This is a genomic window from Companilactobacillus versmoldensis DSM 14857 = KCTC 3814 (genome assembly GCF_001434295.1).
In the GTDB taxonomy this organism is placed as follows: domain Bacteria; phylum Bacillota; class Bacilli; order Lactobacillales; family Lactobacillaceae; genus Companilactobacillus; species Companilactobacillus versmoldensis.
In genome coordinates, this window is record NZ_AZFA01000005.1 from 1 (window position 1) to 57,671 (window position 57,671).

General features: G+C 38.4%; 57 protein-coding genes and 2 pseudogenes (1 of these 59 running past the window's edge). 25 read left to right on the top strand and 34 right to left on the bottom strand.

The window, feature by feature from the left end:
* Positions 1 to 392: 392 nt before the first annotated feature.
* The 5 genes from yedF to FC27_RS03735 all read left to right on the top strand — a co-directional run bounded on the left by yedF (position 393) and on the right by FC27_RS03735 (position 2,773).
* Positions 393 to 728, top strand: coding sequence for a sulfurtransferase-like selenium metabolism protein YedF (yedF, locus tag FC27_RS03715; protein ID WP_010625458.1), 336 nt, complete (start codon positions 393 to 395; stop codon positions 726 to 728).
* 119 nt (positions 729 to 847) lie between these two features.
* Entirely contained in the window at positions 848 to 1,492 is a 645-nt protein-coding gene (locus FC27_RS12275) for a uroporphyrinogen decarboxylase/cobalamine-independent methonine synthase family protein (protein ID WP_029508252.1), read from the top strand.
* A gap of 36 nt (positions 1,493 to 1,528) precedes the next feature.
* Positions 1,529 to 2,011 carry a uroporphyrinogen decarboxylase/cobalamine-independent methonine synthase family protein gene (locus FC27_RS12280; RefSeq protein WP_235699670.1) on the top strand — a complete coding sequence of 161 codons (483 nt, stop codon included), beginning with the start codon at positions 1,529 to 1,531 and terminating at the stop codon, positions 2,009 to 2,011.
* 191 nt (positions 2,012 to 2,202) lie between these two features.
* A complete protein-coding gene (locus FC27_RS03730) occupies positions 2,203 to 2,523 on the top strand; it encodes a hypothetical protein (RefSeq protein ID WP_010625457.1) in 321 nt (106 codons plus the stop codon).
* Positions 2,524 to 2,542: 19 nt separating this feature from the next.
* Positions 2,543 to 2,773, top strand: a complete 231-nt coding sequence (locus tag FC27_RS03735; protein WP_010625456.1) for a hypothetical protein — start codon at positions 2,543 to 2,545, stop codon at positions 2,771 to 2,773.
* Between the two features lie 243 nt (positions 2,774 to 3,016).
* On the opposite strand, the gene scrK is transcribed toward FC27_RS03735, so the two are convergent.
* The 8 genes from scrK to FC27_RS03775 form a co-directional block, all read right to left on the bottom strand.
* Positions 3,017 to 3,889: a fructokinase ScrK gene (scrK, locus tag FC27_RS03740; protein ID WP_010625455.1), complete on the bottom strand. Its 873-nt coding sequence runs from the start codon at positions 3,887 to 3,889 to the stop codon at positions 3,017 to 3,019.
* Positions 3,890 to 4,015: 126 nt separating this feature from the next.
* A complete protein-coding gene (locus FC27_RS03745) occupies positions 4,016 to 5,617 on the bottom strand; it encodes a putative polysaccharide biosynthesis protein (protein WP_010625454.1) in 1,602 nt (533 codons plus the stop codon).
* Between the two features lie 39 nt (positions 5,618 to 5,656).
* Positions 5,657 to 6,028: a DUF1304 domain-containing protein gene (locus FC27_RS03750; RefSeq protein WP_010625453.1), complete on the bottom strand. Its 372-nt coding sequence runs from the start codon at positions 6,026 to 6,028 to the stop codon at positions 5,657 to 5,659.
* 127 nt (positions 6,029 to 6,155) lie between these two features.
* Positions 6,156 to 6,458: a nucleoside triphosphate pyrophosphohydrolase gene (locus tag FC27_RS03755; RefSeq protein ID WP_010625452.1), complete on the bottom strand. Its 303-nt coding sequence runs from the start codon at positions 6,456 to 6,458 to the stop codon at positions 6,156 to 6,158.
* Between the two features lie 305 nt (positions 6,459 to 6,763).
* Positions 6,764 to 8,356, bottom strand: a complete 1,593-nt coding sequence (locus FC27_RS03760) for an SLAP domain-containing protein (protein ID WP_010625451.1) — start codon at positions 8,354 to 8,356, stop codon at positions 6,764 to 6,766.
* 256 nt (positions 8,357 to 8,612) lie between these two features.
* Positions 8,613 to 9,911, bottom strand: a complete 1,299-nt coding sequence (locus tag FC27_RS03765; RefSeq protein WP_010625450.1) for an SLAP domain-containing protein — start codon at positions 9,909 to 9,911, stop codon at positions 8,613 to 8,615.
* Between the two features lie 488 nt (positions 9,912 to 10,399).
* Positions 10,400 to 10,711 carry a DMT family transporter gene (locus tag FC27_RS03770; protein ID WP_010625449.1) on the bottom strand — a complete coding sequence of 104 codons (312 nt, stop codon included), beginning with the start codon at positions 10,709 to 10,711 and terminating at the stop codon, positions 10,400 to 10,402.
* Positions 10,711 to 11,046 carry a DMT family transporter gene (locus tag FC27_RS03775; protein WP_010625448.1) on the bottom strand — a complete coding sequence of 112 codons (336 nt, stop codon included), beginning with the start codon at positions 11,044 to 11,046 and terminating at the stop codon, positions 10,711 to 10,713. The genes FC27_RS03770 and FC27_RS03775 overlap by 1 nt, the downstream gene beginning before the upstream one ends.
* 245 nt (positions 11,047 to 11,291) lie before the next feature.
* Here FC27_RS03775 and guaB point away from each other — a divergent pair, with 245 nt between their 5' ends.
* Complete coding sequence (guaB, locus tag FC27_RS03780; protein ID WP_010625447.1) at positions 11,292 to 12,770, top strand: IMP dehydrogenase; 1,479 nt, start codon at positions 11,292 to 11,294, stop codon at positions 12,768 to 12,770.
* A 151-nt stretch (positions 12,771 to 12,921) separates the two neighbouring features.
* A complete protein-coding gene (locus FC27_RS03785; RefSeq protein WP_010625446.1) occupies positions 12,922 to 13,707 on the top strand; it encodes a hypothetical protein in 786 nt (261 codons plus the stop codon).
* Positions 13,708 to 13,812: 105 nt separating this feature from the next.
* On the opposite strand, the gene FC27_RS03790 is transcribed toward FC27_RS03785, so the two are convergent.
* Positions 13,813 to 15,213, bottom strand: coding sequence for an amino acid permease (locus FC27_RS03790; RefSeq protein WP_010625445.1), 1,401 nt, complete (start codon positions 15,211 to 15,213; stop codon positions 13,813 to 13,815).
* 352 nt (positions 15,214 to 15,565) lie between these two features.
* Here FC27_RS03790 and FC27_RS03795 point away from each other — a divergent pair, with 352 nt between their 5' ends.
* The 3 genes and pseudogenes from FC27_RS03795 (at position 15,566) to FC27_RS03805 (ending at position 19,814) form a co-directional block, all read left to right on the top strand.
* A complete protein-coding gene (locus FC27_RS03795; RefSeq protein WP_010625444.1) occupies positions 15,566 to 17,263 on the top strand; it encodes a hypothetical protein in 1,698 nt (565 codons plus the stop codon).
* 78 nt (positions 17,264 to 17,341) lie between these two features.
* Positions 17,342 to 18,460: pseudogene (locus FC27_RS03800) on the top strand (MalY/PatB family protein); the annotation flags it as partial.
* 178 nt (positions 18,461 to 18,638) lie between these two features.
* Positions 18,639 to 19,814, top strand: coding sequence for an NADH-dependent flavin oxidoreductase (locus FC27_RS03805; protein WP_010625442.1), 1,176 nt, complete (start codon positions 18,639 to 18,641; stop codon positions 19,812 to 19,814).
* 116 nt (positions 19,815 to 19,930) lie between these two features.
* On the opposite strand, the gene FC27_RS03810 is transcribed toward FC27_RS03805, so the two are convergent.
* The 4 genes from FC27_RS03810 to FC27_RS03825 all read right to left on the bottom strand — a co-directional run bounded on the left by FC27_RS03810 (position 19,931) and on the right by FC27_RS03825 (position 23,423).
* Positions 19,931 to 20,869 carry an AEC family transporter gene (locus FC27_RS03810; RefSeq protein ID WP_010625441.1) on the bottom strand — a complete coding sequence of 313 codons (939 nt, stop codon included), beginning with the start codon at positions 20,867 to 20,869 and terminating at the stop codon, positions 19,931 to 19,933.
* A gap of 164 nt (positions 20,870 to 21,033) precedes the next feature.
* The gene (locus FC27_RS03815; protein ID WP_010625440.1) at positions 21,034 to 21,396 is read right to left on the bottom strand and encodes a hypothetical protein; all 363 of its coding nucleotides are present in this window, start codon (positions 21,394 to 21,396) and stop codon (positions 21,034 to 21,036) included.
* A 93-nt stretch (positions 21,397 to 21,489) separates the two neighbouring features.
* Positions 21,490 to 21,891, bottom strand: coding sequence for a hypothetical protein (locus FC27_RS03820; protein WP_010625439.1), 402 nt, complete (start codon positions 21,889 to 21,891; stop codon positions 21,490 to 21,492).
* 152 nt (positions 21,892 to 22,043) lie between these two features.
* Positions 22,044 to 23,423, bottom strand: coding sequence for an amino acid permease (locus FC27_RS03825; RefSeq protein WP_010625438.1), 1,380 nt, complete (start codon positions 23,421 to 23,423; stop codon positions 22,044 to 22,046).
* Between the two features lie 451 nt (positions 23,424 to 23,874).
* Between FC27_RS03825 and FC27_RS12210 the strand changes: the two are divergent.
* The 6 genes and pseudogenes from FC27_RS12210 to FC27_RS03860 all read left to right on the top strand — a co-directional run bounded on the left by FC27_RS12210 (position 23,875) and on the right by FC27_RS03860 (position 30,342).
* Positions 23,875 to 25,152: pseudogene (locus tag FC27_RS12210) on the top strand (esterase/lipase family protein).
* A gap of 130 nt (positions 25,153 to 25,282) precedes the next feature.
* A complete protein-coding gene (locus FC27_RS03840; protein ID WP_010625435.1) occupies positions 25,283 to 26,143 on the top strand; it encodes a DUF3737 family protein in 861 nt (286 codons plus the stop codon).
* Entirely contained in the window at positions 26,143 to 27,297 is a 1,155-nt protein-coding gene (locus FC27_RS03845) for a MalY/PatB family protein (protein WP_010625434.1), read from the top strand. Before FC27_RS03840 ends, FC27_RS03845 begins: the two co-directional genes overlap by 1 nt.
* A gap of 357 nt (positions 27,298 to 27,654) precedes the next feature.
* Positions 27,655 to 28,512: a homoserine O-acetyltransferase/O-succinyltransferase family protein gene (locus FC27_RS03850; protein WP_010625433.1), complete on the top strand. Its 858-nt coding sequence runs from the start codon at positions 27,655 to 27,657 to the stop codon at positions 28,510 to 28,512.
* Positions 28,487 to 29,764 (top strand): O-acetylhomoserine aminocarboxypropyltransferase/cysteine synthase family protein, encoded by a 1,278-nt coding sequence (locus FC27_RS03855; protein WP_010625432.1) that lies wholly within the window; start codon positions 28,487 to 28,489, stop codon positions 29,762 to 29,764. Before FC27_RS03850 ends, FC27_RS03855 begins: the two co-directional genes overlap by 26 nt.
* Positions 29,765 to 29,811: 47 nt before the next feature.
* A complete protein-coding gene (locus tag FC27_RS03860; protein ID WP_010625431.1) occupies positions 29,812 to 30,342 on the top strand; it encodes a methylated-DNA--[protein]-cysteine S-methyltransferase in 531 nt (176 codons plus the stop codon).
* A gap of 52 nt (positions 30,343 to 30,394) precedes the next feature.
* Here the strand turns inward: FC27_RS03860 and FC27_RS03865 are convergent, their stop codons facing one another.
* Together FC27_RS03865 and FC27_RS03870 are read right to left on the bottom strand one after the other, a co-directional pair.
* Positions 30,395 to 30,916 (bottom strand): PucR family transcriptional regulator, encoded by a 522-nt coding sequence (locus FC27_RS03865; RefSeq protein WP_050901075.1) that lies wholly within the window; start codon positions 30,914 to 30,916, stop codon positions 30,395 to 30,397.
* Between the two features lie 84 nt (positions 30,917 to 31,000).
* Positions 31,001 to 31,459: a sugar diacid recognition domain-containing protein gene (locus FC27_RS03870; RefSeq protein ID WP_050901074.1), complete on the bottom strand. Its 459-nt coding sequence runs from the start codon at positions 31,457 to 31,459 to the stop codon at positions 31,001 to 31,003.
* Positions 31,460 to 31,735: 276 nt separating this feature from the next.
* Here FC27_RS03870 and FC27_RS03875 point away from each other — a divergent pair, with 276 nt between their 5' ends.
* Both FC27_RS03875 and FC27_RS03880 read left to right on the top strand, forming a co-directional pair.
* Positions 31,736 to 33,019 carry a GntP family permease gene (locus FC27_RS03875; protein WP_010625430.1) on the top strand — a complete coding sequence of 428 codons (1,284 nt, stop codon included), beginning with the start codon at positions 31,736 to 31,738 and terminating at the stop codon, positions 33,017 to 33,019.
* Between the two features lie 12 nt (positions 33,020 to 33,031).
* Complete coding sequence (locus FC27_RS03880) at positions 33,032 to 34,177, top strand: glycerate kinase family protein (protein ID WP_010625429.1); 1,146 nt, start codon at positions 33,032 to 33,034, stop codon at positions 34,175 to 34,177.
* A 47-nt stretch (positions 34,178 to 34,224) separates the two neighbouring features.
* On the opposite strand, the gene FC27_RS03885 is transcribed toward FC27_RS03880, so the two are convergent.
* The 4 genes from FC27_RS03885 to FC27_RS03900 are packed head-to-tail and all read right to left on the bottom strand — an operon-like array spanning position 34,225 to position 39,104.
* On the bottom strand, positions 34,225 to 35,430 hold the full coding sequence (locus tag FC27_RS03885; protein ID WP_010625428.1) for a glycosyltransferase family 4 protein: 1,206 nt from the start codon (positions 35,428 to 35,430) through the stop codon (positions 34,225 to 34,227).
* Entirely contained in the window at positions 35,427 to 36,368 is a 942-nt protein-coding gene (locus FC27_RS03890; RefSeq protein ID WP_010625427.1) for an ABC transporter ATP-binding protein, read from the bottom strand. Before FC27_RS03890 ends, FC27_RS03885 begins: the two co-directional genes overlap by 4 nt.
* The gene (locus tag FC27_RS03895) at positions 36,340 to 37,989 is read right to left on the bottom strand and encodes an ABC transporter permease (protein ID WP_010625426.1); all 1,650 of its coding nucleotides are present in this window, start codon (positions 37,987 to 37,989) and stop codon (positions 36,340 to 36,342) included. The genes FC27_RS03890 and FC27_RS03895 overlap by 29 nt, the downstream gene beginning before the upstream one ends.
* 53 nt (positions 37,990 to 38,042) lie before the next feature.
* Positions 38,043 to 39,104 carry an ABC transporter substrate-binding protein gene (locus FC27_RS03900; protein WP_010625425.1) on the bottom strand — a complete coding sequence of 354 codons (1,062 nt, stop codon included), beginning with the start codon at positions 39,102 to 39,104 and terminating at the stop codon, positions 38,043 to 38,045.
* A gap of 391 nt (positions 39,105 to 39,495) precedes the next feature.
* Between FC27_RS03900 and FC27_RS12215 the strand changes: the two genes are divergently transcribed.
* A complete protein-coding gene (locus tag FC27_RS12215; RefSeq protein ID WP_420805448.1) occupies positions 39,496 to 39,660 on the top strand; it encodes an IS3 family transposase in 165 nt (54 codons plus the stop codon).
* A 129-nt stretch (positions 39,661 to 39,789) separates the two neighbouring features.
* Here the strand turns inward: FC27_RS12215 and FC27_RS12220 are convergent, their stop codons facing one another.
* Together FC27_RS12220 and FC27_RS03905 are read right to left on the bottom strand one after the other, a co-directional pair.
* The gene (locus FC27_RS12220; protein ID WP_076613344.1) at positions 39,790 to 39,975 is read right to left on the bottom strand and encodes a DUF3781 domain-containing protein; all 186 of its coding nucleotides are present in this window, start codon (positions 39,973 to 39,975) and stop codon (positions 39,790 to 39,792) included.
* Between the two features lie 62 nt (positions 39,976 to 40,037).
* Positions 40,038 to 40,424, bottom strand: a complete 387-nt coding sequence (locus tag FC27_RS03905) for a hypothetical protein (protein ID WP_010625424.1) — start codon at positions 40,422 to 40,424, stop codon at positions 40,038 to 40,040.
* Positions 40,425 to 40,853: 429 nt separating this feature from the next.
* Here FC27_RS03905 and FC27_RS11755 point away from each other — a divergent pair, with 429 nt between their 5' ends.
* Positions 40,854 to 41,012 (top strand): hypothetical protein, encoded by a 159-nt coding sequence (locus tag FC27_RS11755; RefSeq protein ID WP_156402503.1) that lies wholly within the window; start codon positions 40,854 to 40,856, stop codon positions 41,010 to 41,012.
* 124 nt (positions 41,013 to 41,136) lie between these two features.
* Here FC27_RS11755 and FC27_RS03910 read toward each other — a convergent pair whose 3' ends face one another.
* Positions 41,137 to 42,543: an amino acid permease gene (locus FC27_RS03910; protein WP_010625423.1), complete on the bottom strand. Its 1,407-nt coding sequence runs from the start codon at positions 42,541 to 42,543 to the stop codon at positions 41,137 to 41,139.
* A 216-nt stretch (positions 42,544 to 42,759) separates the two neighbouring features.
* Here FC27_RS03910 and FC27_RS03915 point away from each other — a divergent pair, with 216 nt between their 5' ends.
* Positions 42,760 to 43,422, top strand: coding sequence for a hypothetical protein (locus tag FC27_RS03915; RefSeq protein ID WP_010625422.1), 663 nt, complete (start codon positions 42,760 to 42,762; stop codon positions 43,420 to 43,422).
* Between the two features lie 49 nt (positions 43,423 to 43,471).
* On the opposite strand, the gene FC27_RS03920 is transcribed toward FC27_RS03915, so the two are convergent.
* Positions 43,472 to 44,272 carry an aldo/keto reductase gene (locus tag FC27_RS03920; RefSeq protein WP_040521400.1) on the bottom strand — a complete coding sequence of 267 codons (801 nt, stop codon included), beginning with the start codon at positions 44,270 to 44,272 and terminating at the stop codon, positions 43,472 to 43,474.
* A 228-nt stretch (positions 44,273 to 44,500) separates the two neighbouring features.
* On the opposite strand from FC27_RS03920, the gene FC27_RS03925 reads away from it, so the two are divergent.
* Complete coding sequence (locus FC27_RS03925; protein WP_010625420.1) at positions 44,501 to 45,448, top strand: hypothetical protein; 948 nt, start codon at positions 44,501 to 44,503, stop codon at positions 45,446 to 45,448.
* Between the two features lie 69 nt (positions 45,449 to 45,517).
* Here the strand turns inward: FC27_RS03925 and FC27_RS03930 are convergent, their stop codons facing one another.
* Genes FC27_RS03930 through FC27_RS03940 form a run of 3 tightly spaced genes read right to left on the bottom strand, consistent with a single transcriptional unit; the run spans position 45,518 to position 47,743 of the window.
* Positions 45,518 to 46,456 (bottom strand): polyprenyl synthetase family protein, encoded by a 939-nt coding sequence (locus tag FC27_RS03930; protein ID WP_010625419.1) that lies wholly within the window; start codon positions 46,454 to 46,456, stop codon positions 45,518 to 45,520.
* A 9-nt stretch (positions 46,457 to 46,465) separates the two neighbouring features.
* Positions 46,466 to 47,461: a hypothetical protein gene (locus FC27_RS03935; RefSeq protein WP_010625418.1), complete on the bottom strand. Its 996-nt coding sequence runs from the start codon at positions 47,459 to 47,461 to the stop codon at positions 46,466 to 46,468.
* A 6-nt stretch (positions 47,462 to 47,467) separates the two neighbouring features.
* Positions 47,468 to 47,743, bottom strand: a complete 276-nt coding sequence (locus FC27_RS03940) for a hypothetical protein (RefSeq protein ID WP_010625417.1) — start codon at positions 47,741 to 47,743, stop codon at positions 47,468 to 47,470.
* Between the two features lie 135 nt (positions 47,744 to 47,878).
* Between FC27_RS03940 and FC27_RS03945 the strand changes: the two genes are divergently transcribed.
* Together FC27_RS03945 and FC27_RS03950 are read left to right on the top strand one after the other, a co-directional pair.
* Positions 47,879 to 48,082 carry a heavy-metal-associated domain-containing protein gene (locus tag FC27_RS03945; RefSeq protein ID WP_010625416.1) on the top strand — a complete coding sequence of 68 codons (204 nt, stop codon included), beginning with the start codon at positions 47,879 to 47,881 and terminating at the stop codon, positions 48,080 to 48,082.
* Complete coding sequence (locus FC27_RS03950) at positions 48,082 to 48,972, top strand: DMT family transporter (RefSeq protein WP_010625415.1); 891 nt, start codon at positions 48,082 to 48,084, stop codon at positions 48,970 to 48,972. Before FC27_RS03945 ends, FC27_RS03950 begins: the two co-directional genes overlap by 1 nt.
* Here the strand turns inward: FC27_RS03950 and FC27_RS03955 are convergent.
* Genes FC27_RS03955 through FC27_RS03990 form a run of 8 tightly spaced genes read right to left on the bottom strand, consistent with a single transcriptional unit; the run spans position 48,944 to position 54,394 of the window.
* Positions 48,944 to 49,618, bottom strand: a complete 675-nt coding sequence (locus tag FC27_RS03955) for a response regulator (RefSeq protein ID WP_010625414.1) — start codon at positions 49,616 to 49,618, stop codon at positions 48,944 to 48,946. The two genes, FC27_RS03950 and FC27_RS03955, sit on opposite strands and share 29 nt — an antisense overlap.
* Before the next feature lie 7 nt (positions 49,619 to 49,625).
* Entirely contained in the window at positions 49,626 to 50,678 is a 1,053-nt protein-coding gene (locus FC27_RS03960) for a sensor histidine kinase (RefSeq protein ID WP_010625413.1), read from the bottom strand.
* A 16-nt stretch (positions 50,679 to 50,694) separates the two neighbouring features.
* Positions 50,695 to 50,943, bottom strand: coding sequence for a hypothetical protein (locus tag FC27_RS03965; RefSeq protein WP_010625412.1), 249 nt, complete (start codon positions 50,941 to 50,943; stop codon positions 50,695 to 50,697).
* Complete coding sequence (locus FC27_RS03970) at positions 50,940 to 51,497, bottom strand: NTP transferase domain-containing protein (RefSeq protein ID WP_010625411.1); 558 nt, start codon at positions 51,495 to 51,497, stop codon at positions 50,940 to 50,942. Before FC27_RS03970 ends, FC27_RS03965 begins: the two co-directional genes overlap by 4 nt.
* Positions 51,494 to 51,985 (bottom strand): molybdopterin-guanine dinucleotide biosynthesis protein MobB, encoded by a 492-nt coding sequence (locus FC27_RS03975; protein WP_010625410.1) that lies wholly within the window; start codon positions 51,983 to 51,985, stop codon positions 51,494 to 51,496. Before FC27_RS03975 ends, FC27_RS03970 begins: the two co-directional genes overlap by 4 nt.
* Positions 51,964 to 53,193: a molybdopterin molybdotransferase MoeA gene (locus FC27_RS03980; RefSeq protein WP_010625409.1), complete on the bottom strand. Its 1,230-nt coding sequence runs from the start codon at positions 53,191 to 53,193 to the stop codon at positions 51,964 to 51,966. The genes FC27_RS03975 and FC27_RS03980 overlap by 22 nt, the downstream gene beginning before the upstream one ends.
* Complete coding sequence (locus FC27_RS03985) at positions 53,193 to 53,660, bottom strand: MogA/MoaB family molybdenum cofactor biosynthesis protein (RefSeq protein ID WP_056938072.1); 468 nt, start codon at positions 53,658 to 53,660, stop codon at positions 53,193 to 53,195. The genes FC27_RS03980 and FC27_RS03985 overlap by 1 nt, the downstream gene beginning before the upstream one ends.
* A complete protein-coding gene (locus tag FC27_RS03990) occupies positions 53,660 to 54,394 on the bottom strand; it encodes a HesA/MoeB/ThiF family protein (protein ID WP_010625406.1) in 735 nt (244 codons plus the stop codon). The genes FC27_RS03985 and FC27_RS03990 overlap by 1 nt, the downstream gene beginning before the upstream one ends.
* A 134-nt stretch (positions 54,395 to 54,528) precedes the next feature.
* Between FC27_RS03990 and FC27_RS03995 the strand changes: the two genes are divergently transcribed.
* Positions 54,529 to 57,671, top strand: the 5' portion of a protein-coding gene (locus FC27_RS03995; RefSeq protein WP_010625405.1) for a nitrate reductase subunit alpha. 529 nt of this gene lie beyond the right edge of the window; the window shows 3,143 of its 3,672 coding nt (coding positions 1–3,143); the start codon lies at positions 54,529 to 54,531; the stop codon falls past the right edge of the window.

Here is a 57,671-nt window from a genome sequence, read left to right on the forward strand (position 1 = left end):
ATACCAGAAAGTTTAGACCCTGAATTGGTTGTAAAGCCAAAGCACAGTCTTTTTTTATAGCTCAAAATTTAGTGAATAATTTAACGAGATTAAATTAATTCTAATGATACGATAATTTATTTGAATGGAATCAATTAGCTTTGAAAATATTTTCTTCAAAAAATCATTTACAAAATAATGCAAAACACTTTCAGAAACTCATAAATTTATATACCCATATTGGTATTTTGATTTATTAATTGATTAATTGTAATTTGAAAAATAATTGAAAATATTTTATTAAAAAATAAGTCAAGAATGAATATTATAGAAAATATTTGTTATCGCTTTCAAAAAGACTCATTATTTGTGATACACTTAACGTGTTAAATAAATAAAAGGGAGAGAAACTTATGGCTTACGATGTTGTACTAAAAAGTACCGAAATGGGAACAGGAGACAAAGAACTTACTCAAAATTTGATGTTGGCATTTCTTCATACTCTTACAGAAAAAGAAGAGAAGCCTGAGAACATTGTTATCTATGGTCTTGGTGTAAAGTTAGCAGCTAAAAATTCTGAAGCATTACCAGATTTGAAAGAGCTTGAAAATGATGGTGTAAATGTTGTTTCTTGTGGAATCTGTGTTGATTATTACGAACTCAATGACAAATTAGGTGTTGGCGGTATAACTACTATGCCAGAAGTTGTTGATATCCTTGCATCAGATAATACTGTTGTTCATCCATAGGATTAACCAGTATTTTAAAGTTTAAGTTAGACACAATAACACCATAAAGTGGATGGTCTTTATGGTGTTATTACGTGTATATAGCAGTGTTTGATAATCTATGAAAGGGGGTCTTTGATTTGGATTTTAAACCATTTACGACATCACTTATGGGAAGTATGCCAAGAAGTACTGAATTGATCGATGCTAAAAAAGATGGAGATAAGGCTACTTTTGATAAAGTTCTGTTCCACGATACAAAAAATGTCGTTAAGTTACAAGAAGACGCAGGAATCGATGCAATCGTTGACGGAGAACTTTCAAGAGATAATTATATGTCTTTTGTTGGTACCAAAGTTGATGGTATCAAGATGATGTCTCTCAAGGAGATTGCGGAAAAATCAACTGACAAAAAGAGCTTTGAAAAAAGTGTTGCCAATATGGATGCGAGTGATGAGAATATTCGTAATCCAATTGCCGTTGGTAAATTGAATACCGACAGTGTGCTTGATTTTGAAGAGATCAAACGTCTTAAAACCTTGACGGATCATCCAATCAAGGCAACTTTGCCAAGTCCTTATTTATTGACTAGATCTATGTGGTTGCCCAATGTAACCGGAGAGGTCTATGATACTCGGGCTGATTTAGGTGAAGATGTCGTCAAATTGTTATTGAATGAAATTCACCGCCTGATTGATATTGGTGTTGATATCATTCAAATTGATGATCCAATCCTTTCAGATGTTGTTTTCAATCGTCGAAATACTAAAGGATCATTTTATTGAGGTGCTTTATCAGCGAAGGTCAAGGTTGACCGAGAATTGAATTTTGCACATAGTTTGATCCGACCATTGTTTGAGGTAATCAAAGGCAGTGGTAGTTTAGGTTCGATCCACGTTTGCAGAGGTAATTGGACCAAAGATGAAAAGACACTCTTGTCAGGTTCATACGACAAGTTAGGTCGTTTCTTTGATTCAATCGATGTCGATATGCTGACGCTTGAATTTTCAACTCCAAGAGCCGGCGATATTGATTCATTGTTTGAAAACAATGATTTGAAGGATAAAATCACTTTAGGATTAGGTGTTATCAACCCAAGAAGTGATACTGTCGAAGATGTCGATACAGTTGTTAAATCAGCTGAAAAGGCGATGGAGTATTTACCTCCAGAAAGAATTTGGTTGAACCCTGATTGTGGATTTGCCACATTCTCAAGTCGTTCAATGAATACTTATGATGTTATCCGTCAAAAGATGGACGTTATGTCTAAAGCAGCCAAAATTTTAAGAGAAAAGCATTGTTGATTTTTAAAATTTTGATAGAAGGTTAGTTAAACAAGATTTGCAGGAAACTGCAGATCTTGTTTTTTGTTTTGACAAATTTTATTTTAGGATATATCAAAATAATTGCGAAAACGAATTATTGTGATTTGTTTAGCAATCTTTACAGTAACTTTACATTCGATTGTTATGTTATTAGTGGAGGTGCTTCAACATTGTCAGAAATGTTTATGCGAATGATCATATTGCCACATTTGGCTACTTTGCTTTTGCAACTCGCATCACTTCACATTGTGATTCGAGATGATTTTCAAGATCGGATTTTTATTGGTGGGATTTTTGCACTGTTGATCTTGGTCTCCTTTTTGTCAGGTGATTTTGCAATCGATATGGTTGTGTTATTCTCGTTAGCCAGTGCAGTCGTAGTCCGTGGGCTGATGATGCAAAAGAATATTTATGTAATTTTTGGGATGTGCATCGTAACGGCGTTATTATCTTTGCTTAGCTATTTTTTGGTTGTATCTCTTGCTTCATAGATATGGTTAGGAGGGGAATATGAGCTTATTTCATTTATTTACGCTGGTTATCTGTTTGTTGATCATTGCGGTTAACGGCAGATTTGAGGCTTTGCGTAGAATTGTTGGGCTTTGGCGTTTTGCTGTTTCGATACCTTTGGCTGGACTTTGTGCTTATATTGTTTATATTGATACGCCGTTGCTTTTGCCTATGACTATCACCATTTTGGTTTTGCAACTCACCACAAATTATCTCAAGTACCCTGTTTGATTTTTCTACCACTTCTTTTTTATTGGGAGACTGATTTTTTGGTTGCTCCTATTTTTTTTATGGTATTTGATTGTTTGTTCAATTCAAGTGCCTTGGGACATTTATGCTCCATATTGCAGACTTCGTTGCCTGACCTTTGGCCAGGCAACTGGTCTTCTTGCTGCAAAAGCGCAGACCGTTATAACGGTCCAAAAAAGAGTAGATGAATTTTTCATCTACTCTTTGTTTTTGTTTGATTATTTATTATTCAGTTAATTCTCGGATTGCTAGGGCAAAATCGCCTACTGTGGCTGATCCGTTATTTTTTACTAATGGCATTGTGATGTATTGGTCTAATGGCTTTACATCAACATAGCCGTTTAGCAATTGATTGAATTGTGAACGTACTTTATCAAGAAAGGCCTCACTGACTACTCCGCCTCCGAAGACGATTTTGTCTGGACGTAGGATCAATGTTACTTGAATAGCTGCTTGGGCTACGTAGTAGGCCATGATATCCCATGTGTGGTCTGTCAATGGAACGTCCTTTCCTGGTTTGCCTAAGCGAGCATCGAATGTTGGGCCTGATACTAAACCTTCTAGACAATCATCGTGGAATGGGCAGATTCCTTTGAAATCTAGGTCATCTGGGTGGCGTTTTACAAAGGTATGTCCCATTTCTGGATGGCCGACGTTTCCGATGAAATTGCCATTGTCAACGGCTCCACCGCCGACTCCTGTTCCGATTGTGTAGTAAACTAATGAATCGATTTTTTCGTTGGAAAGGGTCGACATGATGTATTCACCATAAGCTGAACCGTTTACATCGGTTGTCCAAAACATTGGTACATCTAGTTCCTTTTGCAAAGTACCGACGAAGTCTGTATTGCTCCAATGTGCTTTAGGTGTTTTTGTGATATAGCCATATTTTGGAGAATTTTTTCTCTGTTCAATAGGACCAAATGATGCGATTCCGATTGCTTCAACATCGAACTGTTTGAAATAATCAATGGTCTTTTGAAGTGTTTCCTCTGGTGTAGTTGTAGGGAAGTGTGTGCTGTCCTTGATACTGTAATCTTCATTACCAACGGCACAGACGAACTTGGTTCCCCCAGCTTCAATACTACCTACTAACAAATTTTCATCCTCCTGATTAATTATTACATGAGATATTAAAAATATTATCATTGTGATATAAGAGCGTCAAACTCGAACGTAGTAAAAAAAACTCAATTTACCGTTCTGGCAAAATTGAGTTTTCAATTAATATATTTCAGTATTACGGATTCGTCTGAGAATATTCAATGAACCATCGCGATAACCTAGGACTCCGTAAACGATAATTCCAATGATTGCGCCAATCGAGAGTACTACAGTTGCTCCGACTTTACTTAGATCATTGATTACTAAGGTCATTAAGAAGACGGCTGCGAATACGATGACCATCATTACTAGACTGTTGAAGGCTATTTTGAGTAATCGCAAGCCTAATTTTTTATTGACGATATTGAATTGCTTATTTAGCAATCTAAAGGCGAAATGGCCCATGATTGCAAATGCTAGGATAGATGACACTAATGGTCCATAAACGTGCAGTGTAAGTGTTAAAGGCAGTTGTAGGACTATTTTGATGATGTAGGCGATCAGCAAGTAAAACATTGATTTTTTCACATGATGGGTTACTTGCAAGATGTTTTCCAGAATCATAAAGATACAATAGAAAATTGCCTCGGCACAGGATACGGCTAACACGTAGGTTCCTTGCATGCTTGGATAGTAGAACAATGTCCAGAGTTGACGTCCGATGGCGACCATGCCTAGTGTGGCAGGCAAGATCAAGAAAATTGTGAATTCAACGATGTCACGCATCAGATTCTGGATGTGAGCTCGCTCGGATTTACGGGTGATCAAAGCTGACAGGGCAGGGATAACCGAAGCTGATACTGAGATGGCGAGTGAAACTAAGACCATGATCAATTTGTTAGCTTGGAATCCGAACATTGAATACAAATCATCAATCGTCTTGGTGCTGGCATGGATGATCGATTGGTAGATCCATGAGAAACTGGTTTGATCGAATAATTGTAAGACGACCATGATGGTGTCGACTAATAAGAATGGAATCGCTGATTTCAACATGTTGCTGAAACTAACTTTGGCAAGGGCACTCTTATCAGTTACTGGAATGACGTCTTCAGGTTTGATAGTTTTACGGACACGATGACGCATCCAGATCAAGAATACGTAAGCCAAAGTGGCACCGATGAAGGATGCCAATGTTGATTGATTAACGGCTTGCATATAGTTTCCGTTTTGCAAGATCATAATCGTATAAGTAGCGTACAACATGTAGGCAACACGAGCAATCTGTTCGATAACTTGTGAGAACGCAGACAGGGAAATAAAAGCATAACCTTGAATGTAACCACGTAAAATACCTAGTGCAGGAATGACTAACATTGCAACACTTAAATATTTAATTGGTGTAACGACACGCATGTCACCAGCCGCAAAAATAATGGCGACATATTTAGCACCAAAGAACATGATAGCTGCCAAAACAACACCGATGGCGGTCATATAAAGACTATATTTTTTCAGGATTTTTTCACTTTGGTCGTAATGACCTAGTGAATTAGAAGCGGCTACCTCTTTAGAGATCGCCGATGGAATCCCAGCTGTGGCAACGATCAAGAAGAGGTTATAAATATTATAAACACGTCCGTAAAGAGCATTGGCCACGCCCACTGAAGCAACACCGATCCAAATATTCCAAGGAATAATGTAAACAACAGCTAAAACTCGAGAAATGATCCCACTAATGGAGATCCATAGTGAACTTTTTAAAAGTGAATCTTTTTTCATGAAATTGTATCCATTCTAAATTTAAAATATCAGGCAAAGTTAAGCGTAGAAAAGCATTACCAAAACTAGACCTATTAAAGCAGGTAAACCTTGTAAAAAGATGATTTTTCTAGTCGCAGTCAATGAACCAAAAATTGCCACGATAATCACGAAAATCATCAAAAGCATCATTAACAAACGCAGGTTAGTTCCGGTAAATATCAAAATAATTGCTAAGATCAAGATACCCAACATCAAGTTGTAAATACCTTGATTAGCCAAAGCTTTCTTAGCTGATTTTTGTTTAACAAAATCCAGTGGCATATCAAATGCGCTAGCCTGTCGCGTAGGAGAGCCAAACATCTCAAATGAACCAATTCCGATGTGTTCCAGACCGATTAAAGCAATGACAAAAAGAGTAACTATTTCCATTAAGAATTCCCCCTTTTTCAAGATAAGATAATCATAAACTTGTTTAGAAATTTACACAATTATTGAACAAATTTGTTATCGAATAATTAAAAAAAGCCTTCAAATTCAAGCATAGGAACTGAAAGGTTTACTGGTTAACGATCATTACAACTTTATCCGAAAAGTTGCCGCGTTGCATATTTTTAGATTGGCGAATACTGTCCATTTCCTCATAGTTGATTGAAGCATCAGATAGGACAGCATGAATCAGTTCTTCTAAATCACCTAATTCTTCCACCAAATTAGCTCGTGAATCAGCTTTTTTAACTTCTTCAGCCTCTTCAACTAACTTATTTCGAAGTGCAATACGAAAGTCTTCATTTGATAAAGTACCAAATTCAGCTTTGTCCCCAAGAATATCTGGGATTTTATTACGTACTAATTTTTCCACATAAATCCCCCCCTAAAATGGTTGATATTAATACTACCATAGAAGGTATATATCTACAAAATAGCGTCATAACAGTACAAGAGGGTAAATAAAAAGAGCATCGGATAAGTCCGATGCTCTTAATATAGATAACCACTGCCTTATGTTTCTGAGTCAAGTTCGTGGCTAATAACGCTCTATCTGAAACGCGTAATTGTTCACTGTCTCTGAACTATAAGCCAAAAAGACTCCGGGCCTGACGGGCCTTACCGTCCTTCTGCCTTATGTTTCTGAGTCGAATGCATGAACAATAACGCTCTAATTTATTAGTGTACGTCGCTGGTTGCAATCCATTCATCTGTTGATACACGATAATATGATGTGCCGTTGATTGTGGCTGTTCTATCTGTGTACCATGATGTGTTTGGTGCTAGTGAACGTGATGATTTTGAACCGTCGATCGAGTAGAGTGGTTTAACTGAATTTGAGTTAGTTGTGATGGTTGAACTTACTGGTGTGTATTCGTAAACGGATGAAGCTTTGACCCATTCGTTAGTTGAAACACGATAGTATGTATCACCATTGATTGTCTTTGTTGAATCAGTTGCCCAATCAGAGTTTGGTGCTAGTGAACGAGCTGTTTGTGTTCCATCACTTGTGTAAAGTGGAACGATGCCGTTAGTAGCGTAAGTTGAGACTGTTCCAGAGAATGGTGTTGAAACAGTTGAACCTGATTTGATAACTTGAATAGTTTTACTATGTGAACCAGCAGCCAAAGTTACAGTACTATCAGAACTATTAACTAAGTCATAGCCATCTGGAGGAGTAACTGATTTAGTTTGACCATCAGCACCACTGAATTGTGTTGAGTCGATGATGTCACCTGTATCAGCATCTTGGAAGTCAACGTTTAGATCACTGTCTGAATCGACAACCTTAATAGTTCCGGTAGCTTCCCAAGTGATTGGTTTGTTGTTGTAATCCAGTGAAGGGTCAGTTGCTAGATAAGTAACCTTATGTGAACCTGTCTTTGAAGTATCGACATTTGTTTCAAGTGTCATATCTAGTGATTGGCCAAGTGAGTCAGTACCAGTTGCATAGTCAGTATCAACATCTTCACCTTTTAGAACTGTTTGGTCAAGGTTGTTGAAGTCAGCATCCAAAACATTGATTGTTACATCAGTATCTTCACTAGTGATACCTGAATCGTTTGTGTCAACTTTTACAGTGGCTGTATAAGTACCAGGATATGCGTAGTTGAAATCACTTGTTCCAACTTGTTCCACTGTCATATCATCGGCATCATTGCCAGTAATGTTGTAATTTGATGCTTTAGTCAAGTCGAAACCTTTGTCGCCTTTTCTAACATTGGTAGTAGTTGTACCGTTTTTAAAAGTCAACGAAGTTGAATAAGTGATAGTGGCAGTGGTTGGCTTTAAAAGACCACTGATGGCATTACCAATTACGGGAATCGAAGAAAGGTCAGGTGTGAAAGTTACAGTGTTGCCACTAATGGAGATCTTTGCAGGAATGATTCCGTAAAATGTTGGTGAGCCACCAATAGCTTCTTCAATATTTTCTTCAGTTGGTTCTGTTCCAGCTGTAAGTGCAATAGTAGTGATCTTTGAAGCATCAACCCCGGCGGTTGTTGAACCAGTACTTGTTGAACCAGTTAGTTCAGAAAGTAATGATGAAAGGTCTGAGTTTGTCGAACCTGTACCGGTTGAACCAGTTAGTCCAGAAAGTAATGATGACAGATCTGAACTTGATGAACTAGACGATCCTCCAAGTAAAGTTGTAATAAAGTCATCCAAAGCTGATGCTTGTGATGTTTGTGCAGTTGTGACAGTCGTTGCTGTACCCAAAGCAAGACTGGCAACGATTGCAGACGTAACTACAAAACGTTTTGTTTTTTTCATGTGGTAATCCTCCTCTAAAATCCGAATATAACCCTCAAAAGTTATACCGATATTTCGTATCTATCATAATATTAAATTGGTTACCTAAGCATTGCACAATTATTAAGTTTTAAATACAAAATACACAATATTAAATTTAAGTTTAACTATTTTGACAGTTTTTATTATGAATTTTATTGTAAAAAAGGAAGATCACAAAAAAAGATGAAAGCCAATTTTGGCTTTCATCCGAGAGAGGTATTATAAAATATTTAAATTATTTTAAATCTGAAGCTTTGACCCATTCATTGGTTGAAACACGATACATTTTAACGCCATTGATGATGGCAGATCTGTCTGTGTACCAAGCTGAATTGGCAGCGATTGAACGACTATCATTGGCACCGTTGCTGGCAAAAAGTTGTTTTCTGCCTTGAGCATTCGTGGTGATAGTTTGGTTAGTACCGTTGTATTCTAATGCGCTACTTTCTTTGATCCAACCATTAGTTGAAACACGATAATAGTTTGTACCATCGATAGTCATTTTTTTATCAGAAGCCCATGATGAATAGGCAGGCAATACTTGACGAGTTGTTAATTTACCGTCATTATTGTAAATTGCAGCACCTTGAGATGATTTGATCATAATAGATCCTCTAAAGTCACTAGTTTTTGACAATGAGGCAGTTGAAGAAGCAGAAGAAGATTCTGAACTACCAGCTTTTACTAAAATTGTTTGTTCAGTAACTCGAGGATTAAGAGTTATTTGACTGTCTTCAGAATTAACTGGTGAATAATTTGAAGGAAAGTCGATATTTAAAGTTTGACCGATATTTCCATCTAAAGATGTAGTTGTAACGATTTTATTAGTAGCTTGATCGACAAAATTGATTTTAGTTGTCATAGCGTCAGCATCACGGATAACTTCAGCGACGTGAGTTGTAGGGCGTCCTTCAATGAAGAAAAGAGTACTTTGACCGGGGGCTAATCTGTAGCCAGCTTCATTACCGATACGGTATTTTACAGTGTTGATGGCTTCACCACTTGCTAAAGGAATGGGTGTAACATAGACGATTCGATATTCTGTTCCTTCTGCAAGAGTATAAGTTGCATCATTAGCATTATCCAAAGTATAAAGATCGGGTGCCGTTAATGATTTACGATCACCAGCGCGACCAGCTAATTTATCTATTTGAACAACTCGGTTATCTACCGAATTAACGTATTTGATGCTAGTGAATACTTTCTTAGAAGAAATAGTTTTGACTACTTTGACATATTGACGAGGATTGGTACCATCAATCAAAGGTATTGTGGTCTTATTGCTATCGGCTAATGCATAACCGGTAGGAACGGTTAAAGCTTGGGCGTAACCGACAGGACCGTAAGCATCTTGTTGGCCAACAGTAGCTTGTTGATGAGTTGCGTCAGATGTATAGATGATCTTGTTGTGAACCATCTTGACTTGGTCGGCGTGAGCTGTGGTAGTTGATAAGATAGGTGATGTTACGGTGGTTCCTAACATCATGCTTGAAAATAGAATTGCTGCAACTGAAATTGCTTTTACTTTTTTCATATGTATTCCCCTAAACCCTTTTGTATTTGCCTATTTGTATCAAGACATAGTTTAAATATAGTCTAGAAATTATTATTTACAATTGGCTTTGACGGGGTATATGAAAATACAATAAATGACCATTAAAAGACTTTTATTATTATATTTATTCAAATAAAAAACTATTAATATTGGGTAGGACTGAAATTCAAGAAAATTTAAAATAAAAAAGTACACAAAAAAATGACGTTAGCTGTCTAACGTCATTTTCAAGTTCTATTCAGCTATAAACAATCAATATAAATAAATGTATATTTAATTAATGCTCAAAAAATTCACAGATATTTAATATATGTTGATTAAGTATGAAAGATATATTTTAAATCCAGACAGGATCATATAAATAATATTTGTTTTACACTAGTTAATAATTGTTTAAATGTTCAAATGGTAAATAAAAAAATGTTAATATCATGAACGCTTATTATTCTGATAAAAATAATTGTTAGTTAAGAAAATTTCAGTCCTACGACTGCAAAGATTATTAAAAAGATAAGTAACCCTCGGGTCCAACTACGTGGTTCATTGAATAACCACATGTTAAGAATCGCACCGCCAGCTGCACCGATACCTGTCCAAATCGAATAACCGATTGACATTGGGATCGTCTGCAGGGAAATATCTAAGAAACCGAGACTTAGGACGAATGACACGATCATCGCAATGATCGCCCATTTAGTTTTCTTATTAGTATAGTAACCTAAAAAAGTCACTCCTGACATCTCGCTTAGACCAGCTAAAAGTAAAAAAATCCATGCCATCAGTGTGCCCGCCTTTCTTCAAAATCAGTCACCAATTTCAGACCAATGACGCCCATTGTTAGTAACGCTATGAAAACTAACTTGGTCCAATTGAATGACTCATGAAAAATCAGGACTCCGGCAATAACAACAAATAGTGAACCTAGACCAACATAAACGGCGTAGGTTGTACCAGCAGGGATGTTTTTACTGGCGTCGATCATCAAATAAAAACTAAAGGCAATTATCACTACTATTATTAGTGTGCCTATTATTGTGTGGATGTGTTTCATTGCTGAGACCCAAACTACTTCTAAAATGGCTCCAAGCAAGATTTCCAGCCAACTTCTACGCATATCGATCACCCCGAAAAAAAAAGAACAAGCCGCACTAGTCGGCATGCACTCAATAGTCTACTGTTATTCTACTTGATTTTATGTAACTCGGCAATCAATTTAACTCTAATATTTTTCAATGAAAAAATAAATTCGGTATTGAAACGTTTTCATTCTGCAAATCAATTGACTACCTTCGGCAAATCGGCTATCATTTCTATAAATTTTACTCGGTAGACGGGCAAATAATAATAGGAGGATTTTTCATGTCGGCATGGGATACAAAATTTGATAAAAAAGGCTTTACGTTTGATGATGTTTTATTAGTACCTGCAGCAAGTAGCGTACTACCAAATGATGTTGATCTTTCAGTTCAACTCGCAAAGAACATCAAACTACAGACACCAATCATAAGTGCAAGTATGGATACAGTTACCGAATCACCAATGGCAATTGCAATGGCACGTCAAGGTGGACTTGGCGTTATCCATAAAAATATGAGTATCGAGCAACAAGCTGATGAAGTCTTAAAAGTTAAGCGTTCAGAAAATGGCGTTATCATCGACCCGATCTATTTGACCGTCGATGCACCAGTCAGCGCAGCAGAAGACTTAATGCACACTTATCATATCAGTGGCGTACCAATCGTATCGAATACCGACGAATTAAAATTAGTAGGTATCATCACTAATCGTGATCTACGTTTCATCAATGATTACTCAGTCAAAATCGACACAGTAATGACTAATGAAAACTTGATTACTGCACCAGTAGGAACTTCACTCGAAGAAGCAGAAAAAATCCTACAAAAATATAAAATCGAAAAACTTCCATTAGTTGATGGCCAAGGACGCTTGAGTGGACTTGTAACCATCAAAGATATTGAGAAAGTTGAACAATTTCCGAATGCAGCCAAGGATCAATACGGACGTTTATTAGTTGCCGCTGCAGTTGGAGTAACAAGTGACACCTTCGAACGTGCCTCAGCATTATTGGACGCCGGAGCAGATTCCATCGTTATTGATACGGCACACGGTCATTCAGCCGGAGTATTACGTAAGATCTCACAAATCCGTGAAGAGTTCCCAGATGCGACTTTGATTGCAGGAAATGTTGCAACTGCTGAAGGAACAAAAGCACTTTACGATGCCGGAGTCGACGTTGTTAAAGTTGGTATCGGACCTGGTTCGATCTGTACAACTAGAATCGTTGCCGGAGTTGGTGTTCCTCAATTAACAGCTGTTTATGATGCGGCTAACGTAGCACATGAATATAACAAAACAATCATTGCCGATGGTGGTATCAAGTATTCTGGAGATATCGTCAAAGCCTTAGCGGGTGGTGGAAACGCCGTTATGCTAGGTTCAATGCTTGCTGGTACCGACGAATCACCTGGTGACTTTGAAATTTTCCAAGGTCGTCGGTTTAAGACTTATCGTGGAATGGGTAGTTTAGCTGCTATGTCACATGGTTCATCCGATCGTTACTTCCAAAGCGGAGTTAACGAAGCTAACAAGTTAGTTCCTGAAGGAATTGAAGGACGTGTAGCTGCTAAAGGTGCCGTTGGCGACGTGATTTATCAATTGTTGGGCGGACTTCGTTCAGGAATGGGTTACGTTGGAGCAGCTAATTTGAAAGAATTACAAGATGCACAATTTATTCAAATTTCAAATGCCGGTTTAAGAGAATCACATCCACATGATGTAACAATCACAAAAGAAGCACCAAACTATTCAACTAAATAGTTTTCAATGAAAAGCTACTTGAAAGGGTTCTGTTTGAACAACTTCAAGTAGCTTTTTTATGTTTAAAAATTAATTATTTTATTGTTTTCAACTAAAAAAACGCATACTCTTAGGAATGAAAGTAAATTTTCAGGTTCTTTGGAGGGATTTTATGAAAAACAATAAAATAGCAAAAATTGCCGCCGTGACTGTTTTAGCAGTAGCTCCAATCACAGCTACGATTGCTAGTGTCGATACAGTTCAAGCTAGCTTATTAGGTGATATTTTTGGTAATAATGATGCCACATCTGACCAATTAGCTAATGTCACCAATGCTATCAATGGCTTAACTGATCAAACTTATAACGAAAATAACGCCATGCCAAGCACAGCCGAATTTGCTGGGATCGAAGGCTTAAGTGAGAACGGACGGGGAATCTCACCAGTTCAATTTTCTGCAGAAATAGTTTCCATTAATAGTGGCTTAGGTGATGCAGCCCAGTCACCATTGGCCGTTTCAAACGTTCAAAAATTAAAAGTATATGTCTCTGCCAACGATTTAAAAGCCCAAGTTAATAAAGCTGCCGAAAAAGGTAATGGCAATAGTTTTTCATTTACCGTCACTCTCAAAAACGGTGAAAATATTTTAGCAACTAAGAAGTTGACCTATACTAATAATACGAAGGTTGCGACTGATGATGACCCTTCAGTAACGACACCAACGAATAGTTTATCCAATGTCACTGATCTGACTGGTTATCACACCGTTGATCTTGGAGGACAAAAAGATTTTGTTTATGCATTATTCAGTCTGGCTGGGAAGAAATCTAATCGGGGATTAGCTGGAAACACTAGCTGGTATACTGATAAGACTGCCACTGATGCCAATGGTAATACATACTATCGGGTATCGACAGACGAATGGGTCGAACAAGCTAGTGGAGTAACATTCAATTAATAGTTATACAGAATCAGAAGATGAAGCTAAAATAATATAAAAGATATTAAATATTGATGCAATCAAAAAATAAATGACTCAAGCAAATTTTGCTTGAGTCATTTTTTAGTTATTCGTTTGATTTTTAAGATGACTATGACGGTAGCCATACCCGAAGTAAATCGCTAAGCCTAATAATGTCCAGATAGCAAACATTTCCCAAGTGAATGGTTGTAATTGAATCAAGAGGTAAACGCAAGCTAAGAAAGATAAGATAGGGAAGAATGGATAAAGTGGCACCTTAAAGGCCGGTTCCAAGCTTTGGGTATTTTTGTTGTGCTTGAGGAACAAGACTCCCAATGATGTCGAAGAAAAGGCTAGCAACGTCCCAACGTTAACTAATTCAGTAATCTTGTCTAGAGGCAAGACGGCTGCTACTGTTGCTGCAACTAAACCAAATAAGATGGTCGAACCTTTTGGGATACCTGCTGAGTTCAGATTGTTCAATTTCTTGGGGAGAAGGCCGTCACGACTGATAGAATAAATCAGTCGTGTACCACCATAAACGATAACGATCAAGACAGTGGTCATGCCCATTACGGCTCCTAAAGAGATGATCCCGGCAGCCCAATTTTGATGAAGAACTTGAAGGGCATAGGCAACAGGGTCGGAAACGTTTAGTTTGGTATATTTGACGGCACCAACTAAGGCGAATGAAACCAACCCGTAAAGTACGGAAACAATCAATAATGAAGCTATTATTCCAATCGGCATGTTCTTTTTCGGATTCTTAACTTCCTCACTAGCTGTGGAGACGACATCAAAACCTAAGAAGGCGAAGAAGGCGATTGAAGCACCTTTTCCAACTCCGGACCAGCCATAAGGTAGGAGTGGATTGAAATTCTTTGGTTGGAAGAAGAACAGAGCCACGACGATAAATAGCAAGATGACGAAGATCTTGACGTAGACCATTACGGTGCTGACACGGACAGATTGTTTAAGGCCTTGTAAGGTTAAACCAACGACTAAAAAGACTACAATAAAGGCGATCAGATCAAAACCACCGTTAGCATTTCCAGCGGTTCCGTCTGCTGACTGTAAGAACGGTGGCAGGGTGACCCCGAAGCCACTGAGCAGGTTCCTAAAGTAGGCTGACCAACTGACGGCGACTGAAGAGGTCGCAAACAAGTATTCAGCGACTAGTGACCAACCGATGATCCAGGCGATGACTTCACCATAGATGGTGTAAGCATAGGTGTAGGCACTACCGGCCAAAGGGATGGTCGAAGCAAATTCTGAATAACAGAAGGCAGCTCCGATACAGACGATGGCGGCTAATAAGTAAGTGAAGATAACACCTGGGCCCGAATATTTAGCAGCGATGATACCAGGAGTGATGAAAATCCCGGCACCAACAATAACGCCAACTCCCATGATGACTAAATCTTTAGCATTCAAGGAGCGGGTCAATTTTTTATTCGAAGCAAGGGCTGAGACGACATCCTTTTTTTGAAATAACGAGTGCATGATAAATCCCCCAAACGTGTGGATCAGATTCCATTTTCGGCTAGATACTACAAATCATCGATCTTGAAAAAATTATTTCGGTGATTCTTTAGGGTTAGATTATAGCATATTTATATGAGTGAAAAATTAAAAAAGTTATTTCATTTCCGTAACAAAACTTGACGTATTGGCAAATCTAGTGAATTGGATTTATTAAAAAAATTAGTTTTTTGCTTATTTTTCCGCCTAAAACTGGAAGCAGAATACTAAAAGATCGTGCTTGATTTTTCTTTAATATTGAATTAAAAATCATGATGCAAGCATTATAATGGTCATATATGAATGAATTTTAACGAATCACTCGAGGCGTAAATTGAAAAAGAATGAGAAGATTTTTTTAATATTAACTGATGTTTTCATTTTCATCTTGGTGATCTACCCACTTTTTCTTGGTGGAGTAGTTGGTGGATACGATCCTGGATTTCATATGGGAAGGATTCAGTCATTAGCTACCAATCTTGGTAGTGGACATTTTCCTAATCCGATCGGGTTTGAATACCTTCATCATTTTGGATATGGCATTGGCTTCTTTTATGGCAACTTTTTGTTATATCCCTTTGCCATCATCCATCTTTTGGGATTGGGACTCTACCAAACTTATTTATTCATGATCGGTTGTTTTATATTTTTAAATATTTTGACAATCAATTATGTCACGCATAAGTTGTTTCATAATACTTGGGCGACCATTTTATCAGCACCGATTTATTTGAGTGCGACCTATTTTATCACGGTGATTTATGTTCGGGCCGCCATCGGCGAATTAATGGCTTTTGCCATTATTCCCTGGATCTTTTTGAGTTTATTCAAAATCATCCAAGGTGAGCCGAAATATTGGGTCATGTTTGGCATTTCTTTCAGCCTGCTCTTAGTTACCCATATCTTGTCATTTTTGATTGTCACAACCACGGCACTATTGTATGCCGTTATGAACATCATTCCGATTTGGAAAAATAAACCTATCTTATTTTCATTTCTTAAAGGGACTGCACTATTTTTAGGATTATCTTGTGTCTTCTTGTTGCCATTCATTCAGCAATATATGACACAATCCTATGTCAGTACCGCCGTGGCTTCTAACGGCCAATACAGTATCATCGCCGATTCAGCGTGGGTGAAAAAAGTCATCTTCCAGCCCACCAAATATATAACGATCAACGGGATCCGTTTAGCCATCTTAATTGCGATTTCGGTAGTTTATTACTTATATCAAGGATTTAGATATCATTTCAAAAATAAATTGAGCCTCCAATCACTGATCGTCATCGTGCTCTATTCAGCCTTGATATTTTCCAACTCACTTTTAAATTATGCTGTATCTATCTTTAAGCCGATGGTCCTTTTGCAGGCGATTTCCCGAGTTTGCGTCGTTTTGATCCCTTTGTTGACGTTGCTAGTTGCCAATGCTTTGGGAGAAATCATTGGTCACTTTAAGTATTTGAAATTTGCGTCAATTACTGTTTTGTTTGCGCTGATTGCCGTGGTGACCATCATGCTTCCTATCAAAAGTAATCTTGACTTTGTTGCCAATCGTAAAGGACCAATCCCTCATTTCAGCATCAGTATGGGTGAATATGAGCCGAGTGCCTTTATGAATTATCAAAGAAAACAAGGCAATTTTCAAATCAATTCTGACACTTTGGGCAATTCAGAAGATATCGATATTGTCAAAAACAATCACTACGAAGTGGTTGCCAAAATTCATGATAATCAAGGATCACGGACGATCATGTTACCTCGTTTGAATTATCTAGGTTATCAGATCACTATTAAATATAACGGCAAAACTGTTACTAAGCCTGCAACGACCAAGAATGGACTAGTAGCAACGAAGCTACCAAGTTCTTTGAAGTCGGGGACTGTGACGGTCAAATATCGTTTGACGACCTTGAGCAAGCTTGGGTGGGCAATCACCATCGTTACTTTGCTATTCTTACTGGGATACGGCTTTCAAAGAGTTCGACCGCTGAGACGAGAAAATTCTACTAATAAAGTGATACACTCGAAATAAAGATAATTTTATTTGGAGGAGATCACTGTGAAAATAGATTTTGATAAGAAATTCGACCGCTGAGACACTAATTCTTCGAAATGGAATGTTAAGGAAAACGAGCTGCCAATGTGGGTCGCTGATATGGATTTCCAAACTGTTCCCGAAGTTATCGAAGCAATGAAAAAAGACGTTGAGCGTGGTATCTTTGGTTACCAATACGTTCCTGATGAATATTACCAAGCTGTAGCCGATTGGGAAGCTTCAGAACATGACTTTAAAGTTAAAACTGATTGGTTGACCTTTACCACAGGGGTGATCCCAACTATCGGTGATATTTTACGTAATTTGACTGCTGCTGGAGACAAAGTTTTGATCCAAGAGCCAAATTACAATTCCTTTTACCAAGTGATCACAAACAATGGTCGCCAGATTTTGAACAATGAATTAGATTATCAAGATGGCCAATATTCGATCAACTGGCAAGATTTTGAAGAAAAATTGAGTGATCCACAAACAACAGCAATGTTTTTGTGTAATCCTCACAACCCATCAGGTCATATTTGGTCAAAAGACGATCTTGAGAAGATTGCTAAACTGACCTTGAAATATGGTGTATTAGTTATCTCTGATGAGATCCACGGCGATATTTTGATGCCAGGTAAGCAATTCACACCGTTTGCTTCTTTGGACGAAAAATTGACTGGCCACAGTATTTCCTTGATCTCACCAAGCAAGACTTTCAACTTGGCCGTTTTGCACGCTGCTACTGCCATCACACCAAATAAGAACTTGCGTGATCGACTTGAAACAGCCGTTGCCACAAATGGCCACTCTGGCCCTGGTGTTTTGGCCATCAATGGTTCGATTGCCGCATATACTAAAGGTCATGAATGGCTCAAACAATTGCGCGAATATGTGGGTAAGAACCGCGAACTCTTAACTGATTTCATCGACAAAGAGTTGCCAAATGTCAGTTTAGTCCATGGGGATGCCACTTACTTAGCTTGGATCGATGTCCACCAAGTAACTGACGATTCTGCCAAACTAAATGAGTTCATCCGTGAAGAAACTGGTTTGTATCTAGCTGAAGGAACTAAGTATAAAGGTAACGGTAATGACTTCTTACGGATCAATTTAGCTACCAACAGAAGTCGAGTCGAGGATGGTTTGAACCGCCTCAAAGAAGGAATTGAAAAGTTTTCCGCTGAAAAATAATTGTTAACAAATTACTATTAACATCTTCCGTTGATTCACAGTGTGAGTTGACGGATTTTTTTTGTTTTTCGCCGATACTTATTTTTTCATGGTAGGCACTTTAAAGTGCGTACTATTTTTTTCTTTGAATGCCCATTACAATGATCATTGTAAAAAAAATAAGTGAGGTAATAGATGGATGGCAACTAAATATAATTTTTTGAAACCATATACTTTTAAAAATGGCGTTACGATCAAAAATCGGATCGTTATGCCTCCTATGACTGAGGGTGCTGCTTTGGAAAACGGGGCTGTTTCTTTAGATGAATTGAAATATTTTGATATTCATACTGGTGGCGCAGGTATGTTCATTACACCTGTTTTGAATGTTTCTGACGACGGTAAAGGTTTCGAGGGTGAACCTTCAGTTGCTCATGACAAGTTCATGCCTGGTTTGAAGAAGCTTGCTAGTACGATGAAACAAAATGGTACTAAGGATATCATGCAGATCTTTGATGCTGGTAGAATGTCCAATTCTAAGATCTTGCGTGGTGTTCAACCTGTTTCTGCTAGTGAGGTCGCTGCTTTGCGTCCTGATGCTGAAACTCCTCGTGAATTGACTAATGACGAGATCGAACAGATTATCGAAGACTTTGGTCAAGCTACTCGTCGGTCTATTCAAGCTGGATTTGATGGTATTGAATTACACGGTGCTAATACTTATTGGATGCAACAATTCTTCTCACCACATTCAAACCGTCGGACTGACAAGTGGGGCGGCAGTTTCGAAAACAGAATGCGTTTTGCTTTAGAGATCATCAAACGTGTTAATAAAGCTGTTGATGATTATGCTGACGACAAGTTCATCGTGGGTTATCGTATTTCTCCAGAAGAGATCGAAGAGCCAGGTATCCGTTTAGATGATACCTTGAAGTTCATCGATGTTTTAGCTGACCAAAAGATCAGTTACTTACATATCTCAATGGGTTACGCTTGGAGAACATCATTGAACGACAAGTCTGATAAGGAACCTATCATTACAAAGATCCAAAAGACTGTTAACGATCGTTTGCCACTTATTTCAGTTGGCTCGATCGAAAAACCAGCTGATGCTGAAAAAGTCATCGATGCTGGCATCGACTTCGCTGCTATTGGCCGTGAATCGATCCGTGAACCTAAGTGGGTCCAAAAGGTCGAAGCAGGCCAAGAAGACTCAATTCATTATCAATTATCATTGACTGAATTGGATCAACTAGGCATCAATTCTGCCTTCTTTGATTTCATGAATGGCATGAATGCTGACTTACATATGGTCGGCGCTGATAAACCTAAAGATAACTTTGCTGAATACATCGGTGGAGTCGAAGGAAACTAGAGTGGGGCAAACTGCCTTTTGACGCACGTTTCGACCAATTTGATCGAAAAATAAAAAAGCAGTTCTTTCAAGAAAAAAATTGAAGGAACTGCTTTTATTTTGTCTTAGATCTATTCTTATTTAATTATCATCATCAATACTGGTACGACGATCAAACTAAGCAAAGTTGTTTCGGTTACCATGATGGCGGCGTAATCAGAGTCAGCGCCGTACAATCTGGCCACAACTGGAGCGTTGGTCATAACGGGCATGGCTGACTGAATAATGAAGACTTGTTTCATCAATGCTGGTCCAGGTATGAAGATGAACAAGATCGACATCAAAATTGGTGCCATGATGAAACGACCGAACAAGATCCCTAGGTTGTCTTTGTGGAAACTGACATTGGTCAGTCCCGCATGAGCAATTGAGATACCGATGAAAATCATTGACAGCGGAATCGTCAAATTTCCAAGATACTGGAAATCGGTCATTAGAAATCCTGGGAGGTTGATATTAAGCACAACTAAGATCAATCCAATAATAAATCCCAGTAATGGTGGAGAAAAAACCTTTCCCAAAGTCTTTTTGAGACTGAAGGTAGCTGATTTTTCGCCGTCAACTTGGATCAAGTAGGTTCCTAAAGTCCAGAAGAAAGTGGTATTGGCCATATAGTAGACCAAAACATACGGTAAACTTTTTGTTCCGAATAAGGCCATATTAACTGGCAGGCCGACGAAAACTGTATTCGAGTTGAAGAACATTGATGAAAACAGTCCTCGTTTGCCTTTTTGAATGTGTAAAACCTTGATCATGATATATGAGATTCCAATCAAAATTGTCATCGACAAAACTGGAATTGCCAGATCTGGCAATAATTTGACTAACATACTTGCAGTAAAGTCATGTGTGATCGTATAGATCATATAGGTCGGCAAAGCCACTTGCGTAACGATCTTAGCAATCAAACTGGTGGCATCATCCGAGAACCAGCCTCGTTTTGCTAGAAAATAACCAACTGCAATAAGTCCAATGATGATCAGAATACCTTGAACACTTTGGACGAATACTCCCATAAAGCGCAGCTCCCTAAAAAATAATATATTGTCTATCTTACGCTTTTTATACTATTAAATGTTCTTATTTTAATATATTTCTAATAAATATAGTTATATGGTATTTTCCAATTTTGAAGTAAAAAAAGACTTAGGTTGTTGAACCTAAGTCAGTTGAAATCATATTAATTAACAACATCTGAGTCTAAGACCCATTCGTTTGTAGATACACGCCAATAATTACAAATAACGCCATTTTCGTTAGGGGCAGTCTTGTACTCATCGGTATACCAGTAAGTATAATCCTCAACTGAACGAACTGCTGAAATTTGAGGGTCGTTACCTTGGAAGTTATAAAGGTGTGTCACTGGGCCATGATGATGATCTCTTACATAAATTATTCCAGAGTGTTTAGTTACTGTACCGACTGGAATATCAAAATTTGCGGATGCTTGGGCTGTTTGTGTTGCACTAACAACTGGTGCAATAGCAAAGCTAAGTATTGATGCTGAAGCAAGAATTCCAATAAAAGTTTTTGAGAGTTTCATAATAAATAAATCTTTCCATAATTATATTTATGAAATGAGATTTAAAGTAAAAAACATGAATCTAAAAGATTCATGTCGTAAGTGATATTATGTTTAACCTCTGATTTGTGCTCCCAACAAGAAATCACCATTTTCAAAGTCAATTTCGTCGATGTCGTTATAGTTTACCCATTCGTTGGTTGATACTCGATAATATTTCTCACCGTCAAAAACTCTGTATTCATCGGTATACCACCATGAATGGTTTTGAACTCCACGGTTACTCAATGATCTTTGGTTGCCGTTGAATGTCCATAAGAAAACGTTTGATTCACCTGCTTCGAAATTTAAAGCCATCAATGAGCCTGGTGCTTTGACGATAGTTCCGTCAGGTAAGTCATAGGCTGTGGCAGCTTGAGCCGTTTGAGTTTTCTGAGATCCAATAACTGGTGCAACTGCGAAAGTTAACATTGATACTGATGCTAAAAGAACAGATAGTTTCTTTGATAATTTCATACAATAAAACCCCTCATAATTATTTTATAAATATATTTATGAGATAATTATAACACTGTTCATATAACTTTCTGGAGCTAAATTTAGGTTATGAGAGAACTGTATTTTGAAAAAAGGGCCTGGTAATCATTGATTATCAGGCCCTTTAGGATTTATTTTTGTTTATTTGTTTTGAATCTTTGTCTAATGAAATAGAAACAAGTCATAAATGCTAAGAAGAAAACACCTATCATTAATGAAACAGTTGTTTCTGGGTTTAAGAACATGAAGACTAAAATAATCAGTAATGCGGTGATTGACAGGTAGTTACTAAATGGATAAAACGGCATCTTAAAGGGATGATCGACCATCTTATCTTTATTCAGTTTTCTAAAATGTAGCTCACTGAATAAGATAACGAACCAAGGGACCATACCAGGTAAGACACTGGAACTATAAACGACCACGAAAACATCGCTGGAGGTATGGAATAGGACTGGCATCAAGAAATTGATGATCAATCCAATCAAAATACCTAAGGAAATCGTCACAACGGCGATATAAGGTACACCTGATTTGGATATTTTCTTGAATGACTTCGGTAAGTTACCTTGAAGTCCTAAGGTATAGAGCATCCGACTGGCACTGAACATACCAGAGTTACAGCCTGATAATGCAGCCGTTAAAACAACAAAGTTGATGATTTCAGCCGCAAAGGTAATACCGACTTTAGCGAAAGTTTCGGTAAATGGAGAGCCCATTGTACCAAGTTTGTTCCAAGGATAAATTGATACGATCACAAAAATAGCACCAATATAGAAAATCAAGATCCGGCCAACGATAGTTCTAATGGCATGGACAATACTACTTTGGGGATTTTCAGCTTCACCAGCAGTGATCCCGATAACTTCAATACCTTGGTAGGAAGCTACCACGATCGATAGGGCAAAGATGAACCCTTTCAGACCGCCAGTGAAGAAACCACCATTAGTCCACAAATTACTAATACCGACCGGATGGCCATTATTACCAACCCCTAAAAGGATGACCAGTAATCCCATGATGATCATAAAGATGATCGTAATAACTTTAATCAAAGAAAACCAAAATTCCATTTCTCCGTAGGCTTTTACGGAAGTTAGATTAGCTAGACACAGGGTAGCGACGACAATCACGCCGACAATCCACTGCGGTAAATTCGGCCACCAAAATTCTAGGTAGGTACCGACCGCGATAACCTCACTGATACCAACGACCAACCACTGAAAAACATTACTCCAGGCTGTCAGATAACCAACCACTGGATGAATATACTCGGATCCAAATTTCGCAAAAGATCCGGTCGAGGGATCTGTGTAAATCATTTCGCCTAAGGCCCGCATGACCATGTATAAGATCAAACCGGCGATGGCATATGCAATCAAAACAGATGGGCCAGTCCACTTGATAGTTGAGGCCGATCCCATGAACAGGCCGACACCGATAGTCCCACCAAGGGCAATCATCTGCATCTGTCTTGATGATAAACTTCTGTTCAAAGATTTATCTTCCAATAATGTACCGCCTTTCATAAATCTTTTGTTCAACATTTCTGAACAATTGTTTTTGATACTTGCAATAATAATACCTTAAATGACTAATAAAAGCTCTATATTTGACGCTTTATTAGAAATAAATTAAAACGTTTACAAGTTACATAATATCACGATTTATATCTTCTGTTTATAGATTAATGCTATTTATCTATTCAACGTTTTCGATAAATTAAAATAATATAATCAAAATAATGATAATATTTTTTTGGATTATAAATTGTTTATTGGATTTTAAATTTATCAAAAAAAAGCATCTTAATTTTTTTTGACGGCTCAAAATCAGTATTCACAAGTGATTTCATGATATATAGCTAATTGTGGCAAAAATAATTATGTAAGCGTATACAAAAAGTGCGGTTTATTTGGTAAAATTAAATTATTCCAAATATTGTAGTTATAGGAGGGGCTTATGAGAAGAATTAGTTATGCAATAAGTTTGGTTTTATTTTTAGGCATTATTTCATTATTTAGTTTTAATCATCAAACCGAAGCTGCTAATGATTATCCAGTCGTTTTTGTACATGGACTGAATGGTTATGGTGAAAATGAGATCCCTGAATTTCCATATTGGGGTGGTCGTTCTAACAATGTAATTAAGGAACTGAATGATACTTATGGGAAAAAGGTTGCCTATGAGTCAGTAGTCAGTCCTTACGGTAGTGATTGGGACAGAATGTGTGAGCTATATGCCTATCTAAAAGGAGGTACAGTCGATTATGGTTTGGCACATTCACAACAATATGGACATGAGCGTTATGGTAGGACTTATCCTGGGATCTACAAGCAATTGAGCGAAACTGATAAAGTTCATTTGATTGGTCACTCAATGGGTGGTCAGACCATTCGTGATTTTGATTCGATGCTCAGAAATGGTAGTCAAACTGAAATAGCTGCTAGTCAAAATGCTGGGGAAACAGTCAGTCCGCTTTTTGCTGGCAATCATCATTGGATCGCATCAGTGACTTAGATTGCGGGAGTTCATAATGGGACTCCGTTGACCAACACACCAATCAATGAGCTAGTTTCCGATTTGATCAGTACAGGTAATCTTTTAGGAATTTCTTTGCCAAGGGATTCAACTACACTCAAACCACAGGCCACGGATTATAAATTGGATCAATGGGGATTGATCAGGAAACAAGGCGAAAGCATAGTCAAATTCAACAAGCGTGTTATCAATAGTAAAATCTGGTCTACACATGATAATTCAATTTATGATTTATCGATTGCTGGAGCCAATAATATTACTCAAAGAACTGATCTAGCTAGTGATGAGTATTACTTTACATATGCCGGCAATGCTACTAAACAGTCTAGGGTGACTGGTAGAGCAGTCCCTGTTAAAGGAATCGCACCATACTTTAGAATTGGTGCCTCTTATATTGGCAATCAAGGTAATGATCCGAACTGGTGGCCTAGTGATGGTTGTGTTCCTGTTATTTCAGCCAAGGCTCCGATTGGACAGGCGGCTCAAGAGGATCAGACAACTACTAATGGTGTCTTTGATTATTCAGATACATCGAAAGCAGTTAAAGGAATTTGGCAGTACAATCAACCTGTTCAAGGCTGGGATCACAATGATTTCGTTGGTTTAGATGTTACGAAACATCGTGATCGGACCAATGCCGATAAAGTCCAAACATTTTATGAAGATCTCTATGTAAAATTACATGGGCTAAATTCTTAATTAAATGTCTTGTAAAATTTCCCCTGAAAATTTTACAAGGCTTTTTTAGTGAATAAAAAAGCTAAAAAGGGTCTTGTCTTAGAGTGTACTAGAAGGTGTTTAATTGATGGGTAAGCTAAGGAGGACCACCATGACTGACTATATAAACGAATATTTCGAGGGAGAGCGTCCCTTATTCAATGAAAAAAATGCCAATATTATTAATACTACCTTCGGTGAAGGTGAATCACCATTAAAAGAGAGCCGCAACATCAAGTTGAACGGTAATATCTTTAAGTGGAAGTATCCATTGTGGTACAGCAAGCACGTTAGTGTTGAAGATACGATTTTTGAAACGATGTCTCGCTCAGGTATTTGGTATACCGACGATATCTCAATCAAGAACAGTACTTTGCAAGCTCCAAAATTGTTCCGTCGCAGTAACAATATCGACTTGCAGAATGTTCATTTTGCTGATGCCGAGGAAACGATGTGGACTTGTAACAATATCAAAATGGATCATGTCCAAGCTGCCGGAGATTACTTCGGTATGAATAGTGAAAATATTTATGTCGATAATTCTAGCTTTGTTGGAAATTATATTTTTGACGGTGCCAAGAATATCGAGGTCCATAACTCAACTTTCGTCTCTAAAGATGCATTTTGGAATTGCGATAATGTGACTGTTTATGATTCAACCATTAATGGTGAATATTTAGCTTGGAACACTAAACATATCCACTTCATCACCTGTACAATTGAAAGTGATCAAGGTCTTTGTTATATCGATGACTTGAAGATGGACAATTGTAAATTATTACGGACTGACTTAGCCTTTGAGTATTGCTCAAATATTGATGCTGAGATCAATTCTGATGTTATGAGCATCAAGAATCCCATCAGTGGACGGATCCATGCTCAATCAGTTGGAAAATTAATCTTTGACGATCCTGATATTGACCGCAACAAGACTATGATCACACTCGATACAGATAAGGAGCAAGCCGTATAATGTATGATTTTGAAGAGACAATCGACCGTCGTAAAACAGATTCCGTCAAATGGGATATCAAATCCAATGAATTACCTATGTGGGTCGCTGACATGGATTTCCAAGTCGCACCAGAAATAATTTCCGCTATCAAAAATAAAGCCGATCAAGCAGTTTTTGGTTACGAAGAACCACATGCAGATTATTTCAACGCTGTCGCTGATTGGTACGAATCTGAACATCATTTCCGTCCCCAAACAGATTGGATGATGTTCAGTACCGGCGTTGTACCTTCAATTTCATCGATCGTTAGACGAGTTTCCAACGTTGGGGACAATGTCTTAGTTCAAGCACCAGTTTATAATATTTTTTACAATTCAATCGTCAATAATGGGCGTCACGTTCTATCGAGTGACCTCGTATTTGATGGCAATAATTATCAGATCGACTTTACCGATCTCGAACAAAAATTAGCCGAGCCACTAACGACTTTGATGATTTTATGTAACCCACACAATCCCGTTGGTAAGATCTGGTCGAAAGCTGAATTGACGAAAATTGCCGAATTGTGTGTGAAACATCACGTTAAACTTCTCAGCGATGAGATTCACGGTGATCTGACCTTCAACGATGAAGGTTACACGCCAATGTTTTCTCTACCCGCAGACTTGATTCAAAACCTGATGATTTGCGTTTCGCCAAGTAAAACTTTCAATGTGGCAGCTATTCATGCGGCAACAATCATCGTGCCCAATGAGAATTTGCGTTCTTCAGTCAATCGCGGCATCAATTCTGAAGAATTGGCCGAGCCCAATTCTTTTGCTATTCCAGTCATGATCGCGGCCTACGAACGTGGTCATAAATGGTTAGAGGAATTGAAGAAAAAATTGCAAAGTAATCGTCAATTAGTGGCTGATTTTCTTGAGCAAAATATTCCTGAAATCAAATTGATCCCTTCAGATGCAACATATTTATTGTGGATCGATACACAAAATATTTCCGATGATTCAGAAAAATTAGCTAACTTTATTAGAAAAGATACCGGGCTGTATCTATCAGCAGGTAACGTTTATGGTGGGGATGGCTATGACTTCCTACGGATGAACATTGCTTGCCCGACTGAGATGGTCAAGGATGGATTGAACAGATTATCTCAAGGAATCAAAGATTTTTAGAAAGCCCCTTGACTTTTTTCAAAATCGAAGTAAACTTATCAGTAATTTAATTAAATAAATTCTAATTTAGACCTTGAAGAGAAGAGTAGATTATTGAATAGCTGATCCAGTGACCACTGATAGTGAAAAGGTGGCAGTCAAAGGTAATCGAACATGAACTCTGAGTCTTATTTTCGGTGTAAGCTGAAATTACGCAAGGATGCGATATCATCCCAGATTTATTAGTGCAAACTAATGAATTGTTGAGGTAGACGAAAGTCTACGAATTGGGGTGGTACCACGACCACATCGTCCCCATGTTGGCATTTGCTGACATGGGGACTTTTTTTGTCCTCAAAAAAGAAGGGAGTACAGTTCATGACAGTTTTAAAGTTAAATGGTTTTACCAAAAATGGTCCAGAAAATTACCAAGTTATACCACGCTTATCACTCTTGGTATTGAATTTGATGCCAAATAAACAAACAACTGAAAAACAAATCAATCGTCTGCTGACAGAAGTAGCCTCGCCGGTCAGTGTGACTTACATGTATCCCGAAACTCACCAGTGGAAACATGGCAATCAGCGTCAATTGGCTCAAAACTACACTACACTGTCAGCCATCCGCAACAACTATTTCGACGGATTGATCGTCACAGGTGCTCCCTTGGAACAATTGAAATTTTCGGATATCGATTTTTGGCAAGAGTTTGTCCAAATCAGGGATTGGAGCAAAACTCACACGCGTAGTCAGCTGTTCACTTGTTGGGGTGCGCAAGCGGCTTTATATGACGATTATGCTGTCCCCAAGATCGATCTTGAACAAAAGATTTTCGGAATCTATGACAATCAGCTGAAGACCACGCGACTACCAAGGAGTTTTCTAATGCCACAGTCAAGATTTAGCAAAGTTGACGCCAAGGACATTCTCAAGGTTCCTGAGTTGGAGATCTTAGCTGACAATCAAGCGACTGGCCCTTTTTTCATCCAATCGCAAATAGCCAATAGTCTTTATGTTTTGGGTCATCCAGAATATCAGGCCGATACTTTGATCAACGAGTATCAACGCGACAAAACATTAGCACATCCGACCGAGAAGCCAGCTAACTTATCGCTACGAAATCCGTTAGCGAGCTACGTTCGTTGGCATAACAGCAGTTTGAACTTATATCAAACATGGATGGATAAAATTGAAGAGGAGAAATATCATCATGAGCGAAAACAAATACAAATTTGAAACTTTACAATTACACGCCGGACAAACTGTTGACGAGACAGGTTCGCGAGCAGTCCCGATTTATCAAACAACATCATACGTTTTTAAAGACCCACAACAAGCAGCTGACCGTTTTGCACTAAAAGATCCCGGTAATATTTATACTCGTTTGACTAATCCAACGACAGCAGTCTTCGAACAACGTATCGCTGAATTAGAGGGCGGAACATCAGGCGTGGCCCTTTCGACTGGCGCCGCAGCCATTACTTCGACAATTGAAAATATTGCTGGAGAAGGAGACGAGATCGTTTCAGCTTCTACGCTTTACGGTGGGACTTATAACTTGTTTAACGTTACCTTGCCTAAGCTAGGCATCAAAACACACTTCGTTAATTCTGACGATCCCGAAAACTTTGAAAAAGAGATCAACGACCATACTAAGGCCTTGTATTTAGAAAGTATTGGGAATCCAGATATCAATTTAGCTGATTTGCCAGCTATTGCTGAAATTGCCCACAAACACGGTATCTTGTTGATCGTCGATAATACCTTTGCCACACCATACTTGTATCGTCCACTTGATTTAGGAGCTGACGTGGTAGTTGAATCAGCTACTAAATTTATCGGTGGTCACGGTACTTCCATGGGTGGAACAATCGTTGAAAATGGCAAATTTGACTACAGAGCTTCTGGTAGATATCCCGAATTTACGACTCCAGATCCACAATATAACGGTTTAGTCTTTGCCGATCTTGATGGCGGAGCATTCACGACTAAGGTCAGGGCTGAAGTCCTTCGTGATACTGGTGGTGCTATTAGTCCTTTCAATTCATTCCTTTTGATCCAAGGTCTAGAGACTTTGTCCTTGCGAGTTGAGCGTCATGTTGAAAATACTCGCAAGATTATTAAGTTCCTCGACGACTCACCTAAGGTGGCTTGGATCAAATACCCTGAGATTGCTGACAGCAGGTATAAGAGCTTAGCGGATCGTGATTTTTCTAAAGGTGTCGGCTCGATCTTTACGATTGGCTTGACTGGCGGCGAAGAAGCGGGTAAGGCTTTGATTCAAAAATTGAAGTTGTTCTCACTTTTGGCCAATGTTGGTGATGCTAAATCATTGATTATTCATCCTGCATCAACGACTCATGCTCAATTGAATGAGGAAGAATTGCGTGCTACTGGTATCACGCCTGACTTGATCAGAATCTCAATCGGGATCGAGAACGCTGATGATTTGATTGATGACTTGAAACAAGCTCTCGACCAAGTTTAGACAATGCCTGCTATACTGAATGTGATAATTAGAAACGGAGGATTGTCATGTTAGTAAAGGGTTTCTACCACTCACCACTGGGCAAAATCACTATTTTAGGCGATGACCAGGCGATTTTAGGAGTATGGTTCGATCGGCAAAAACATTTTGGTGCCAACTATGATTTGAATGACGTTCCGGAACAAGATACACCAGTCGTGGAACAAGCAAAAAACTGGCTGGATGAGTATTTTTCCGGTAGAAGACCCGCCATTTCTCAATTATCGTTAGCTCCAGATGTGACCGATTTCCGTCAACAAGTATTGAATGTTTTACAAACGATTCCATACGGAAAAACAATGACTTACAAAGAAATCGCTGAAGAAATTTCGCGTAAGCATGATGGAAAATTTGTGTCACCACGTGCGGTGGGTGGCGCAGTCGGCCATAACCCGATCTCAATCATAATCCCATGTCACCGAGTCGTCGGCAGTGATGGTAACCTAACAGGATATGCTGGCGGAATCGATCGAAAGATTCAGTTGTTGAATTCTGAAGGGGTCAGCTGTGACGGTAAAAAACAAACTTTAAAAGCTTAGAATACAATTCAATCGAAAAGACAGACCATTTGGTCTGTCTTTTTTGATTGTTTTAAGGATTCATCTTGTGTTTAAAATCAACATTCTTAAAAGTTAGGTAATTGATATAGAGCTCAAAAATATCGTTAAAGTTATGAATATCTAAGTTAAAAAATTCAGAGATCTTATTCAAACGATAATTCGTGGTATTCCGATGAATGTGTAAATGTTTTGAAGTCTCGCTTACGCTACCGCTGCAATTGAAATATTCATCGAGAGTTTGGATCAATTCATGTCCGTTGTCGGTCTTATTTAATGAAGTAAATAAATCGAGTATATCAGGGTCAGCTATATCTTTCGTCGACAATAATTTATCGATAAAACGGACATTTTTATAATAGGGCGATTTATTCAGTTTGAAGATCTTATTGATTTGAACGGTATTTTCAGCTTGTTTCAGACCGGTACCGATCCTTGTGGTTTTATTGCTGATGCCTATTTTTAATTCGTGATTGAGGCATTGTTGGAGATAGTTCTGCATCAGGTTTTGTTGTGATGTGATCACAATGATTTTTGATGGTGAGATAGAGATCACGAAATCATTTTCATTATATTTAATGTGAGAATGATGGTGATTTTCAATTACGATAACGAATCTTTTAATGTCAATATTGATTTGTCAACTTGCAGCTTCACTGACTAAATCAGGATGATTTTTTATATCATCGGTTACCTCTAGCCATTGATATAAAAACCTATTTAAACGGTTTTTGTGTTTTTCACGCATCTGATTGTTATAACTTTGTGAGATCAGTAATTCGGTCGCGACCTTCAATAATGAAGCTAAACGTGTGACGGTATTCGGATCACCGGTGATGCCAACGACACCGATGATCTTTTTTTTGAATTTGACGGGCATATTGACCCCGGGCTGACCGTGATTACCGTGTGAATGAAGCATTGGCAAAGTTTGACCACTCTTGATTGAATCAAGAGAACCGACGTGTAAGGTATTGATCCGTGATTTATCACCACTGGCGATGATATAGCCGTGCTCATTCATGATATTGATGTTATAAGGGATGGCCTGCATCATACGATCTACGATTGATTGACCCAGTGCTGGCTCTAATCTCATGATTTCAACTCCTTCAACTTGTACAAAAATACACAATCAGTAAGCGGTTTAATGAAAATCTTATTTATAAACGCTTATCAAAAAACTGTGCGCCTGATTAATTTATAAAAATGTCAATTTTTTATTTGTTGATATATCAACGATTATATCGTTGTTTTGGTTTATAGACAAATAATTTTTGTGCAACTGAACATTGATTGGAAAACGTTCTCAAGCTATCATATTTATTGTCAATTAATTGGAAATGTTTTAACAAACAGATGGGGAGTAAGTGGAATGACAATTGCCTGGTGGGCAGCGCTAATTGGTTTAGCATTAGCGATTATTTTGATTTTATTGAAGATTAATCCGGTCTATTCTTTGATATTTGGAGCCATAGTCGGATGCTTGATCGGTGGGATGGACTTAGTTCAGACTACTAATATCGTTATTAAAGGAAGTTCTGGTGTTATGGGCACCATCATTCGAGTTATCTCTGCAGGTGTATTAGCAGGGGTCATGATGGAGTCTGGTGCCGCCAATGTTATTGCTAGGAGTATCGTTAAAAATTTCAATGATAAATTAGTTATTTTGGCGTTAGCTTTATCAACTTTGATTTTGACAGCTGTGGGTATTTTCATTCCTGTCGCTGTTTTGATCGTTGCACCAATCGCTTTAGAGGTTGGTCAAAAAATGAATTATAGTAAATTATCACTATTAGTTGCACTTTCTGGCGGTGGTAAGGCTGGTAACATTATTTCGCCAAATCCAAATACGATTGCGGTGGCTAAGGGATTCAATGTCGATTTAGCTCAAGTTATGATCGCTGACTTTATCCCAGCAATCGTCGGATTAGTCGTTACGATTGTTTTGGCATTGATTGTCAAAAAAAGAGGATCTTTTATCCCTAAAGATATGAAATTCAATACTAGTGAAGAAAAAAATCTACCAAGTTTGAAATCAGCTATCGTGACGCCAGTCGTTGCGGTCGTTTTATTGTTGATCACACCACTAGGTGATATCTTAGGCATTAAAGCTATGTCAGCGATCAACTTAGATGCGATGTATATTCTACCTATCGCTGGTTTAGTAGGAGCTTTAGCAATGGGGCGTGGTAATAAATTTATTAGTTATATGAGTAAAGGCCTGTTGAGAATGACTGATGTTGTGATGATCTTGATCGGTGCCGATGCAATTGCTGGACTGATTGGTGCATCTAATTTGCCACAAAAAGTGGTCGAAGTCGTTCAAGCTGGAGGAATCTCTGGTACATTATTAGCACCTATCGCTGGTATTTTGATGGCCGCAGCAACTGCATCAACATCAACTGGTGTAATTTTAGCTTCAAACTCGTTTGGAAAATCGATCATGTCTTTTGGAATATCCGGAACTGGTGCCGCTGCAATGGTCCATACTGGTGCAACGGTGATTGATCAATTGCCACATGGTAACTATTTCCACGTCACTGCTAAAGCCGTTAATATGGAATTCAAAGAAAGAATGAGCGTCGTATTTTGGGAAATGCTCGTCGGACTATCGATGACTATCGTTGCAACCTTGATGTACGGAAACTTTTTCTAGGAGGGAATATTAATGAAAATCGTATTGGCACCAGATTCATATAAAAATTCATTAACAGCTAAACAAGTTGCCCAAGCAATGGAAAATGGATTGAAAAAAGTTTTGCCGGAAGCAGATTACGTTCAAGTACCAATGGCTGATGGTGGCGAAGGAACTGTTCAGTCATTGGTCGATGCTAAACATGGTCAACTGTTATCTGAACAGGTGATCGACCCACTTGGAAAAGAAACTACCGCACATTTCGGTTTGATCGACAATGGACAGGTTGCCGTGATCGAAATGGCTGAAGCTAGTGGTATTCAATATGTTAATGATGAAACAAAAGACCCTTATGTAACTACAACCTATGGAACAGGACAATTGATCAAGGCGGCTATTGAAACTGGTGCTAAGACAATCGTCATCGGAATCGGTGGTTCAGCTACTAATGATGGTGGAGCCGGCATGGCTCAAGCTTTGGGAGCTAAATTATTAGATAAAAATGGTCAGGAATTAGCATATGGTGGTAAGGCTTTGGTTGATTTGGAGAAAATCGATATTGGTCAAATGATGCCCGAACTAAGTGATGTTAAAGTTATCATTGCTTCAGATGTTACCAATCCGTTGACAGGTGAAAAGGGTGCTTCAAATGTTTTTGGACCTCAAAAAGGTGCCACTCCAGAAATGATCTCAGTCCTTGATAAGTCGCTCAGCCATTATGCTGATGTCATCAAACGTGATTTAGGAAAAGATTTAGAGCACGTTGAAGGTGCTGGTGCTGCTGGTGGATTAGGAACAGGATTACTTGCTTTCACCAATTCAGATATGCAGCCTGGTGTTGAGATTGTCGTTTCATATACTGGCTTAAAGGATTTTGCCAAAGATGCTGACTACGTCTTTACTGGTGAAGGTCAGATTGACTTTCAAACTAAGTATGGAAAGACCCCAATGGGAGTCGCCCAAGCTGCAAAAAAAGCTAATCCAAAAGTTCAGGTGATCGCAATTGCCGGATCTGTCGGTGAAAGAACAGAAGAACTGTATCCATTAGGGATCGATGCAATTTTCAGTTGTGTACCAGGTGTCGAAGACCTTGATAAAGCTATTGAAGATACTGATCCTAATATTCAAAAAGTGATCAGTAATATCGGTCGCCTGATCAAGCTCAATACAATTAAATAGTTTTTGAATGTAAAAACGCAAAAAACGTCCAAGATTGGACGTTTTTTTTATTGCTTGATCACATCTTCGATATGGTCAATTAATTGAGGCCAACTATTAGTCAAAACTGATTTTTTGACTTCTTCAGGAAAGCTGATTTTTTGTTCTACGTTTTTTATTTGATACTCTAAAGCATTTCCTAGGCGTTGATAAAATGCTGGTAGGTCTGAATTGATTGGTTCATCTTGGTTCCTAAGTCTTGGTAGATCGACGTAAGTGATGACATTGCTATCGTTAACTGTCTGACCTAATTGTTCTTGCAAAGTAGGAATGGTGGTTACCACTACCCGTAAGTCACAAGCTAGCGCCTCGATTGCGACTAAACCAAGTCCCTCATAATAAGAAGGTAAGATAAAGATATCGCATTTTCTATATAAGTCGGCTAAGGCTTTTTGATTAGGAACGTTATAAAGCTTAATTTGAGGATTTTGCAGGAAGGGCTCCAAAATTTTGTCAGCCTCAGCAGATGCGTTACCAATTAAATGTAAAGTGGCATTTGGGAATTGAGAACTTATTTGATCGAAAACTTTTGCTAGAGCAAAGACACCTTTGGCAGATGAAATTTTACCGGCATAAACCAAATCGATACCATCCTTATTTGGTTTTTTTCCTGGATAAAATATTTCTGGATCAAAGCCACCACCAATAACTGTGATCTTTTTTTCTGAAAATCCATAAAGAGTGTATAACTGACTGACCTGAGGATGACTCAAAGCAAAAACATGAGTCAATTTATTTAGACCGACAACATATTTTTTAAATAAGTCGGGATGTTGATTAGCCTGGCGGATATCAGTCCCATGACAAAAAGCGTAAATCGGGATACCGTCAGTTTCTTGACAGACCAATGAAGTCAAAAACCATAGATGATGACAGAATATAATATCTGGTTGGAACTCAGCGATAGCTTGGTGAAGAGCTTGTTTAAATACTTCTTGCCAGTTGTGGATCATTTCTGGTGTCATTTCACCATAAACGGTGCTCTGATAAGGCATGACGTCACTCATTCCTGGCAATGGGAAATCACAGGTGGCATTAGGGAAAGTGACTGAGAACTGTTTATCTTCAGAAATTAGATTGTATTTGAAGTCGGGATAACAGCCATAAATACATGCCTGGTCATATTTTTTCTGTAATCCTTTGATGACGTTTGAAAAATAAACGCCACTACCAGTTTTAGCTGGTAGTTGTGCTTGGATATGTAAAATTTTCATTTTGGTTCCCCCAGTTGAGCAATTTTATAATCAACACGCACTCGTTGACCAACCGCAAAAATTTTGCCATTGTTCAAACAAGTAACTTGAAATTCTTGTCCGTTGTATTTGATACGGTAATCAATCGTCGAACCTTGGAAAAAGACTTTTTCAACGATGCCTTGACCATCGTTAGATTTGGTTAAATGAATATTCTCCGGTCGAACGTAGTCGTCATCAGACAAAATATTTGTCTCACCGATAAATTTCAGAACAAACGTATTCTTAGGGTTGGTATACAATTCTTTTCCCGAAGAGATCTGTTGAATGTGACCTTTATCCATCAGCAAAATCCGGTCGCCAATGGCGAAAGCTTCCTGTTGGTCATGGGTCACAAAAATCATCGTCATATTTAACTCTTTTTGCAGACGACGAAGTTCCTGTCGCATTTTTAAGCGTAATTTTTCATCGAGGTTGGAAAAAGGTTCATCCAACAACAATAATTTGGGTTCAACAATCAAGCCCCGTCCCAAAGCGATTCGTTGCTGCTGACCACCGGATAATTCTTGAATCCGCGAATCAGCATAGGGCTCCATCTGTAAAAGTTTTAACATCTGCAAGGCTTTTTTACGTGCGTCAGCATGACTGATCTTCTGAAATTTCAGACCGTACATGAGATTTTTTAAGACATTCATGTGTGGGAATAAATTATAGGATTGGAAAACCGTCGTAATATCACGATTTTCAGGTAGGACTTCAGTAATATCTTGATTATCCAGCTTTATGTCTCCTTGATCTATTTTTGTAAAACCGTTTAGACAAGACAGCAAGGTACTTTTACCACAGCCACTAGGTCCCAATACAACTAGAATTTCATTTTTTTGGACATCAAAGGAGAGTGAATGTAGAACAGTTTTATTTTGATATTTTTTAGTTAAGTCGTGGACTGAGAGAAACATGTTTTTTACTCCTTTCACTAAGGTGGATCAGCAAGAAAACGATGCCAGCCATGATTACACAGATCAAAATGATCATACAAGCTATCACCGCTGCGACTTGATATTCACCGCGTTGGACGACATCGAACATTACCAGTGTCATCAAATTTTGACCTGGATGAACTAGGAAAATAATTGACCCAATGGTGGTCATGGTACTGATGAAACCATTGAGAAAAGTCAGGGCGAAGCCTTGTTTAGTCATCGGGAAAAAGACGTCATTCCATTCATTTAAGACGGTCCCACCGAGATCATGGACCGTTTGAAAGTAAATCGGATGGACTTGATTGACGGACGCCTTGGCTGCTTTGGTCGCGAAGGCGACTTGCTTGAAAATGACATTGATAACAACAATTGCTGTCGTACCAGTGATTGCCAAAGGTGGTTTGGAGAAGGCATATAAATAACCGAGTCCGAAGAAGGTCCCTGGCAAAATATAAGGGAAGGTACCAATCATCTCAATCAGGCGCATCCACTTGCTGTTACGGACTTGGCCGTAATAAATAATGAAGAGACTGATCAAACTACCTAACAATCCGGCAATGATGCTGTAAATTATCGTCCGAAAGATGGTGTCGTTAAGGTAAATTTTAGAAGCTATCAGCGGTTGCCAAGATAGTTGGAAATGCCCCATATTTTTGACAGTGATGGCATTGATGATGATTGAGCCATACTGCAATAATAGCGCTAGGTAGAATAGCAGTGATAGAACAGCGGTGATGGGGAAGATGAAACCTTTTTTGGACAAAGGGATGCCCAACTCGCCACTGGCAGTGCCATGATGAACTGACGAAATATCTCGATCATATTTTATGTAGAGGAAAAAGCCAATCAAGGCTGGTATTGCTAATGTCAAGTTGATTAGGGCTGCTCGATGAATGTCTCCAAAACTGATCACGGCAAAATACCCTTCACTGGCTAACATTTTGAAACTACCACCGATGATGGTTGAAGTTTGAAAATCGGCTAAGCTGCGGATAAAACTGATCAAAGTTACAACGACTATTCCGGGACGCAATAATGGGAAAATGACATCTTTAATGATGGCGTCTGTCTTAGCACCCAGACTGCGAGCACTGTTGATCATACTTGGCTCGATTTTTTTCAATAAACCTATTAAGACTAGGGCGTTCAAAGAAGTGAAACTGAGTGTCTGCATTAAGATGATACCTTGTGGTCCGTAAGGATTGATCGTTAACTGCAAGAGGTCGTGTGTGATCATTCCCCGACGACCAAACAGTGTGATGTAGGCTAATGAGGTTACAAATGGTGGCGAAACCATGGTCACTAGTAAGAATAAACGCAAGATCTTTTGCTTTTGTTTAGATAAAAAGGCAAAATTGATGGTTACAGCAACTGAAAAAATCAGCGATAAAACCATGGTGATCAAAGCAACGACTACTGAATGCTGAGTAAGTACAAAATTTTCCGACCAGAAATCAGTGATCTTTTGGCCAGTTTCACTGAGTGATTGCACAAAAATGCTTAAGTAGGGATAGAGAATAAAAATCAGGATACTAAGGGTGATTATGAGATAGACAAATTTATCGATGATAAAACTTCCGAGATGTTTTTTAGACATTGATTCTTCCTTCTTTAAATAAAAAAGCTGAGTTCAACTCAGCTTTTGTTACGTTATTTATCTCCGACCATATCTGACCATTTATTTAAAACTGCAGTTCTATCAGAGCCAAACGATGATAGGTTTTCTTTCATCAAATCTTTCTTGTTAAGGCCTAAATCAAGTCCCTTAACACCTGGCATGATAACTTGGTCAGTATCTTTACCGTCGAGTTTAGTCAATTCTTTCATGTTCTTTGGTTCTAACATGAAGTCGATGAATGCTTCGGCAACTTTTTTACCAGGGGCATTCTTGAAGACAGCGACTCCTTCAGGTACCCAAGGAATGCCATCCTTTGGATAAACAACGGTAAGATCGTTTTGCTTGGCAGCATCAAATGCCATTTTATCGACGGGGATGACACCTATTCCAAATTCACCGGAAGCTGTTTTTTCCTGTGGATCCTTACCACGTTTACCATAGAAGGAAATATTCTTGTTTACTTTGTTCCAGTATTCCCAACCAGCTTTTTCACCTTTTTCGTCGATGATAGCTTTGACGATGGCGTACATTGTTCCGGAAACTGATGGATCACTCATGATGATCTCACCTTTATATTTGCTCTTGGTTAAATCGTTCCAAGTTTTTGGAACTGGCAAGTTCTTTTCTTTGAGAACTTTTTTGTTAACAACGAATCCGCCGACTGTTAAGCCTTTAGATAACCAATAACCATCTTTATCACGGTACTTACTGTTGATCTTGTCAATCGAATTTGATTGGTACTTTTCCAATTGATGATCTGTTTTAGCCTGTTCGAAAGCATCAAGGCCACCACCGAACCAGAGGTCGGCCATTGGTTTGCTTTTATCAGCTTTCATTCTGGCAAGAACTTCACCACTGGACATCGAAAGTACCTTGACCTTAGCGCCAGTTTGCTTACTGAACTTATCAAACAATGGTTGGTATGCATCAGATGTCGCCACGACGTTCATGGTTTGACCTTTAAATTCTTTAGTAGTTTTTTGCTTGTTCGAATTATCGCTATTGCTCTGTTTGGAACCGTTACCACAAGCGGTAACTAGTATGATCCCCAAGAACAATACTAATAATAAGCCGATTTTTCTAATCGTTTTCATTCCCCATAAATCCCCCTTTTTAACACGTACTAATAAATTGTAGCGTATTATTTATTAGATAACAATGACGTGTTAATTAATTCACACTCTTAAAACAATCGGTCATAATTGATTTAAAACAGCAAAAAAGCCCAAACCAGTTTCTGTTTTGGGCTTAATGGTTGATTCTTATTCTTCAACTTCGGATTGTTCTTTATTAGTTGAATAACTATATTTATTATTTTTTTACGTTCTCTAATGAAGTAGAATGCCGTCATGAATAACAGGGAGACCACATTAACCAGTAGTGAAATGGTTGTTATTGGGCCTTCATTAATTTATAAAAAATACACAATCATTCGCTTTTGGGTTGAAAATGACTTTTAAATATAAACAGCATCAAGCTGTACGAATGATTAATTTTCGGAAATGTCTATATCGAAACAGAATACAAGATATAAAGCAATTACTGCATCTAGTTAGTTGTTATATTTATTGGAATAATACCGAGAGAATATTGATCAACCAAAAAGGTTTTACCTCTGTTGAATACAGAAATCGAGCTATGATATCTTAACAAAAATTCTTATTCAAACATCTAACGTTTTTAAGGTACTTCAATTTTTTGGTAGTTTTTTAAGTGTTATAAATCAGTACGGTCAACGGTTATCAATCGGTAATTGGAAACATTAATAGTCAGGACCACTTATTGTGATTTGCAAGTAACATAGTAGCTTTTATCTTTTCTGGATACCTTGCAATCATGACAGTGCAAGGTGATTTGGAACCGTTTCTCAATTTCTTTAGGAGTAAGATTGGTACCTAACTTTTTGTTAATGTGTTCATAGACCAATTGGTTATATTTAATATTCTTGATAATTTCTGGTAGCACAATAGACTCAAAAAAAAGATTAGGTTCCTTAACCTAATCTAAATTTAACATTTTAATTAATTTTAATATTGACCAGTTTCAAAGTTAACTGTATCAAGATCATATTTGATAACCCACTCATTTGTTGATACACGATAATAAGTAACAATATGACCATTTCTGTCAGGAGCAGTTTTGTATTCGTCAGTATACCACCAAGTACCATTTTCGACTGAACGAACAGCCGAGATATGAGGTTGATTACCCTCAAAGTTATATAGATGCGTTACGTTATCAGAGTCGTCATACACACGGATTGTTCCGGGTGCTTTAGTAACAGTACCAACAGGGATGTCAAAATCCGATTCTGATGCTTGGGCTGTTTGTGTAGCCTGAACAACTGGTGCAATACCAAAGCTAAGCATTGATGCAGAAGCAAGAATGCCAATAAAAGTTTTTGAAAGTTTCATAGAATATAAATCCCCCTAATAAGATTATATAAATTTAATTATAATGTTAGTATAGCACTTTATTTGTTCTGGTACGGATCAAATATTCAAGAATTTACACATCTATAAGAGATGAATCATTTATTTGTCTAACGATCGTAAGGCCTTATTTCTGGAATTAGTTACTTATCATATATTGAATATTAATTATGAGTATAGTACATGCAACTGTTATCGGCCTAAACTTAATAATAGCGACTAAGAAATTCATTCAGAAAGATTATCTGTCAATAATTCAGATAACAACCAAAATAATACTTCAGTGAATAATCAAGCTCCTCAAATCTCGAATAACCGAACACAATCGATGAAGTTGATTTTCAGGCTGAACCTTCCGAACTATTCAGATTTTACCAATGACATAATTATCTCTATTGGTTTAGGGGGCCCATGAATAGTAATTCAGAAAAATATAGTAATAATCAAGAGATAGGGACAACCGGCGCTGCTCCAAACAAGCATTCAGTAGCGCAAGCCGACGAATCCATTGCTCTGTCTGATACACAAACGCGGACACAAGTACAACTAATAATAGGAAAAAACCATTAATTCAGTTGAGAATATAATACCCCTTAGGTAACAGATTAAATAATAGAAAATTTGTTATCTAAGGGGTACTTTTTTGAATTTTTTAAGATTTGATAACTCATTTGAAAGCTTTTGACACCAATAATTATTCTTCAACTTTAGATGAATCATTTTCGACGGGATAATTATTTTTCTTCCGTTCACGGATAAAGTAGAGTGCTGTCATAAATAACAGGAAGACCACGCCAACTAATAGTGAGATGGTTGTTTCAGGATTTAAGAACATGAAGATCAAGATAACTATCAAAGCAGCAATTGATAAGTAGTTGCTGATTGGGAACCAAGGCATTTTGAACGGATGTTGACTCATTTTTGCTCGGTTGATCTTTCTGAAACGCAATTCACTGATCAAAATAACGAACCATGGGACCATTCCTGGTAGGACACTAGAACTGTAAACAATTACGAAAATATTGCTCGAAGTATGGAAGATGGCTGGCAATGCATAATTTAACATTAGGCCAATCAAGATACCAGCTGAAATAGTAATGACGGGAATATATGGGACTTTATGTTTCGAGACTTTTGTAAAAGCCTTGGGCAAGTGCTTTTCAAGTCCCAGAGTATATAGCATCCGGCTGGAACTAAAGATACCAGAATTACAGCCCGACATAGCAGCTGTCAGCATTACGAAATTAATGATCATCGCTGCAGCAGTAATACCTACTTTGGCAAAAGTCTCAACGAAAGGTGAGCCCATTGTTCCTAATTTATTCCAAGGGTAAATCGAAACGATCACGAAAATTGCCCCGATATAGAAGATTAAGATCCGACCAACAATCGAACGAATAGCTTTGACAATGTTTTCTTGAGGATTCTCGGCTTCACCTGCGGTGATTCCGATAACTTCAATACCTTGGTAAGAGGCAACAACGATTGAAAGGGCAAAAATAAATCCTTTCAGACCACCAGTGAAGAAACCACCATTGGTCCAAAGATTACTGATCCCGATAGGGTGTCCGTGATTTCCAAATCCAAAAATGATTACTAATAGTCCAAAGATGATCATCATGATAATTGTGACAACTTTGATCAAGGCAAACCAGAATTCCAATTCACCATAGGCTTTAACTGACGTTAAATTAGCGATACAAAGAGTTATAACGATTACTGCTCCAGCGATCCATTGGGGCATATTGGGCCACCAGAAAGCTAAGTAAGTCCCGACAGCAATAACTTCTGAAATTCCAACTACTAAATACTGAAAAACGTTACTCCATGCAGTCAAGTAGCCAACAACTGGATGGATATATTCTGAACCAAATTTTGCAAATGATCCTGTTGATGGATCGACGTAGAGCATTTCTCCTAGAGCACGCATGACCATATATAAAATCAAACCAGCTAGGGCGTATGCCAAAAGAACAGATGGACCTGTCCATTTGATAGTTGAAGCAGATCCCATGAATAGACCGACACCGATAGTTCCACCCAGTGCGATCATCTGCATCTGACGAGAGGAGAGACTCCTCTTTAAAGTTTCTTTTGCCATTTTGTTCCCCTTCTATGTTCACGATTAGTGAACACTTGTTGTAATATCGGATACTATGTTACTCTTTTTCGAGATTTTAGCAAATAATATTTTTATAAAGGTGATTTTTAAAAGTCATCTTGGAAATATATTTCGAAAAGTTATTAATCTTAAAGTTAACTATAAGTAATTATGATATATTTAATTTGAATTCAATTAATTTAGGAGATTGTAATTATGAAAGTTATCAAAAAGATTGGTTTGGCTTCTATTGCGGTTGCTACAATGATTTCATTGACAGCTTGTGGAGGGAATAATCAAAAAAATTCTTCAAAATCACCAGATAAAACTGAATCGGTGACAAAGAAGGGGTCTGAACATACCAAAAGGGTTAATAAGCCTTCGAATAAAAAAGCAACAGAACAAAGAAGTAAATCTGAACAAGCAACACAGGCTAGCAAACCTAAACAAACGATTGAGAAGACTAATGACTCTAGCAATAATCAAGCAGGCAGCAATAATTCTCAAACTAGTGCTGACAATGGTGTAAATAATACGCAAAAGACGACCCAACAACCGGCGGGTCAAACAGGGCAAAAAGGTTCTGAACAACAATCAACTAACCAAGATTCAGCGGTAAAGATCCATAACGCTAATCAAGCTGCAGATTTAATGGTCCATTCAATGGGGTATTCTTATAATCGTGGACAGTATCAAGGTGTAGCTGAAGCTGATGGGTATCACGTTAAGTCGACTGAAAATCAATATAAGCAAGAAGAATATATCGTTAAACCAAATGGCGATGTTTACAATATGGATGGCAGTTTAAATGCTAAATTTGCTGACTTGATCAAACCAACTCAGAATCAGCCTGATGGTTGGAGTGGTGCACAAAAATAACAAAAAGCCTTTAAGTCAGACAGTAATTGTCTAACTCAAAGGCTTTTTGTTAAATAATATCTAAAGTAGTTTCTTTAGTTGGTTTTGGATAAATCTTATCAAGTAGTTCTAACTCGTCTTTGCTGAATTCAATTTCGGTGGCATGCAAGTTTGATTGGAAATGGGCAATGTCACTAGTCTTTGGAATGCTTAAGACATTGTTATTTCTAATCACCCAGGCGAGCAACAATTCAAAAATTGAAATATGCTTTTGAGCGGCTACTTGGCCAACATCATCTTTCAGAGATAAGAATTCATTCTTATCTGATCCAAAAGGAGAGTAGCCAACGAAATACATTTGATGTTCTTTTTGGTAAGGCAAGATTGAATATTCAACGCCACGACTAGTCAAGTTATATAAATCTTCATTGATCTGACAATTTTGACCGTCAGGAACCTCAGCTAGTTCTTTTAAATCAGCTAGATTGAAATTGGATACGCCCCAACTTTTAATCAATCCTTCTTTTTTAACTTCTTCAAGGCCTTGGACCGTTTCAGCTAGAGGAGTGTTCCCACGCCAATGTAGCAGATATGAATCCAAATAATCAGTTTGAAGTCGTTTTAAACTATTTTCGAGACTCTGCTTGATTAATTTAGGTGTGGCATGATTTGGATAAAATTTGGAAATGATTTGAAATTTATCACGATCGAACCCTTTGATGGCCTTACCAATTAAGGCTTCGGACTTGCCGTCACCATACATTTCGGCAGTGTCAATCACGTTGACACCATGATTTAGGCCGTAGCGTATGATTTCCATTTCTCGTTGTGATTTTAATAGATCACCTTCACCGATACGCCAAGTGCCCATACCGATAACGGAACTTTTTCGATGGTTGAATGTTATTTCTTTCAAGAGCTTACCTCCAGTTCATCTCTATATATTAAAAATATCATTTAATTTATTTAATGCCAAATATTCGGTTAACAGTTGGAATAAATAAAAGTTGCATTCTTTCGATTAATATTATTAATAGTTGTAAAATACCCATGAGATTATATAGCCGCCGAAGTATTGTCTTTTAAGGAGATTATTAAGATGAGAAAAGGTGTAATTATCGTAGGATTGCTCAGTGCGATGATCCTGAGTGGATGTGGTCATACCAATGGTTCTACCAGTGCCTCAAGCCCGACCAAGACTGCCGCTGAGAAATCCTCAACGGTCAAATATTATCAAAAGTTGTCCAAAGCTGATAAGCGAGAAATCAAATTTGCCTTTAAAGCTAAAAAGTTAAAGTCCGACTTCGATGTTTCAGCTACGGTGAAAAATGAGTCGAAGCATTCAGTCAAATTTAAGTTGTCTGACTTCAAGGTCCTGCGTAGTGATGGGACTTATAGAAAGTCGAGCCGCGAAGAAAAATTAGTGGTCAAACCACATGAGACGGTCGACATCAAGCACCTATTCACTGGTTTTTCAGCCACATTTTTGAATAACTCTGGTAACTACTTTGTTTATAAAGATAATGAAAATAAATTGAGTAGATTCAATTTTGAAATTGCTGTGGGAACTGCCACAAAGCAAGCTAATCAAATGACAACAACTAATGGCTATAAGCCAACGACTAACTCAGAGGCTCCAGCTGCTACTACGTCTCCAGAAAAAGGTGGATCATCGAGTTCATCAGGTTCATCGGGTTCATCTACGGCCACACAAGCTCCAGCTAAGACACCAGAAACGACTAATCCCAACGCTACGGCAACAGTTCTGACTAGTCCTGAAATGGCTACTTATTTATACATGCATTCCATGGGCTATGCCACATCAATAGGATTACGTGATGGTATTACAACAACGGCTACAGGAAATGGTGGCTACAAAGTCGTTGATAGTGAATTCCAGACTCCAATTGTGACTTACTACAATCGTGCGGGTGATGAGATCGATGCTAATGGTAACGTGATTTCTAAATTTGCTACATTGGCAGGCCATACAGCCGCAGAACCAGATGGATTTGTTTATAACGGAATTAATTATAGTAAATATTAACTTTAAAAAAATAGGCAGATCATCGAAAATTCAATTTTTCGATGATCTGCCTTTTCTTGCACTCTTTTATTACAACAACATATTAACTAATTTTTTCAAATCTTGTTTTTCAGGGATATTTGGTAGCATATTGATATCAAATATTGCTTGATCTTTATATTCTTTGACCATTACTTGAGCCGCATCGACACCGTTATCAATGATGTATTCAGCTGTTTCTGCTAGTTCTTTTTCGCCACTGCGACCAGCCTGAGCAACTTTGTTCATAAAATCTGGACCGGCTTTAGAAACAGCAAAAATAGTTGCAAGGGTGAATTCGCCACTTTGTAGCATGTACAAAGGACCAAATTGTTCTTCAGTCGTATTGATTCCGATCAAATCGAGAATCTCGCTTTTGATCTGATAGGCCAAACCGATAGTCCGACCGATTTGACCAGCTGAATCGACTACCACATCGTCAGCATGAGTAGCTTGGGCACCAAAGCGACAAGCAAATTCAAACATGACAGCTGAGCTAGCTTCGATTCGTTTAACGTATTCAGCGACATCTTCAACTGGTTTGACCATTTGTTCGTCAGCCATTAATTGATTTGTAGTGATCTCTTGAACGGCATCGATCTTGCCTTGCAAGTCGTCATCGTCCGCTGAACATTTCCGAAATTCAACATCAATTAAATCGGAGAAATATTCCACCATAAAGTTTAGCTTGATTGAATCAGGTCCAGCTTGATGTTTACGCATCATTTGATTACGGATATAAAACATTTGCATTGCTGCCGCAGCTGATTGCAAAGAATTGTCTCGGAGATCTTCCGAGTCAGCATCACCAAAACCTGAAAATAAAAAGAAAAACGCTGCATGTAGGAAACGTCCTGAATGCAAATAACTTCCAGCTTCTTGAATAATGTCGTCGTTGTGAAGTTCGAGAAGATGGCGCATATAGTCTTCTAAGCCAACTAACTGGACATTTAATTTTTTAAATTGTTCAAAAGGTGAGACTGCTGTCATAATTTTCCCCTAATTAAATTTGTCTACTTCAACTTCAAGATTTTCGGCGATAGGCATGAAAACGTCACTGAAAAATTTGTTGACGTTGAATTTTTGATTTTTTTCAATAATATCGTTGCACTTTTTCCAAGCGTCGGTCCGCATCAAAGTGGCTAGATTCTTGCGGATGGTGTTCAAATGTTTCTTCAAATTTGGATTGGTGCTACCGAAACGTTGGATGTAGAAATAAACCATTTCATTGAAAGTATTATCTAATACCCAGAAGAAGGTGTTCCGCATCTCCGCCAAGTTCATCATTTGAGCAAAAGGCATATCCTTCAAAATTTGATCTTTCACGAAGGAACCCGATGCAACCAAAATTGCATTAACTTGACTTAGATCAGCGATATAAGTTGCGTAGTGGTCAAATTGTTTCTCGTCCAATTTGAAACCAACTTTTTTCTCGCGTTGTTCAGTCGTCATATTGTTCAACTGTTTAAGATTAGTATCCTTAACTTCTTCACTTTCCTTGACCAATTTCTTTTCGATATAACGTAAGATAGTTTGATTTTCGTTCAAATATTTCATAACCGTTGGCCAAAGTTTGTTGTTGAAAGTGTCATTGAAATGGTCGAATAAATCATCAGTGTAGAAGTCGAGAACTTCTTTTTCTGATTTAAAGTCTTTCACGTGTGATTCAAATTGAACCACCACCGGAGTACCTTCTTTTTCGTTGCCAGAAGCATAAGTCTTGCCACTTTCAGCTCGCTTCTTGTTTTCCCAATCCTTCAGTTCATTCAAGTCCAACAAGCCCAATGGCATGATTGTGATCTCAGAATGAGTAGCCATGATCTGCAAAGCAAAAGGAGTGTCAGGATTTTGCGTCTCGATAAATGACTTCAAAGTCACCCGTAACTTCTTTTGATTGTCCAAATGATCCTCAGGATCAGCGTAAAAAGCTGAAGACTGAATCGGCGTATTTTCAAAACGGTCATTGATTTGTTTCTTCAAGTCATTAATATCCATCAATCATTACTCCTTATCTTTGTCGAATTCTTGCTTTAATTCAGCCAAACGTTTAACTCCAGCCTCAGTTAACGTAGCCTTTTTCAAAGTAGCAGTAGCAAGGGGATAGTTGCCGACCGTCTCTAGGTTGAGATCTTGGAACCAACCCTTGTCCTGTACTTCTTCAATCGTTTGGTAAAGCATGGATTTCGTATTCAATTGTCTATTTGATGTGAAATAATTCCGATCAACGTCCTTTAAAAGCTGGTAAATTGATTCATCCATAGTTACATTGTTAGCCATAATTGAAATCCTCCAATATTCATTAATTATATTTTATAGTCTTTCATCAACTTTTGGAATTAGTAAAATTACTAAGTTAATTTTTCAAAATACTCTGTTAGAATAAATGTATTCACTTACAAGGGGGGAATCATTATGTCTAAGAAAATTTTGATCAAAGGTTTAAGATGTGAAAAGTGCCCAATCCATATCGCTCAAAAATTAAGTAACGTCGATGGCGTTGATAAGATTGAGAAAAATATGGACGATATGACTGCTACAGTCATTGGAAATGCTGATATTGATGAAGTACGTGATGCTCTAAGCACAACTCCATTCAAGATTGAGGCTGTCGATTAATGTCAGACGGAAATACAAAAAAAGCTCAACGATTAGGTGTTGAACTTAATTTAATTTCCTTGCTATTTAGTAGTATTAGCCCGGTGCTAAATAAATTCTCATTAGTGAGTTTGAATCCAATTTTAGGTGCCATCTTCACTAGTGTCTTTGCAGCCATCTTCAATCTAATTTTGATCTTTGTCATGTATCATGACTTTTCAGTCATTAAAGATAAATGGGTCATTTTATTAGGATTGACCAATGGTGTTGGAGTGATTTTACAATATGTGGCTTTATCAATGTTAAGTCCGGTAACTGTCACATTGATTGCTCGGATTTATTTAGTTTATGTTTTCGTTTTGTCGTACATGTTCTTAAAAGAACGTTTGACCCGTTGGGATTATCTGGCCGTTATCTTGTGTATCGCCGGATCACTCTTCGTTTCAAGCGGTCGTGTTAAGATCGATAGTTTTTGGGGCATTGTTTGTGCCTTCGTCTATCCATTCATGTACGCTGCTAATAATATTATTGCAAAATACCTTGTTAAAGATAATCATCCAGGTAATGTGTTATTTTACAACCACTTGGTCTCAGCCGCACTGTTGTTGATCACTGGGGTATTCATCCCAGGAACATTTGCTGGCATTCAAGCCAAAGCTGTTACATTTAACTTCTTTGGTGCATTCTTTAACGGATTTCTTTCACTATTATTGTTCTATACTAGCTTGAAATTTATTACTGCTGGTAAGGCCAATATCGTGCGTGCGTTGGGACCACTGGTAGTGATCGTTTATTCCTACTTCTTCTTCCCGATCCAAATAACAGCTAATATCATCATTGGTGCCATCTTGTTGATTGTTTCAACAACAATCGTCACGATGACTAAAAGTCGATCAGGTGATGCTGCATAGCAAAATGCAGTAGCTCCCGACGAGAATTGAAACCAAGCTTTTTCATAATATTAGTTTTATGTGCTTCGATCGTCTTTCTAGTAACAAATAATTTTTCGGCAATTTCTTGATTAGAAAAGCCAAGACAGATCAAAGGTAATACTTCACGTTCACGTCTGGATAAGTTGACAAAGCTCAACTTATCCAGATTTTTTTCGTCTTCATGACCTTTTTCTTTTTGTTCTTGAATACTTTGATAGTCATTTTCAGTCATGACAATATTGCTGTCGATATAAGATTCATTGACATCGGCATGTTTCAAAGCCTTGATCAGTTCCTGTTCATCTGAACTTTTCAGGACATATGATAAAGCACCATTTGCGATAGCAGTATTTATGTATTCAGGTTCCTCGTGCATTGATAAAACGATTTGCTTTACCTCAGGGTGGTAGTCATGGATCCGTTTGATCGTGACTAGACCACTTTCCCCGGGTGGCATGGAGATATCAATGATTGCAACATCGATATCTTGGTTTTCAATAATCGAATAAGCTTCATTGCCGTCCCCAGCTTCGGCAGTAACGTGAAAATTATTTGTTGAATTGATCGTATAAGTGAGTCCCTTGCGTAAAATTTTGAAATCATCGGCTATCAATACGTTTTTCATATTTTACTCATTCCTCGTTTTTAGTCGGCTCCTTGATACTTTCATATGGAAATTCTGCTGTGATCGTTGTTCCTTCGTTAATTTTTGAATCGACGAGGAAAAAACCATTCAATGACTTAACACGTTCATTCATATTGATCATTCCGAGAGAAGATCCATTGTAAGATTTCTTGGTATACATATTGAATCCGACACCGTCATCAATCACATCCAAGGTGATCTTGTTTTTATGGGCAACAAGCATGATAACGATTGTTTCACCTTTAGAATGTTTGATGGCATTCGTGGTAGCTTCTTGAACGATCCGATAAAGTGTGGTCTTGATATCATCGGAAAGTCCACTTAAATCGCCACTGCGGTCGACAAAGTCCAGTTCAATATCAGTACTAGGCTGCATCCGTTTCAAAAGGGCATGGATAGCAGCAATCAAACCAAAATTATCTAAGACGGCTGGTCTGACATCGACAGCTAAACTCTTAATATCGCTCAAGGTACCCCTCAGTTGGTCTTGAACGGAAGAGATCAGTTCATCTTTATCTTTGTCGCCTGATTTCATACGATTTAAAGTCATGATTGAAGAATAAACTGACTGAGCTACACTGTCGTGCAGATCTTCGGAGATCTTTTTACGTTCATTCTCCTGAGTTCGATTGATTTTTCGAACTATATCGTGATTATCTTCAATATTTCTAAGTCGATCTTGTGTAGCGTTGTTTCTGATAACGATCGAATAGACATTTTTGTCTTTATCGATCACATAGTAATCCAAGGTAAAAGTTAGCTTTTGCAGCTGTTTTTTGTCCATCACATTGATAGGAACGGAGTTGTGATGCATGGTTTCTTTAACAATGCAATTGAAACAATTATTAGTTGCGGAATTATTTTCTGCCATGTTGGTTTGGACCAATTGAATCAAGTAATTTACATCTATATCCAAACCACGAATAATTTCTTGGGCGGCATTATTTATTATGACAACTTTGTCACCTTTGACGATCAAAGTAGCGTCGGGTGAGTCCAAAAAGTTTTTTTGAATCCAAAGGCTATCGCTATTTTCCATGGTTTATCATCTCTAATTAATATTGAATTTCTTCTTTTGAATATTTTGGATCAAGGAATTCGGAGTAATGATCATAGTCTTTTTTGATCAACATGATCCGTCGTTCCAATGAATCGATGGCTTGGTCCTGTTCCAAAGTCCGCAAGTCATCACGTTGTTCTTGCATATCATTTTCTAGTAAAGTCCGTTGAATCGAAAGATCGTTCATACAGATCCGGATGAGTTTTTGGAAATCTCCATCCGTCATTTCTGATCTTTGTTTCATGTTAAATCCTCCTGGCAATTGATATTTTTAATTTTAAGATTGGCTATTTTGATTGCTTCGCAGTCTGATGTATCGAGAACATCACGCCAGCGAGTTCGACGATTTCGTAGCTGATGCTGAAGATCAGCAAAAGTTAATTTGATGTGACAAAAGGTGTAAAGTGGTTCATCACCACATTTGATGTAAGCGTTTCTATCATTGATTAATTCTAACACGGTTGGATTGATGTTTTTATAATCAGTTGCTAAAACAATCAAATCTGCATGCTTTTTGCCAGTTAATTTGAAATAAGACCATAATGCTCCAATCGGACCTTTCTCAATAAAAGGTGCTTGGTCTTGGATCACACTTAGATGAGCCACGTCAAAGAATAATTGACGTATTTTCCGATTGTTTTCTTTGTTGGTGGAAACATAACATTCGTTCACAAATGGTAAAAGCTCCTTGGCAGTATACTCAACGTTGGTCAAAATACGCGTGTTGAAGTGGGCGAGGGCCTTGTCGCTTTTATATCTGGTCGATTTTCCACCTGCTAAAATTAAACCATCTGTCATTGTATCCCCTTCAAAAACTTTGTTATAAATTTTGTTCGATAATCTATATCCTTGAGCGATTGAATATCGTTGGTGGTAGTAGATTTTTGAAGACTGACGAAATGTTGGATGTGGCTGATCTCCCCAAATGCAGTCATCGTCTCGTCAGCTTTTAACAAGACAATTTTGGGATATTCCAGCTCTTTCAACCCCTCAATGATTAAAAAGTCAGCTGTGGTCGTAGTCTGCAATTGCCTGACTTGTGCTTCAGCTGAGGTTGGAATATTACGTTGATAATGAATTGTTTGTTGATCGTTTAGTAATAAAACGTCGTTTGAATGTTGATAAAATTTGCCTGTATCGGTGTCACTTGGGATATCCACTGGTCCATGTGTATGTTTGACCACGGCAAATTGATATCCCAATTGTTGACCGACTTGTAAAAAATCGTTAGTCAAAGTGGTCTTGCCACTTTTCTTATGACCGACTATTTGAAAGGTAGTAACCATGTCCGCAGGACGCTCCCTTTTGGAGTGATCGAATCGCCTCGTGGGATCTCAAAGAAGCAAGTTGCTCGCTGCAGATTATTCAAATTACCGGAAGCATCGCCGCCGACACGTCCAACGTCGATATGGTCGGAAGTTATCTTGTATTTACCTCGTAAGATCCGGTCATAGTCGTTCGTTTTGGTATATTCAGCGTTCAATGTACCGAGACATTCGATGCAACGGCTAGTTTGCTTTTGTAAATGACGCAAAGCATATTCAACATAAAGGTAGAAACCAGTGAAGCAGGCTCCCGGATTACCTGATAATCCGAAATAGATCGTACCTTTATCAACAAAGGCAGTTGTGACTGAGCCTGGTCTCATTTGAATCTTATTGAAGAGTAATCTATCAGCTGACTTGGCTAAGTCGGCGATGATATCGTAGTCACCAACTGACACACCACCATCAGTAATGATGATGTCAGTTTTGCCTTGCAGGTCTTCGATAGCTTGCTTCAATAAATTAGAATCATCCTTGATCTGAGTGTAACTAACGACTTCAGCACCATTTTCGATGCAAAGCGCCTTGATCAAAGGACCATTACTGTTGAAAATCTTCCCGTTGACGATTTTTTCACCCGGTTTGAGCAGTTCAGATCCAGTTGTGATGATGCCGACCTTTGGTTTCTTGTAAACAGGTACCGTTTGAATATCGAAAGCACTCAATAAACTGATTCCACCAGGATTGATCTCGGTATCTTTTTCAAGCAACATGTCACCCTTTTTGAAGTAATCGCCAATCGGTGTGATGTTGTCTTTGTGTTGCAACTCAGATATTTCAACTGTGTCGTCGTTGATCATCTTAGTTGTTTCCAACATGACCACCCAGTCAGCTCCGTCGGGAACGTAGCCGCCAGTCATGATCCGGACTGCTTCGCCAGATACGATTGGACGGTCGAAATCAGCTCCAGCAGGGATGTTACCAACAACTTTTAATTGCTTGGGGAAATCGGTGAAGTCAGATTTGATGACTGCATAGCCGTCAACACCTGATCTGCGGAAAGTTGGGAAATCGTTAGTGGCAGTCACGTCTTCAGCGATAACTCTATGGGCAGCCTCGGAAGTTTTTACGTTCTCTGTTTTTAGTGTGAGTTTGTCAACACTTTCCTTGATAACTTTTCTAGCGTCATCAATCGAAATAGAATTCCTTTCGTCAACTGGTGTAAACATTATTTTGTTATCTCCTTAATCAAATGATTTAGATCCGGTAAAATGACTTGTTCAAGCCCTGTTGTGCAGGCGTTAGTCGATCCTGGCAACAGATAACACAATTGATCGTTTTCTGTAATTCCAGCGGTAGCGCCTGAAGCTAACGCTCTAATGCCGATCTCATCGAAACTTATCTTGCGGAAATATTCTCCAAAACCGGGGATGGCTTTCACAAATTTAGGTTCTAAAGTTTCAATGGTTACATCACGTACAGCAATACCAGTACCACCGTTTACAAGTATCAATTTGCAATCGGTTTCTATTAGTTTATTGTACGCCGAAATGATCTGTTCTGAGTTATCTTTTACAATATATTTTTTCAGAAAATGATGGCCTTCTGCGGTCATTTTTTTTTGCAAGTATTGACCGGACTTGTCAGTTTCAATGGTGCGGGTATCACTCACTGTGATAATTCCGAAATCTACCATTATTTACCACCTCCACAAATTGGACAGCTGTGCTGCTTTTTCACATGGATTTTTCGAAAATCAAAATTCCAGTTATCGACGACGATTAAGTTACCTGACTTGACGGCATCTGGATCTACTAAAAATTTCAAAGCCATTGATGCTTCGAGACTGCCGGTGATGGCTACGATCATGGGATTAGTACCGATGTTGGCGCTTAGTCCTAATTTGGCGATATTTTGGTGAGGGTAGAGGCACTCTAAGCAAGCGTCATCCTGAGATTTCATGAACATGGCTTGGCCTTGATTTCCGGCACATGTTGCAAAGATATGAGGCACGTTTTTTTGATAACAATCTTGGTTGATCTGATATTTGACTGGGAAATTATCGGTACAGTCGATTACTAAGTCATAATCGTCGGTAATCAAATCAGCTGAATACTTTTGATCCTTTAGGTTTATTTTAACTTCAGAATTGGCTGCCTGTAAATGTCTATTCATGGCATTTAACTTATCTAAGTCATTATTGACGTCTTTTTCGGTATATAAATTCTGACGGTGTAGGTTAGTGAATTCAACTTTGTCAAAATCGACTAAAGTTATCTCGCCGATTCCGGCTTTAACTAGTTCTGAGGAGACAAAACTGCCTAATCCACCGACTCCGATGACCAAAACATGTGAATTACCAAACTTTTTTTGACCTTTCTCTCCAATTTGTTCGATTTTTAGCTGTCGATCGTATCTACTCGTAACCATTTCCAATCCCTCCAAATATGTATTTATCAAAAAGGTTAGGGAAATTCCTAATCGAAGTCAATTAGGATACGTGCTAAATTTAATGTAAGGAAATAAGTACCGATCAAATTAGGATATTGGTAGGAGAGTTGCTTATGTTGAAATCAAAATTTTTTAAAAAAGTCGAAAAATTCAACGGTAATTTTACTCAACTAGAGGAACATTCTCGTCGCTGGGAAAAATTATACAAAAAGCGCTGGGCTCACGACAAAGTCGTTCGGACTACACACGGTGTTAACTGCACTGGTTCTTGTAGCTGGAACGTTTATGTTAAACAAGGGGTAGTTACTTGGGAACACCAATCAACTGACTATCCATCATGTGGTCCCAACATGCCGGAATATGAACCGCGTGGGTGCCCTCGTGGTGCCAGTTTTTCATGGTATGAATATAGCCCATTAAGAATTAAGTATCCTTACATTCGTGAACGTTTGTGGAGAATGTGGGACAAGGCTAAAGAGGAACATGATAATCCAATTGATGCCTGGGAAAGTATCGTGACTGACCCAGAAAAAACTAAGGAATATAAATCAGCTCGTGGACATGGTGGTTTGATCCGTGTTAAGTGGCAAGATGCAACTGAACTCATTTCAGCCATGACTTTGTACACAATTAAGAAGTACGGTCCTGATCGGATTGCCGGATTCTCACCGATCCCCGCTATGTCAATGTTAAGTTACGCATCAGGTGCTAGATTCATCTCGATGATTGGTGGCGAAATGCTCAGTTTCTATGATTGGTACGCCGATCTACCACCAGCATCACCACAAGTTTGGGGAGAACAGACCGATGTTCCTGAATCAGCTGATTGGTACAACAGCCAATACTTGATGATGTGGGGTTCAAATGTTCCATTAACTAGAACACCTGATGCTCACTTCATGGTCGAAGCTCGTTATAAAGGAACAAAGGTTGTTTCAATTTCGCCAGATTATGCTGAAAATGTTAAGTTTGCTGATAACTGGTTAGCTCCACATCCTGGTTCTGATGCTGCTTTGGCACAAGGCTTCACACATGTAATTTTGAATGAATTTTATAACAAGAAACAAGTTCCATATTTCATCGATTACTCGAAGAGATTCACCGACTTACCATTTGTCATCATGCTCGATCAAAGTGAAACTAATCCCGCACATGTCACATCTGGACGCTTTGTCAGAATTTCTGATATCTCAGATGAAAAGACTGTTAATGGTGAATGGAAGCCAGTTCTTGTTGACTCAACGGATGATCAATTGGTAGTTCCAAACGGAACACTTGGTCAAAGATGGGAACAAGATAAGAAATGGAATCTTGATTTGACGGCTGATGATGGTCACCAAATCGATCCTAAATTGTCATTTATTGATGACGGTAAGACAGCAACAGTCGATATGCCAAGTTTTGATGCTTCTGGTAATTCGATTTTCCAAAGAACACTTCCATATCGTGAGATCACTTTGAAGGACGGTTCAACGCAAAAGGTTGCTACTGTCTACGATCTACTGATGGCTCAATATGGTATCAACCGTGTTGAAGCTGATCCATATGCTGCCAAAGGCTACACTGATGTCGATAGCTTGTTCACACCTGCTTGGTCAGAAAAAATCACTGGTGTTCGTCAAGATATGATCGTCCAAATCGCTAATGAATTTGCTAAGAATGCCGCTGAAACTAAAGGTAAATCAATGATCATCATTGGTGCTGGTGTTAACCACTGGTTCAATTCCGATATGACTTATCGTTCAGCAATCAATATGTTGCTACTTTGTGGCTGTGTCGGTGTTCAAGGTGGTGGCTGGGCTCACTATGTTGGACAAGAAAAACTTCGTCCTGCTGAAGGTTGGGCCAATATCGCCTTTGCTAACGACTGGACTCCCGGTGGGGCACGTCAACAACAAGGTACCTCCTTCTTCTACTTCGCTAGTGATCAATGGAAGTATGACGAATTAGATAACGCTGCTCAAAAATCACCAACAAAACACATCTCACATAGTTACAAACATCCAGCTGACTACAATCAGATGGCTATCAGATTAGGTTGGATGCCATCATATCCACAATTTGACCGCAACAGTTTGAGCTTTACCGACCAATATAAGACAACTGATATGGAAGAAATTTCTAAAAAAGTTGTCAAAGAGTTAGTCGATGGTAGCTTGAAGTTTGCCGCTGAGGCTCCTGACGAAGATCGTAATCAACCTAAAGAGATGTTCATCTGGCGTTCAAACCTGTTTTCATCTTCAGGTAAAGGCCAAGAGTATTTCATGCGCCACATGCTTGGTGCTGAAAATGGTTTGTTAGCTAAGACAAACGGCAATTTTAAACCGGAAGATATGGAATGGGATGACCACTCGATCGATGGTAAGTTGGACTTAGTAACGACCTTTGATTTCAGAATGGTAACGACACCTCTTTATTCTGATATCGTCTTGCCAGCCGCAACTTGGTACGAAAAAGAAGACCTCTCAAGTACTGATATGCATCCATTCATTCACCCATTTAACAAAGCGGTCGATCCACTTTGGGAATCAAAGAGCGATTGGCAAGCCTTCCAGGGTATCGCTAAAGAATTATCTAGCATGGCTAAGAAATACTTTAGTGGCGTCAAATATGATTTGAAGACTCAGCCATTAGGTCATGATTCTAAAGGTGAAATTGCTCAACCACTTGGCGAGATCAAAGATTGGAAGAAAGGCGAGATCGAAGCCATTCCTGGTAAGACCATGCCAAGTCTTTCATTAGTTGAACGTGACTATACTAAGATTTATGACAAGTTCATTTCCTTAGGACCACACGCCCGTGGCAAAGTTGGTTCAAATGGATACAGTTACGACGTTTCCGATGAATACGATGAATTGAAGGATATGATTGGTACTTACGATGAGGGCATCGAAAAAGGCTGTCCAAAGTTGGATGCCGATAAGAACGTTGCTGAGGCTATCTTGCATCTATCCAGTGCCTCAAATGGACATGTTGCTAAGAAGGCATGGGCTAACGCCGAAGAGATCACTGGCGAGAAATTATCCGATATCTCAGCTGGTCAAACTGAAAAACAGATGACTTTCCAAAGCATCACAGTTCAACCACGTGAAGGTATCCCAACACCAATCTTCTCCAGTGCTAAACATGATGGTGATAGATATTCACCATTCTCAGTTAACATTGAAAGAAACGTTCCATTTAGAACTGTTACTGGTCGTCAATCGTATTACGTGGATCACGAGATCTTCCAGGAATACGGTGAAGAGTTAGCTAC

Coding starts and splice junctions, on each gene's coding strand:
- FC27_RS03910 (WP_010625423.1), bottom strand. CDS start 42,543: ATGGCAAAAGAAACTTTAAAGAGGAGTCTCTCCTCTCGTCAGATGCAG.
- FC27_RS03805 (WP_010625442.1), top strand. CDS start 18,639: ATGGCAACTAAATATAATTTTTTGAAACCATATACTTTTAAAAATGGC.
- FC27_RS11755 (WP_156402503.1), top strand. CDS start 40,854: ATGAATAGTAATTCAGAAAAATATAGTAATAATCAAGAGATAGGGACA.
- FC27_RS03845 (WP_010625434.1), top strand. CDS start 26,143: ATGTATGATTTTGAAGAGACAATCGACCGTCGTAAAACAGATTCCGTC.
- FC27_RS03955 (WP_010625414.1), bottom strand. CDS start 49,618: ATGAAAAACGTATTGATAGCCGATGATTTCAAAATTTTACGCAAGGGA.
- FC27_RS03745 (WP_010625454.1), bottom strand. CDS start 5,617: ATGAAAAAAGATTCACTTTTAAAAAGTTCACTATGGATCTCCATTAGT.
- FC27_RS03855 (WP_010625432.1), top strand. CDS start 28,487: ATGAGCGAAAACAAATACAAATTTGAAACTTTACAATTACACGCCGGA.
- FC27_RS03920 (WP_040521400.1), bottom strand. CDS start 44,272: ATGGGCACTTGGCGTATCGGTGAAGGTGATCTATTAAAATCACAACGA.
- FC27_RS03930 (WP_010625419.1), bottom strand. CDS start 46,456: ATGACAGCAGTCTCACCTTTTGAACAATTTAAAAAATTAAATGTCCAG.
- FC27_RS03735 (WP_010625456.1), top strand. CDS start 2,543: ATGAGCTTATTTCATTTATTTACGCTGGTTATCTGTTTGTTGATCATT.
- FC27_RS03980 (WP_010625409.1), bottom strand. CDS start 53,193: ATGTTTACACCAGTTGACGAAAGGAATTCTATTTCGATTGATGACGCT.
- FC27_RS03970 (WP_010625411.1), bottom strand. CDS start 51,497: ATGACAGATGGTTTAATTTTAGCAGGTGGAAAATCGACCAGATATAAA.
- FC27_RS03990 (WP_010625406.1), bottom strand. CDS start 54,394: ATGGTTACGAGTAGATACGATCGACAGCTAAAAATCGAACAAATTGGA.
- FC27_RS03750 (WP_010625453.1), bottom strand. CDS start 6,028: ATGGAAATAGTTACTCTTTTTGTCATTGCTTTAATCGGTCTGGAACAC.
- FC27_RS03850 (WP_010625433.1), top strand. CDS start 27,655: ATGACAGTTTTAAAGTTAAATGGTTTTACCAAAAATGGTCCAGAAAAT.
- FC27_RS03905 (WP_010625424.1), bottom strand. CDS start 40,424: ATGAAACTTTCAAAAACTTTTATTGGCATTCTTGCTTCTGCATCAATG.
- FC27_RS03985 (WP_056938072.1), bottom strand. CDS start 53,660: ATGGTAGATTTCGGAATTATCACAGTGAGTGATACCCGCACCATTGAA.
- FC27_RS03885 (WP_010625428.1), bottom strand. CDS start 35,430: ATGAAAATTTTACATATCCAAGCACAACTACCAGCTAAAACTGGTAGT.
- FC27_RS03895 (WP_010625426.1), bottom strand. CDS start 37,989: ATGTCTAAAAAACATCTCGGAAGTTTTATCATCGATAAATTTGTCTAT.
- FC27_RS03950 (WP_010625415.1), top strand. CDS start 48,082: ATGTCAGACGGAAATACAAAAAAAGCTCAACGATTAGGTGTTGAACTT.
- FC27_RS03960 (WP_010625413.1), bottom strand. CDS start 50,678: ATGGAAAATAGCGATAGCCTTTGGATTCAAAAAAACTTTTTGGACTCA.
- FC27_RS03790 (WP_010625445.1), bottom strand. CDS start 15,213: ATGCACTCGTTATTTCAAAAAAAGGATGTCGTCTCAGCCCTTGCTTCG.
- FC27_RS03840 (WP_010625435.1), top strand. CDS start 25,283: ATGACTGACTATATAAACGAATATTTCGAGGGAGAGCGTCCCTTATTC.
- FC27_RS12215 (WP_420805448.1), top strand. CDS start 39,496: ATGATTAATTTTCGGAAATGTCTATATCGAAACAGAATACAAGATATA.
- FC27_RS03875 (WP_010625430.1), top strand. CDS start 31,736: ATGACAATTGCCTGGTGGGCAGCGCTAATTGGTTTAGCATTAGCGATT.
- FC27_RS03890 (WP_010625427.1), bottom strand. CDS start 36,368: ATGTTTCTCTCAGTCCACGACTTAACTAAAAAATATCAAAATAAAACT.
- yedF (WP_010625458.1), top strand. CDS start 393: ATGGCTTACGATGTTGTACTAAAAAGTACCGAAATGGGAACAGGAGAC.
- FC27_RS03775 (WP_010625448.1), bottom strand. CDS start 11,046: ATGCGTAGAAGTTGGCTGGAAATCTTGCTTGGAGCCATTTTAGAAGTA.
- FC27_RS03915 (WP_010625422.1), top strand. CDS start 42,760: ATGAAAGTTATCAAAAAGATTGGTTTGGCTTCTATTGCGGTTGCTACA.
- FC27_RS03945 (WP_010625416.1), top strand. CDS start 47,879: ATGTCTAAGAAAATTTTGATCAAAGGTTTAAGATGTGAAAAGTGCCCA.
- FC27_RS03925 (WP_010625420.1), top strand. CDS start 44,501: ATGAGAAAAGGTGTAATTATCGTAGGATTGCTCAGTGCGATGATCCTG.
- FC27_RS03940 (WP_010625417.1), bottom strand. CDS start 47,743: ATGGCTAACAATGTAACTATGGATGAATCAATTTACCAGCTTTTAAAG.
- FC27_RS03810 (WP_010625441.1), bottom strand. CDS start 20,869: ATGGGAGTATTCGTCCAAAGTGTTCAAGGTATTCTGATCATCATTGGA.
- guaB (WP_010625447.1), top strand. CDS start 11,292: ATGTCGGCATGGGATACAAAATTTGATAAAAAAGGCTTTACGTTTGAT.
- FC27_RS03870 (WP_050901074.1), bottom strand. CDS start 31,459: ATGAGATTAGAGCCAGCACTGGGTCAATCAATCGTAGATCGTATGATG.
- FC27_RS03860 (WP_010625431.1), top strand. CDS start 29,812: ATGTTAGTAAAGGGTTTCTACCACTCACCACTGGGCAAAATCACTATT.
- FC27_RS03900 (WP_010625425.1), bottom strand. CDS start 39,104: ATGAAAACGATTAGAAAAATCGGCTTATTATTAGTATTGTTCTTGGGG.
- FC27_RS03765 (WP_010625450.1), bottom strand. CDS start 9,911: ATGAAAAAAGTAAAAGCAATTTCAGTTGCAGCAATTCTATTTTCAAGC.
- FC27_RS03965 (WP_010625412.1), bottom strand. CDS start 50,943: ATGAAACAAAGATCAGAAATGACGGATGGAGATTTCCAAAAACTCATC.
- FC27_RS03815 (WP_010625440.1), bottom strand. CDS start 21,396: ATGAAACTCTCAAAAACTTTTATTGGAATTCTTGCTTCAGCATCAATA.
- FC27_RS03770 (WP_010625449.1), bottom strand. CDS start 10,711: ATGGCATGGATTTTTTTACTTTTAGCTGGTCTAAGCGAGATGTCAGGA.
- FC27_RS03880 (WP_010625429.1), top strand. CDS start 33,032: ATGAAAATCGTATTGGCACCAGATTCATATAAAAATTCATTAACAGCT.
- FC27_RS03820 (WP_010625439.1), bottom strand. CDS start 21,891: ATGAAATTATCAAAGAAACTATCTGTTCTTTTAGCATCAGTATCAATG.
- FC27_RS03975 (WP_010625410.1), bottom strand. CDS start 51,985: ATGGTTACTACCTTTCAAATAGTCGGTCATAAGAAAAGTGGCAAGACC.
- FC27_RS03785 (WP_010625446.1), top strand. CDS start 12,922: ATGAAAAACAATAAAATAGCAAAAATTGCCGCCGTGACTGTTTTAGCA.
- FC27_RS03935 (WP_010625418.1), bottom strand. CDS start 47,461: ATGGATATTAATGACTTGAAGAAACAAATCAATGACCGTTTTGAAAAT.
- FC27_RS03760 (WP_010625451.1), bottom strand. CDS start 8,356: ATGAAAAAAACAAAACGTTTTGTAGTTACGTCTGCAATCGTTGCCAGT.